Genomic DNA, 57,671 nt, shown 5'->3' on the forward strand with positions numbered 1-57,671 from the left:
ATCTATGTTGGAATGTCTGCTTTCTTCGAATTTCATTTATTAGGTGCAGTACGGCACAGATTACCTGCAACCTTACTATTGATGGCGCTTTCTGCAAGAGCACTTGCATTTCTTTTGGCAAAATATAAATGGATATTCAAGTACTAATATCTACAACTAATCCTGACCCTAAAGATTTTTATAATCTGAATTTTGATAAACTCATCATTTCTCAAAACGATAGGGGGATAGTTGAGGAAAATGAATTAATCAAGTTTTTATCCTTTGATGAGAAAGGACTTTCAAAAAGTAGAAATAGGGCTATTCAAGAATCAAGTGCAGATATTGGTCTAATAGCGGATGATGATTTGATCTATTTTGAAGATTTTGAAGCTAAAATCAAAAATGCGTTTGAAAAATTTCCGGATGCTGATATTCTAACTTTCAAAATAACAACTCCTGATGGAAAGCCATATAAAAAATACTCTGATAGTCCTTTCAAACATTCCAGAACTTCAATTTACAAGGTCTCATCAGTAGAAATGGTCTTAAAATTAAGTTCAATCAAATCTGCAGGCGTAGCTTTTGATGAACGATTTGGTTTAGGAGCCACATATAGTAGCGGTGAAGAAACTATTTTCTTAAATGATGCGCTAGATGCTGGTTTAAATCTTTACTTTTTTCCTGAACCAATTGTAATTCATCCTATTGAAAGTTCTGGGAAAATATTGGACGAAAACTTTTTTTATAGTAAAGGTGCCTTAATAAGAAGACTGTATTCTGGAACGTTAAATATTATAATAGGAATTATTTTTTTGATCAAACAGATTACAAAAAAACAAAATACCCTAACTTTGACGGCTTCACTAAAATCCATTATAAAAGGTCTTCGGTCGCTTTAAACATTTGATGCTAGTTTCGATTATTACGCCAGTCCACAATGCTTATTCTCTAATAGAAGAGACCATACAGTCTATATTGAATCAGACTTTTACAGATTGGGAGCTGATTCTCATTGACGATTATTCATCTGATATGGGAATTCATATCCTCAATAAATACGAGGAGCTTGATCCAAGGATTCATCTTTTTGAAAACCCAAAGAATATGGGAGCTGCCATAAGCCGTAATAAAGGCATAGAAATGGCAAAAGGCAGATTTATTGCTTTTTTGGATAGTGACGACCTGTGGGAACCAAATAAATTGGAACTTCAAGTAAAGTTTATGCTTGAAAATAATCATGCTTTCAGTTTTACCGGGTATCATAAATTTAGAGATAACACTATTGTAGGACAGCAATTAGTTCCAGCACGTGTGACCCATGAGGAGCTATTAAAAACTTGTTCGATAGGTTGTCTTACAGCAATGTATGATACCGATCAACTGGGAAAGGTTTTTATGCCAATTATTTCTAAAAGACAGGATTTTGCTCTTTGGCTCAAAATTCTCAAGATGATTCCTTATGCTTATGGAATTAATCAACCACTAGCGAGATATAGACTTCGTGATGATTCAATTTCCGGGAATAAATTCAAGGCTGCGAGGTATCAGTGGAAAGTATACAGGGATTTTGAAAACTTAAACCTCTTTAAATCCTGCTATTATTTTGCCCATTACGCATTTTTTGGAGTCTTAAAGACGTATTTGAATAAAGCTAAAAAATAAACTTGTCCTCCATTTTGATTTCTGTAATAATTCCGGTTTATAAAGATTGGAGCCGATTGTTGCTATGCCTTGAGGCTTTAGAGTATCAAAAGAATACAAAATCAAAGTTTGAAGTTATTGTCATTAATAATGATCCTGAGGATCTCTATGTTCCTGAAAATTCGTTTTCTTATCCGGTTTATTTTTTAAGAGAATCAATTCCGGGATCTTATGCAGCTAGAAATAAAGGACTTTCTAAGGCTAAGGGTATTGCAATTCTATTTACTGATTCTGATTGTATCCCAGCAAATGATTGGATTTCTCAAGCCGAAAGATTGATAAATGAAACAGAGGCTGATTTAATAGCAGGGTCAATTAAACTTTTTTCAAAAGAAGAAAACAAATTCGTTCATTTTGAGAGAACATTTGCTTTTCCTAATGAAAAGTATGTGAAGGATCAAAACTTTGGGGTTACTGCAAATCTATTGGTTAGAAAGCCTGTAATTGATAAAATTGGCGGATTCAATGAAAAATTACTTACTGGCGGGGATTCTGAATTCTGTAATAGAGCGGTGAATGAAGGATTCAAAATAGAATTTCATGAAGAACTTAAAGTGTCGCACCCGGCCCGTTCGAGTTGGAAAGAATTAAAGCTTAAAGCAATTAGGTTTGGCGGAAGATTACCAAATGATAAAAATAGGTATGTCAAGTTCTTGAAGGTATTGGGAAAATTTAGGATTCGATTAGATGATATTCAAGAAATAGTAAGCTTAGAAAAGCCAAGTTTAAAGCAAAAGTTCGATCTGTTCTTTATTAACCAAAGTTTAAGATGGGTAGAGGCAAAAGAATCTTTGTTTGTGTTTTTTGGAAAGAAAGCAGGTAGAAAATAGAATCATTCATAAAGTTGATTGTTATTAAATCAAGTATTAGCATTTTTTTGATCTTGGGGTGTTTATACTTTACTCCCAAGGTGTTTGCTCAAAATTTAAATTCGGATATTCCAGTTTTAGAGCAATATCTTAGAAGAGAGCAACTGAAAGGGAATTTTAATCCCAAGTACTCTTTTCAATTAAAACCAATAAGGTTTGATGGAAAAGATTCAACTGATGCTACGAAGGTGATTTCATCATTTTTTATTGGGGCACCGGCGCCGAAAAATCCGAAGGTTAGATTTAATCTATTATCTCTGATTTCCTCTTCGGAATTTAACAGTAAGAGACCTTATGGATGGGGTAATAAAGGATTGGTCCCAAATGTAGGCTTTCAGACGTATTTAAGTACTGGTTTCTACGCGAGGTTTCATTTCTTAGAAATTCAATTTCAACCAGAATACACCTATTCTCAGAATAAGGCATTTCAAGGTTTTTCGGATGAGTTTTCTGGTAAGGTGCTTAGCTCAAGATTCTTTTATTGGAATAATGGAGACAACCCTGAACGTTTTGGAGAAGACCCCCTTTCAAGATTTTGGTGGGGGCAATCAAGCATAAACATTTTGGCTGGACCAATCCAATTCGGCTTATCTACTCAAAGTATTTGGTGGGGACCAGGTCAATTCAATTCATTGACATTTAGCGATAACGCAGAGGGATTCCCTCACCTTTCTCTCAGCACGAGAAGGCCATTAAAAACTTTCATTGGAAACTTTGAAGGTCAAGTAATAGTAGGTAGACTGGAGAACAGTAATCTTGAACCTTCACAACTAGAAAATTTAAATGATAGATATTTTCGAAAATTTAATGATGATTGGAGATATCTTAACGCCATCTCTATTACTTATAATCCCTCTTTCTTACCAAATTTATTTTTAGGTTTTAATAGGACTTTTCAGCAGTATGATAATTTAAGAGGAGACACGTTCAATGACTATTTCCCAATTTTTGAAGTTTTTCAAAAGAAAGTATTTTTTCAAAATGGAAACACAGTGGCCTATGATAGCAAAGGCCAGGATCAGCAATTGACAGTTTCCCTCAGATATCTGGTACCAAAAGCAGCATTTGAAATTTATGGAGAATTTGGAAGAAGAGATCATTCCTACGATTGGCGGGATTTTATCTTAAATCCTGAGCATGCAAGAGCATTTTTATTTGGCTTCCAAAAGCTTTTCCCTACGAGCAAACCTGAGACATTTATCCAAATAAGGGGAGAGATGACACACCAACAAGAATCGATCAATCGATATGCAAGGTATCCAGGGCTTATTGGAAACCAGACTTGGCATACGCATAGTTTGGCGAGAGGCTTTGTAAATTATGGAGAGGCTTTAGGGGTTGGAGCAGGAGTAGGATCTAATGTTCAGACTTTTGAAGTTTCACAGGTAAAAGGATTAAATAAAAGAGGGATTTTGTTTGAAAGACTGGCAAATAATCAAGACTTTTTTAACCGGGCATTTGGGCAAGATCCAGAGAAAAAACCATGGATAGATTTAAGTCTTGGGCTTCTTTGGGACCAGCAGTTTGATCGATTGATATTGAGCGGGAAAGCCCAGTTAATTAAAGGCTTTAATTACCAATGGCAATCGGATGGTATCAGTACAGAGGATTATCCAAACGGAAAAAATCTTTTCTCTTTTTATGGAAATCTTCATTTGCTGTATAGCTTAAATAAATAATCTGAACCCGGTAGAATAATCGATGCAAATTCAATTAGTTTTGCTTTCAAATTCAAATGAGTAACTTTGGTACTCGTTTTAGGAGCTGCTTATAAATCAGTGAAAAAAGGTGGAAAATGAGTGTGAGTCATGGGCTTTTTAGTAAATGAAAATCTCACCTGATAATCAGTCTTTTAACTAGAGTAAGAGCTATTTGTCCGCTGGGTTTATGTGACCGAAAGGGCGAAGCTTTATTTTCTGAGAGCTTTAATTTATACAAATCACATATTTCTAAGAGACACTTTCATTTTATAACATTCCTGTTTTAATGTTGACACCAATAAAAGATGTAAAAATTGCCGTAATAGGGTTAGGCTACGTAGGTCTTCCTTTGGCAGTAGAATTTGCTAAAAAATATCCAACTGTAGGTTTTGATATTGATTCAAAAAGAGTTCAAGATTTAAAAACCGGAATTGATCACACATTAGAGGTTGAAAATGAACTCCTTCAATCAGTATTAATAAATTCACTAGGGAATGGTAAAGGGCTTTTGCCAAGCTCAAGCTCAGAAGCATTATCGGATTGCAATATTTATATTGTGACTGTTCCTACTCCTACAGATAAGCATAATAGGCCTGTTTTAACTCCGATGTTAAAAGCATCTGAGAATATTGGTAAATACTTAAAGAAAGGGGATGTAGTTATCTATGAATCAACAGTTTATCCAGGAGTTACAGAGGATGAATGTGTTCCGGTTTTAGAATCCATTTCAGGTTTAAAATTCAATATTGATTTCTTTGCTGGCTATTCTCCGGAACGGATCAATCCTGGAGATAAAGAACATACTGTGGCAAAGATTTTAAAAGTGACTTCAGGAAGTACACCGGAGATAGCTGAGTATGTTGATCAGCTTTACAAAACTGTAATTACTGCTGGAACTCACAAAGCTTCTTCGATTAAGGTTGCTGAAGCTGCAAAAGTAATTGAGAACTCACAGCGAGATATCAATATTGCGTTTGTAAATGAATTGTCAAAAATCTTCAACTTGATGGGTATTGATACCAATGAGGTTTTGGAAGCAGCTGGGACGAAATGGAATTTCCTAAAATTCAAACCTGGTTTGGTTGGAGGGCATTGTATAGGAGTAGACCCATTTTATCTGGCTCAAAAGGCACAAGAACTTGGCTATCATCCTGAAATTATTTTGGCAGGAAGAAGACTTAATGATAGTATGGGGAAACATGTTGCCACAGAGGTCATCAAATTGATGATGAGAAAAGACTTAAAGGTTATTGATTCCAAAGTTTTGATACTAGGTTTTACTTTTAAAGAAGATTGCCCTGACGTTAGAAATACAAGAGTTATAGATATCTATAAAGAATTAAAATCATTTGATATGGATGTGGATATTTATGACCCTTGGGCAAATCCGGCTGAAGTAATGCATGAATATGGAGTGGAAATCATCTCTGGCAAAAAAACTCCAGACCTCGATCAATATTCCTCGATCATCTTGGCTGTTTCCCATAAGGAATTTAAAGTGCTAAAAATCCAGAAATCTGATGCTCAAGTGGTATTTGATGTGAAGGGCTTTTTGAATAAATCTGACGTGGATGCCAGATTGTAAATCTGTATGGAAGCCTGCCTAAATAAATAAAAGTTTAAAATTCTGATTAATTCTTATTTTTGAACCCATATTCAAATTCTGAATAGATCCTTTTTCTACATTTAGCTTATTCATGAATAAAATTTTAAAAAACCTGTTCTTTTTTGGTGTAATCGCATTGGGCTTTTACTCTTGTGTTCCCAATAAGAAAATGATATACATGCAACAATTAGAGGAAAGTCAAGGGCCTTTAATTGAGTCTAGCAACAAATATTCATATGAAACAGAGGAATATCTGTTACAGATTAACGATATTGTAGAAATCACAATTAAAACTACTGATGAGGACTTGAACCTAATATTTGGGGCCATCAGTAATGAAAACCAGACATCAGCTCAAATGGGGGGGAGTCAAGGAGCAGGCGATGCTTTTTTCTTAAATGGTTATACCATTGACGAAAGAGGGATGGTTGAAATTCCTTTAATCGGTGAGGTAAAGTTATTAGGGTTGGATACTCGACAAGCCAAAGAGTTAATCGAAACGGAGGTTTTAAAGTATGTAAAGGCGAATGAGTTTTTTGTCAGAGTGAGGTTGGGAGGTATTCGTTTTAGTGCTTTGGGAGAATTTACGCGATCTGGTAAATACACTATTTTGCAAAACAGAGTGACAATTTTTGAAGCAATTGCATTTGCAGGAGATCTAAACAGGGTAGCCAAAAGAGATCAAGTACTTTTGGTGAGACAATATCCTGATGGTTCCCAGATTCACAAAATTAATTTATTGGATAGGGACTTGCTCGGCTCAGAATTTTACTTTTTAAAGCCGAATGATTTAATCTATGCTGAACCAATGAAAGTTAGAGAGTTGGGAGCAGGCACGAACTTAGTTGAAACTTTGACTTTGCTGACGACAACGATTACAGCAATAGCGTTAGTTCTTACTTTAATTAAAAATTAATATTTCCAAGAATATGAGTTTTGATCAAGAGGAAAGCGATTTTTTCCAGGAAGACGATAGCAGTTTTGATTTAAAAACGCTATTTCCTAAAATATTAAAAATTTGGCCTATAATTTTAGGAACTATAGCCGTTTTTCTCGGTTCCGCATATTATTATACTAATACTACTGTTCCTTTATACCTTGTTTCTAGTAAGTTTTTTATCAAAGAACAGGAAAATGCCCTCTCTTTGTTTGAAAACCCTGCTTTAGGAAATCAGCAAGGAATTGGTATAACCAATGAGATTATAATCCTAAAATCCAGACCAATTGCTGAAGCAACATTGATTCAGTTGGATTTTGATGTAGAATACTACGAAAAAGGAAGATTTATCAAAAGAGAGGTGTTTAGAAAGACCCCCATCGTGGTGGAAGTAGATTGGGGGTTTCCACAGCTAATCAATGGATTAGTAGAAGTAAAGTGGGAGAACCCTGAGGAATACTCCTTAGTTTTTAATGATGAAAATTATTCCCAGTTTTTTCCAGATGGAAGTATTGGGGTAGGGGTCCCAAATCAAGAGGGTACTTATAAATTCAATGAATGGATAGAAACCCCTCAGTTCAAAGTAAAAATCAATAATACCTCCAATCAGGAATCAGGTGAAGCCTATTATATTGTCAGGGACAATAATTACTTGATCAATAAATATTCTGGTGGGCTGATTGTTGATTTAGAGGAAAAAAATTCAACTATCCTGAATTTGAGTATGGCTGTACCTAATATCGAAAAGGGCCAAACTTACCTCAATGCTTTGATGGAAACCTACCTTGAATTGGAGCTTCAAGAAAAAAATGAAATTGCAAACAGGACCATCAATTTCATAGATAAGCAAGTGGCTGGGGTTGCTGATTCTTTAAGTCAGTTTGAAAATAAGCTTCAAGCATTTAGATCTAGTAACAAAATCTATAATCTCAATAACGAAAGTAGTACCGTTTATGGCAGGTTGACTGAAATTGAGTCTGAATTGGCTAATGCGAATTTAAAAAGCCGATACTATCAGAGTCTGAAAGATTACTTGGTTAGAGAAAATTACAATGAAATTGTTGTTCCCTCGGGTTTAGGTATTGAAGATCCATATTTGAATGGATTGATAGAAAACCTATTGTCAGTCCAGGTGGAAAGATCTAGGTTAATGGCAACTCAAACAGAGCTTTCTCCTGCAGTAAGGGAAGCCAATAAAAAGCTCGACGATTTAAATAAATCCATTCGTGAGATTTTGGACAACGTGGATCTTAATAATAAGATGACAATCCAGGATTTGGAGCAACGAAAGAATGAAATTGAATCTTCCTTTAGGAATTTACCACAAGCGGAGCAGAACTTAATCGCGCTGCAAAGGCAAGCGGATCTCTCTGAAAGTATCTACAATTTCCTAAGTGAGAAAAGAGCCGAATCTGCCATTACAAAAGCTTCCAATAGGCCAAATAACAAAATCATTGAATTTGCAAAAACGATTGGGGGGGCTATTACGCCAAAAGCTCAGCGAAATTATCTATTTGCTTTTTTCTGTGGTCTATTATTACCCATCCTTTTCGTATTTATTAGGGAGTTGTTTAGAGTACGAATCGAAGATATTTCCTATTTAGAAAAGAAGCTTAAAATTCCTGTGATTGCAACTATTCTAAAAAACAAGGAAGAAAATAACCTTGTTGTTTTTAATAACGGTAAATCAGGTATAGCTGAATCCTTCAGGTCTTTGAGAGCGAATATTCGCTATCTGATGCAAAAAGATAAGCAAGTAACCCTCATGCTTACTTCAACTATTTCAAGCGAAGGAAAAACCTTCTGTGCCATGAACTTGGCTTCAGTTTATTCTTTGACAGGAAAGAAAACCATCTTGGTCGGATGTGACATGAGAAAACCAAAGATCTTTGATGATTTTGGATTAAAAAATGATGTCGGTCTTTCCACTGTTCTAAGTAATCAAGTCGATGACTGGAAAGATGGCGTTCAACACTCCCAATTTGATAATCTGGATATTATGGTTTCAGGGCCAATTCCTCCAAACCCAGCGGAATTATTATCCGGTCATCAATTTGAAAATTTGGTGAACGAACTCAAAAAGGTCTATGATGTTATCATTCTCGATACTCCGCCTATTGGTTTGGTGAGTGAAACTATTGAATTATTGAATTTTGTTGATTTGACTTTGTTTGTTTTCAGACAGGATTATAGCCAGCGAATCTTTATAGATGCTCTAAATGGCTTGAAGACCGGTAAAGGAATCAAGAATATCTACGCCTTATTTAATGGAGTAGAAGGAAAAGGAGTTACCTATGGCTATGGCTATAACTATGGCTATGGATACGGATATTATAGTGATGATAAGCAAGTCAAGAAGTAATCTGAAACAATTCTAAGTGAAATTGATTTCAAAATACTTCCGGCATTTCCTCTTCTTCTATTCTTACTTAGGGAACAGAATTATTCTGTTGATTGGATTAAGTTTAGTAGGTGGATTCTTGGATGGATTTGGTCTGGCATTATTTATTCCTTTGATTCAGGTTGCGGGTAAAGATCAAATAGATAAAGCAGAGGCTGCAGAATCTTTGGGTTCCTTAAGTTTCTTATTGGATTTTATTAACTGGACCGGTCTTGAATTGACGGCGGTAGTTATCCTTGTTTTTTTACTTTCCATATTTGTTGCCAAAGGACTTTTTAAATACCTGGAAAGCCATTACAAAGTGATAGTGCAGATGTTCTTTGTCAAAAAGATTCGTTACCAAATGGTAGATAGTCTTGGAGATATGGAATACCGAAACTTTTTAGGGTTGGATGCAGGTAGGGTACAAAATACACTGTCAGGAGAGATCTATAAGATAGTTTCAGCCTATGTTGCTTATTTTAATACGTTACAATCCTTTGTATTATTATTAGTGTATGTTGTGTTGGCACTATTGGCCAATTTTCAATTTGCTTTGGTGGTAAGCGTAGGTGGATATTTATCCAATCTAATTTTCAAGGTAATTTTTAAATATACCGAATCAGCTTCTCTCAACAATAGTCAACTAAGCCATAAATATCAATCTTCCCTGATTCAGGCGGTTCATAATTTTAAGTACCTGAAGGCTACCAATTACTTTCAGCGCTATAAAATTAAACTCAAGGACTATGTTGATAGAATTGAACTGGAACAAAAAAAGATAGGAATCTTTAATGCAATCTTATTGGCTGCAAGAGAACCTCTAGTGATTGCAATTGTAGTAGGAGCCATTCTTGTTGAAATTAAACTACTTAACGGAAACATTGCAGCCATCTTTTTGAGCTTGATGTTTTTTTACCGCGCGTTGAATTTCATCATGCTGGTCCAAACTCATTGGCAGGCATTTACTGCAAATCTGGGGGGATTACATGTAGGTTTGGAGTTGTTGAAAGATTTGGAAAATGGAAAAGAGCAAGATAATTCCAAAAAACAAGTAGATAAAATAGAATCCCTTTCCTTGCAAAAGGTGGGCTTTTATTACCATCCTGAAAAGAGTGTTCTTCATAACATTGATTTGACCATTGAGAACAATAGATCCTATGCTTTGGTTGGTAAAAGTGGCAGTGGAAAAACTACACTGACTAATTTATTGGTGGGATTAGTACATCCAACATCTGGAGAATTTTTGTTGAATGGAGAACCGTTACGTTCTTTTAATTTGGCAAGTTATCGTTCTAAAATTGGATACATAACACAGGAAGCTGTGATTTTCAATGATACGGTTTATAACAATGTGACCTTTTGGGCAGAACCTTCTGAAGAAAACTACAAGAAGTTTTATCATGCCTTGAATCTTGCAAATCTTACCGAGTTGGTAGAGTCTCTACCGTTGATGGAAGAAACCATTTTGGGTGATAGTGGGGCTTTGATCAGTGGTGGCCAGAAACAGAGGATTTCTATAGCGAGGGAATTGTTTAAAGAAGCTCAGCTCTTGATTTTCGATGAAGCAACCTCTGCTCTAGACAGTGAAACTGAGAAAATGATCCAGCAAAATATCGACTCTCTTAAAGGTAGCTGTAACATTGTTTTGATTGCGCATCGGTTAAGTACCGTTAAGAATGCAGATGAGATTCTTTTGATGAAGGATGGGGAAGTGGAATGCAGAGGCACCTTTAGCCAATTATTGAATGAAAGTGACACCTTTAAATCAATGGTGGAACTCCAAGAGTTTTAATTAAACCCTTAATGACATCTATGGTAAAATTCCTTGACCTTCTGAAAATAAACCTTGCACATGAAGCTGAACTTCAAGAAGCTTTAAATCAGGTTTTATTAAATGGCTGGTATATCAGAGGTAAATTTCATGATGAATTTGAAAAGAATTTTGCAGAATACTGTGGGACTTCAAGATGTGTAGGTGTCGCCAATGGATTAGATGCCTTGATTTTGATTTTCAAAGGATTTAAGGAATTAGGAAAACTTAAAGATGGTGATGAAGTCATTGTGCAAGCCAATACGTATATCGCTTCAATCATTTCTATTACCGCTTCAGGCTTAGTACCAGTTTTTGTAGAGCCTGATGAGAACACCTATAATTTGAGTGTAGACCTTGTAAAAAAAGCGATAACCAGTAAGACAAAAGCAATCTTGGCCGTACATCTTTACGGTCAGTTGAGTCCGATGGAGGATCTCAAAAAATTAGCTGACAATAATAACCTGTTGTTGGTAGAAGATTGTGCACAATCCCATGGAGCGATGGATAACAGAGGTCTAAGGGCAGGGAATCTTTCCGATGCAGCTGCTTTTTCATTCTACCCAGGTAAAAATATGGGAGCTTTAGGAGATGCCGGTGCGGTGACCACTTCCAACGAACCATTGGCAAACATGATTAAAACCATGGGCAATTATGGCAGCCAAAAGAAATATTTCAATGAAGTGCAAGGGGTGAATTCCAGATTGGATGAAATTCAGGCAGCAGTTTTACTGGTAAAACTCAAATACATTGATCAGGAAAATGAAATAAGAAGGAGAATAGCTAAAAGATATCTCACGGAAATTAAAAATCCCCATTTGAATCTACCTAAATCCAAACCTGATAGTTTGGATCATGTTTTCCATGTTTTTGTGGTCAGATCCAAGAATAGAAAAGATTTAATCGGATTTACAGATTCACGGGGAATTCAAACTTTGATTCACTACCCAATTCCTTTTCATAAACAAGAGGCTTACCAAGAATATTCTTCGCTTCATCTCCCTATTACCGAACAGATCCATGAGGAGATTTTAAGTATTCCCATTAGCCCGGTAATGGAAGAAGCGGAAGTCGATCAAGTGATCCGAGTATTAAATGAATATCGACCTGGATAATCAAGTAAAAAATCTTCCTCTGGTCAGTATTATTGCTATTTCTTATAACCATGAGGAGTTTTTGGAAGAAGCGCTCGATAGTATCATTGCCCAAACCTATCCGGATATTGAAATTGTTCTTGTAGATGCTTTCTCAAAAGATCAAAGTGTATCCAAAATCAATGAATGGATCAATAGGAATCCTAGTGTGAAAATCAAAACTATTTTTCAGTCTTCTACAAAGAAGATTACCGAGAATGCCAATGAAGCATTGAAAATAGTTGAAGGTGAATATTACCAGATTTTAAGCTGTGATGATGTATTATTGCCTCATAAGATCGAGGAGCAGGTAAGAGTATTTCAAGAATCTGATCAAAAACTTGGGGTAGTCTATTGTGATGCAGAGAAGATTGATAAGGAAAGTAAGTCTTTGAAGGCACTTACATTTTTTCAAGAGAGAAGTTGGACTGAAGCTTCTCAATTACCCTCCGGGATGATATTCCCAATGCTTTTGATGGATTATTTTATCTGTGCCCCAACTGTGTTGGTCAAAAAGGAATTGGCGTTAAAAGTGGGGGGATATAATCCAGAATCTATGATGGAAGATTTGGATCTGTTCTTAAAAATGGCTCAGGAGTATTCCTTCAAAGGTTTAGTTCAAGTAGGAGTTAAATATCGTGTATTGGAGACTTCTTTATTACGATCTACCGACCCTTTTTATAGGCAATCAACTCGCCTAAAAATTTACTCGCAATACTTGGGACAAAAAGGGGAGTGGGACCGATTTATTACCCATCAATTTTTAATTGCTCATCGGACAAAGTCGTCCTTACTTAAGATGGTTTATTCCTTGCAAATTGGGATTCAGAAATTCTTGAAATCTCAATTGGAAAAATATTATTAACCTTTTGATGCCCAAAAATTGTAAGGTTCTTTTCATTTTGCCAGAACTATTGGGGCCGGGAGGGCAAGAATTGGAGAATATTGGATTTGCAAAATGCCTTCAATCAGATACTAGATTTGAAGTTTCCATCCTTAATTTTTATTCTCCTTTCAAGGTAGAGGAATTAGAGAATCTCCCAATGTTGGAATGGGACTTATCTCAGCTAAAGCAGGTAGTATTCAATAAAAAATTCCTGAAAATTTGGGTGAAATCAGGCTTCAAATTTCAAAAGAGTCTTGCCAATTGCTTTAGAAATTTTCCTGAGTTGTTTGATTCATGGTTGAATGAAAAGTTAAAAACCATTGACTTATGCTTCACGGGAATTAGTCCCACCGGTTTATTACCATATATTTTGAGGGTTTGTATGCAAAATAAAGTGGCATTTACATACCACGAGTCTTCGATTTTCCATCCGAAAAACGATCAATTTTATCGATTGATGGAAGGAAATGGTTCTTTCCTGATTTCAGCAAAAGCAAAAGAAGACTATCTCTTGGAGCATTATCCTAAGGCTGATTATTCGATCATCAAACAATGGATTTATTTGGGCCAAGAAAAATTTTTGAAAATTCCCCTAGGAAATCAAAGTCCATTGAGGTTTGGTTATGTAGGTAGAATGGACTTGGGGAAAAACCTTCAGGTGATTCTAGAAGCTGTAAAAATCTTAAAAGAAAAAGGTCATATTTTTGAATTTTTACTGTTTGGAGATGGTCCTGAAGTAACTAATTTAAAAGCATTTACGCGAAAATTTGGATTGGAAGACCAAGTTAGTTTTAAAGGCAGTTTTCCTTTTGAACAACGATATACCTGTTTTTCTGAATTGGATGTTTTTGTGATGACGAGTACATTTGAAGGAGGACCATTGGTAGTCTTGGAAGCAATGGCATCTGGAAAGCCAATTATTACCACGCTTGTTGGAGATGTTCCAAACAGGGTCTTTGAGGATCAAAATGGTTACGTATTGCCTGTTGATTGCAGCGCAACTTCTTTGTCTTTGAAGATGAAGAAGTATTTAGATCAAACGGATCAAGTAAAGGAACACGGAAAAAGGAGCAGAGAACTTTTTTTAGAAGAGTTTGAAGAAAAAGCCTGCCAAGAAATCTTTAAGAATAGTTTATTGGACATTATCCGTTCAAAAAGTAATTAGTGAATAAGAAAATTCTATTTGTGATCCCAGATGGAGTAGGAATCAGAAATTATCTGTATTCTGATTTATTTCATCATTTGCAGAAGCAAGGGTTTCAGATTCATTTATTGCATAATCTAGAAATTCAGATTTTAAATTATGTAAAAAATGAAAGAGGGATTGAATTTAGTGAGGAACCTCTAAGAAAGGTAACTGAATCCAGGTTTCAACAATTTCTGAGAGAAACTTCTACTTATGCAAGGCTGAAACATAACTCCAGGCTGAAGCAAAATTCAACAATTTTGACCAATTGGTTTAAGGTAAAGAACAATCCTTTAAAACGTATATTTCAAAAGGCAACTGAACTGGCAAGTGCTACCTTATCTAACTATGATGGCATCAAATACCTTGAAGAAACTAATAGATTAAAATGGAGACGTAGCCCAGCCTACGAGGAATTCAGATCAGATATCAGGAGAATTCAACCTGATTTGATCTTTATTACTCATCAAAGGGTAGCGACTTTAGAACCGCTTTGCTTGGCAGCAGCTGATATGGGAGTGAAGACAGTTACAGCCATATTTTCATGGGACAATCTCCCAAAAGCAAGGTTGCCAATTCGTACGGACTTTTATGCAGTATGGTCTGAATACATGAAAAGTGAACTCTTGGAATATTACCCGGAAATTCCTGAAAATTCTATCGCTATAGTGGGTACTCCGCAATTTGATTTCCATTTTCAGTCCAATCTATTGGAGTCTAGGGAAGAATTTGCAGCTAGATATGGGCTAGATGCATCAAAGAAATGGATTCTTTTTTCAGGTGACGATGAATTGACTTCTCCTCATGATCCCGAGTATTTGAAAGATGTAGCATCCGCCTTGGATTCAAATCCTCAGGTGTCTATTCTATTTAGGCAGGTTCCCGTTTGCACTGTAAATCGATATCAATCAGTACTCGATCACTATTCAAATATTACTCATATTCCGCCTAAATGGGGAAAAGGAACCAGTTGGATGTCATTTTATCCTCTCTTCGAGGACGTGAAACTATTGATGAACCTATGCCATCATTGTGAATTCTCAGTAAATATTGGTTCAACCATTGGGTTGGACTTTGCCTACTTTGGGAAGCCAACTGTGTTTTTGGCCTATGATACGGTACAAGATAAAAACTGGAGTACTGAGGTAGTGTATAAATTTCAGCACTTTAGGTCTTTTGAGGGATTGGATGCAGTCGTTTTTGCAAAGGAAAAATCAAGCTTATCTACACTTTTAAATGAAGTATTAGAAAAGCCAGATCAGTTTTCTACTCAAAAACATCTTTGGAGAGATAAAATTGCTACGAATAAAGAAAACGCTCCTTCTTTTTCACAGATTGCTGCTTTTTTGGAATCCATGTTTATTGAAAAAGAGGCAGTTCAAGAATAACTCAAATCAATTCCTTCAGAAATTAGATCATGCATATTTGCTTTTTATCCAGTGAATACCCCAAAGAAGGTTTCCCCCACGGAGGAGTAGGGACATTTCTACAGATTTTGGCCAGGAATCTAGTAAAGCATGACATTCGAGTTTCCATTTTAGGCTTGAATTATACGGATGAATACGAAGAATCTATTGATGAGGGGGTTCACATTTTTAGACTTAAGCCCAGAAAACTGAAACCGATTACCTGGTATTTGACTTTTCAAGCGATTAATTCTAAAATTAGGGAAATTCATCAAAAGAACCCAATATCTATTGTTGAGTCCACAGAATTGGGTTTGGCATTTATCAAAAAAATTCCTGGCATCAAGTATTTAATTCGAATGAATGGAGGTCATCATTTCTTTGCCGAATCAGAAAACAGATCCATAGACCCTTGGAAAGGCTTTCAGGAGAAGCGTTCATTTAAAAAGGCAGACATGGTGTTTGGGGTGAGTGAATATGTGATTAATCATACCGCCAAGTACTTAGATTTTGCAGATAAAAAAGGCCCTGTAATTTATAACCCTGCGAATCTTGAACATTTTTATCATGCTGATCCGAGGAAGATTGTACCCGGAAGAATATTTTTTGCTGGGACAGTTTGTGAAAAGAAAGGTGTAAGACAATTGATTTTGGCCTTTCCAAAAATCAAAGAAAAATTTCCTGAGAGTGAACTATATATTGCAGGAAGAGATTGGTTTTTCCCGGATGGGAGGTCATATATCCAGTATTTGAAAGATTCTCAAATTAAAGATTCAGTAAAAGATTCTATTAAGTTCTTAGGACCGGTGGCAAATCATGAGCTTCCAAAATACATGGAAGAGGCAGAAATCTGTGCTTATCCATCTCATATGGAAGCAATGCCTTTGGCATGGATTGAGGTGTTAAGTATGGGCAAAGCATTTTTAGGATCAATTTTAGGACCTGGTCCGGAAGTAGTAAATGATCAAGTTACTGGAAGGTTGTGTGATCCAAGAGATGTAGCAAGTGTGGAGAAGGTTTTATCTGAAATGCTTACGAATAAGGAACAAAACCTGAAAATGGCAGAGGCGGCAAGAAAAGATGTATTGGAACGCTTCTCCATAGATAAATTAGTGCATAAAAACATAGACCTTTTTAGGCAAGTAGTAGCTGGATGAATTTTTTGATTCTCACCCATGTACATCATGTACGAAAAGGTGGTAAATACTTTGCTTACGGTCCCTATGTGAGGGAAATGAATATCTGGACAAAGTTTTTTACCTCGGTTACCATACTGGCACCCTTATCAGAGGATAGAGAGTTGAATCCAATAGAGATTGCCTATGAACATGAAAATATTCGTTTTGTTCCTGTTCAAGAAATCAATTTGACCACTTGGAAAGGAAAAGTCTTAACCTTGTTTTCCTTACCTGTAATCGTTGCTAAAATGCTTCAAGCGATGGGATCAACTCAGCATATTCATTTGAGATGCCCTGGAAATATGGGGTTGGCAGGAGCAGCTCTTCAGTACTTTTTCCCTTCCAAAGCCAAAACAGCCAAATATGCTGGAAATTGGGACCCTGAAAGTGATCAGCCCTATACTTATAAGCTCCAGCAGCGATTGGTTTCCAATCCAAGGTTTGCAAAAAACATGAAGGTGTTGGTTTATGGGAAATGGCCTAACCAAAGTCAGAATATTGTCCCTTTTTTCACTTTCTCGTATAGTCAGAATGAATCACAAGAGGACTACAGAGAGCCTCTAAATAAAGGGATCAAACTTCAATTACTTTTTGTGGGTGCACTGGTTCCCGGAAAAAATCCGCTTATGGTAGCAGAAGTAGCTAATATTCTAAAATTGCAGAATGTAGATTTTAAATTAACCTTCTGTGGAGAGGGGGATCAGATGCCCCTCCTTCGTCAATATATACAAGAAAATGGTCTGGAAGAGGAAGTGGAACTTTGTGGGAATTTGGGTAGTGAGCGATTGAAGAATAAGTACAAACAATCTCACTTTTTAATATTTTTATCGGAAAGTGAAGGATGGCCTAAAGTTGTAGCCGAATCCATGTATTTTGGTTGTCTACCCATTACAACTCCTGTATCTTGCGTTCCATTTATGTTGGCGAACGGGGAGCGGGGTGACTTGGTAGGTAAAGATCCAATTAAAGTAGTAGAGAGAATCAACAATTATTTGACAAATCCAGAGGATTTTTTTAGAAAGTCCAAAAATTCAAAAGAATGGTCCAAAGCTTTTACCAAGGAAAGTTTTGAACTGGAAATAAAGAAGTTAATTAATAATGTATAAAGAGGGAACCTATTTTTCTGATACAAAGCGGCACTTAGAAGATTCTGATTTTAAAGTCAGTGCGATTCTAAGGTTACTGAATCCTATTTTAGACCAAGCTGATATAAGAGTGAATTCCTACGCTGATGTAGGCTGTGGTGCAGGGGGAGTTTTACTCGGGATTTCGGAAGCATTCTCCCAAAAAGGTAATCCTATCCATGAAGTCAAAGGATATGATGTGTCCCCTCATGTAAATGATATGAAGGTGGATCATGTTTCCTTCGAACACGGGGATTTTGTGGAAATAGGAACCAATGCAGACTTGATTACCTTAACTGATGTGTTTGAACACGTGATTGATCCGATAGATTTTATCAAAAATGTCTCTAAGAAAGGAAAGATTATAGCCTTTCATATTCCATTGGATGATTGCTTAAGTGTGAATTTTAGAAACCTTCAAAGACAAAAAATCCAGAATCCTGGACATTTGATATTTTTGGATGTAAACTCTGCCTTGAATATGATTACCATGGCAGGTTTACAGATTTTGGATTATGATTTTTCCAGAGAGACAATCAAAGCTCCCTCAAATAATGAAACAGTCCTTCAAAAACTTTTTTCTCCAATAAAAAGGGGAATGGTGGCTCTGAATCCATGGTTATATTCCAAAATCTTTGGGTTTAGCTTAGTAGTGATTGCGAAATCAAATTAATGAGTATAAATAGCTCAAATAAGCCTAAGATTTTTCAATTGGTTGATTCCCTAAGTATGGGAGGAACTGAGAGAATGTCAGTAAATATTGCTAATGGCTTAACTGAAATTGGAGTGGAGAGTGGATTGATCGTTACAAGAGAATCCGGGGGGCTTGAAGAATATTTGTTTCCTTCTGTAAAGAAATTCATATTCAACAAGAAAGGGAAACTGGATGTTTTTACCTTCTTTAGGATTTTGAGCTTATTGAAAAAAGAAGCTCCTGATGTACTTCATGTCCATCAAACATCTATTTTTTGGGGGGCTTTGCTCAAGAAGTTTCTCCCCAAAACCAAATTAATTTGGCATGATCACTTTGGAATGAGTGAGCAGCTGGATCAACATCCGAGAAAAGAAATGGATTATCTTATTTCTTCGGTGGATTTGATCATTTCTGTTAATGAGAAAATTGAATCCTATTGGAAGTTAAGATTTCCAAGGATGTCAGGTTCTACTTATTTCATCGAGAATTTTTCAGGTAAACTTAAAGCAGTTCCCAAAAGGAAACTGGACGGTAGATTCAAAATCATCAATATTGCGAATTTTAGAAGGCAAAAGGATCAGATAACACTGATAAGGTCTCTTACCGGATTAAAAGAAAAAATAGGAGATTTTAAAGTGTATTTGCTTGGAGAGTTTGTAGAGAAAGATTGGTTGACTCAAGTCAAGGAGGAAATAGAGGCGCTAGGATTACAGGAGCAAATAGAGATTGTAGGACCAGTTGTGAATGTCACTCCGTATATAGAAATGGCACATTTGGGGATTTTGAGTTCGGAATCCGAAGGCTTACCTGTTGCCCTTTTGGAATATGGAATGGGGGCTTTGCCTACCATTGCGACAAATGTAGGTCAATGTGCTGATGTCTTAGAAAATGGCTTATACGGTGAATTGATCCCATCTAAATCTCCGGAAAAGCTCCATGAATCAATTCTAACTATTTTCAATAATTATCCAAAGGCCCTACAGCGTGGATATCAGTTTCAAAAACAGACAGAAGCAAACTTTGGTCCTTTGAATTTTTTTAAGAAATATTTACCAATTGCTTTACCAGATTTTGAACCTCAAGTGGTTAACCCTCAGCTTGTATGATTAAGCGAATTATCACCTCTAAATCGCGATTTGCATGGGTTTTGATCCATATATTTTTGGGGATCCTATCATCGATTACTCCCTGGGGACTGATTGCTTGGTTTTATTTGGTGTTTGCGACTTCATTTTATGTTGTTATCAAAAGTAAATCCATCTTCCCTTTTTGCCTGTTTATTGCCTACTTAACATCTTTTGAGCTGTTGGCAAGGATGTCTCAGACTTCCCCTTTTATTCCTTATGAATTAGGGAAATACCTGCTATTTCTTATGCTTTGTATTGGGATATATAAGTTTAAAACCAAAAACCATATAGGGCTTGTGATGGTTTTGGTGCTGCTCCCTTCTGCGTTTTTCGATCTATCAGGGGAGGTCAACAGAAGTTCATTGATTTTTAACTTAATGGGACCGATCAATGTAGCCATGGCAATTTGGCTTTTTTACGGTAAGTCCATTACCAAAATTCAATTGATCCGCTTATTAAGGATAAGCATACTTCCATTAATTGCAATTCTGGCTTCGACAATTTTTAAAACCCCATCCTATAATGAGTTGGAATTTACGTTGGGTGCCAATTTCGCCACCAGTGGAGGAGGAGGATCCAACCAAGTTTCCACAGTTTTGGGGTTAGGAATGTTTATTTCATTTATTTTCCTTATTAATAAATGGAATTTGACTGGATACAGGGTAACTGACTTTTTGTTGTTTTTCTTATTTGGCTTCCAAGGTTTATTGACCTTTTCAAGAGGTGGAATACTAGGAGGTGCCTTGGGAATTATGATCTTGTTTTACTTTGTAATTAAAACTCCAAAGAAACAAAAAACCTTTTTCAAGCTGCCAAATTTGGGAAAGGCATTCTTGCTTTCAATATTTCTGATTTTGATCACCTTCCAAGTGGCAGATAGCTTGACAGGAGGTTTGTTGAGTTTAAGATACTTGGGTGAAACAGAAGGAACGTTGGCAGGTACTAAAGAAAAATCCCTTAATTCCATTACTACTGGAAGGGTGGAGATTTTCTTAGAGGATATGCAGCTTTGGGGTGATGCCCCCATTTTAGGTGTTGGTGTAGGAGCATCGTCCTATATGCGTAATTTCAGTTATTTCTACCTTTCTCATGTAGAGATGAGCCGATTGTTATCCGAGCATGGTTTACTAGGACTCATTTATTTTGTACTGCTGCTTTATGTATTGCTTCAAATATTATTGAAAAAACAAACTCCAATGGAAAAAGGTATTATGGTGGCCTTTTTTATCATTGCTTTATACACGACTTTTCATGCTGCCATGAGGACTTATCTTACCCCACTGTTTATAGGATTAAGTTTACTTTATGTAAAACCTTCAAAAGTGAAAAAGTTACCTTCCAAAGGAATAAAAAAGCTTGAACCTATTAATCCTGAACCAGTTTCTGTAGGCTGAGATGTTGAATATTCTTGATTTATTAAAGTTTCAGGGATATCCTATTGAAGCTGCACAAAAAGAATTGGCGACTATCCAATCCTTATCAAAAGACCAATTTGAAGATTGGAGAAATAAAAAAGCATGGGAAACTGCTAAGTTCCACTTTGAGCATAATCAACTTTATAAAAAACTGGTAGGTAACCATTTTCCAGAAAGATGGGAAGATTTACCGATTGTAAAGAAAAAGGATATTCAAGTGGATTTTAGTGAGAAGCTGAGTCAAGGATTAGCCAAAAAAGACCTTCACTTTGGAAATACTTCAGGTTCTTCTGGAATTCCTTTAAAATTTGCCAAGGATAAATTTTGCCATAGTATGACTTGGGCATTGATTGTGGATCGATACCAGAAAATCGGGTTTTCGCAAAATGATTTTCAAGCAAGATTTTACGGCATTCCATTAGGTTTTCCCCAGTATCATAAGGAAAGGCTAAAGGATAAACTGATGAACCGGTATAGGTTTATAGTTTTTGATTTTTCTGATCAAAATATGGAGTTTTATATCCAGAATTTCAAAGCTAAAAAGTTTGTCTATACCTATGGATATACCAATTCCCAATTGTTTTTTGCCCGATATCTTCAGAAAAAAGGAATAATTCTCAAGGATATTTGTCCAAGCTTAAAAGGAACCATCGTGACTTCGGAGCAATGCACGGAAGAAGACAAAAGGTTTCTAGAGTCTCAATTTGGACTCCCTGTTTATAATGAATATGGAGCCTCTGAGTTGGAGTTTCTTGCAATGACTGACCTTGAGGGAAAAAGAAGGCTTTCTTCAGAAACGGTAATTGCAGAAGTGGCAAATGAAAATGATCAGATTCTGAATCCTGAAAAAGGAGGTAAGTTAATTTTTACCAATATTTACAACAAGGCAATGCCTTTTATCAGGTATGAAGTGGGGGATTTAGGTGCTTTCAAAAAGGATAAATATTCAATCCAAGATGAGTTAACTCAACTTAATGGACGCTTGAATGATACCATTGTTCTTCCTTCCGGTAGAAAAGCCCCAGGTTTCACATTGTATTATATTTCCAAACATCTTACAGCCTCTTTGGGATATCTAAACGAATACCAAGTCAGGCAACTGGCTAGGGATACTTTTGAAGTTGACTTGGTTATGGATAAGGAATTAGATCAGGCCATCACCAAGGCTGTGGAGGAAGCATTTGAAATCTATATAGAAAAAGGATTGAAACTGACCGTAAAGAAAGTAGATAAAATAGATCGCGCCAAATCAGGAAAACTCAAGCAGTTTGTGACTTTTTTGGAAGAGGGAAAAGCATGAACATTCTTTATTTCTATCAGTATTTTGCTACTTCAAAGGGTTCTTGGGGTACAAGAGTCCATGAGTTTACCAAAGAATGGGTAAAAGAAGGACACCAAGTGACTGTGGTAACCAGTGTTTATTCCAAGTCTGATATTTCTGCCAATAAGTTTATTGATACAAAATATTTTGAAGGAGTTAAAGTAATAATTATCAATGTAAGAATTGATAATAGGCAGCCCTTCCTGAAAAGGATATTTTCATTTTTAGCCTATTCCTTTATCTCATGTTGGTACGCCATTACTTATTCTTGTGAAATTGTAATTGCATCCAGTGGACCAATCACTGTGGGACTTCCTGGTTTATTGGCTAAGTATATTAGAGGTAGGAAATTAGTTTTTGAGGTTCGGGATTTATGGCCAGATGGAGCTATTGAGCTAGGCATCATCAAAAATCCTTTGCTTAAGAAGTTTTCGCTTGCCTTTGAGAAGTTTTGTTATAAATCATCCAGTTTAGTGGTCGCACTTTCAGAAGGTATGAAATCTGAGGTTTTGGAAAAATCCCCTCAAACTAAAGTGATTTCAGTAACCAATGCAGCGAATATATCCCTGTTTGCTACACCTGTCGATTTTCCTGAAGATGCGCCGGTCAAGCCCTATCATTATGCCATTTACACAGGGAACATTGGAGTAGTTAATAATTCGATTTGGTTATTGGATGCCGCAAGAATTCTTCAAGAAAGAGGGATTGAGGATATTCAAATCTTAATGATTGGTGAAGGGCAACAAAGGGAATTGATCGATCAAGCGATTCTAAGTGAAGGGTTAAAAACCATCATCAGATTGGGGTTAATTCCAAAATATAAATTGGTTCCTCTCATTCAACATGCCATTGTTTCCTTGGTTCCATTGAAAGGAACCCGGGTTTTGGATACTTCTTCTCCCAATAAGTTTTTTGAATCGTTATCTGCTGGAGTACCTGTAATTCAAAATACCCAAGGTTGGATGAAGGATTTTTTAGAAAAGAATAAAATTGGCTTTACACTCTCACCAAATGATCCTGTCCAATTAGCTGAATTGTTGGTCTATTTAAAAGACCATCGAGCGGTTTTGGAGGAAATGGGATCAAGAAGCATGGAAATAGCGAAAAAGGAATTTGATGCAGATTTCCTAGCCAGAAAAATGCTCAAGGGGATTGAAGAGGTATATCAATGAGGATTTTATTAACGGGGGGAACAGGCTTTTTAGGGACCTATATTTTCAAGGCGCTCCAAAAAGATCATGAAATCATAACCATAGGTAGATCAAAAAAAAATATGCTTAAGGCTGACTTAAGTAAAGACTTGCCAACGATCCCCTCAGTAGATTGGGTAATCCATGCTGCGAGTCCAGCACATTTTATCCCAAAAACCGAATCTGAAAAACAGTCATTTTTTGATATTAATGTGGGTGGAACAGAGAAACTTTTAAGGAGTCTAAAAGAAATTCCTAAAGTCTTTGTTTACATCAGTACTGTCGCTGTTTATGGTTTAGATAAAGGAGAATTCATCAAAGAATCGGCTCCGTTGAAAGCTGATACTCCTTATGGAAAAAGTAAAATTGAAGCGGAAAACCTAATTTTACAATGGGCTGAAAAAAATAAAGTAAAGACTTTTATTTTTAGACTCCCCCTGGTGGTTGGTAAAAATCCTCCAGGTAATCTTTCTGCTATTGCAAAGGCAATCAAGAAAAAGATTTATTTCAGGATAGGGAAAGGGCTGAACCAAAAGTCCATGGTTTTGGCAGAAGATGTAGCTAATTTGATCAGTCAATTAGAAAGCAAAAAACCAGGTGTTTATCATTTATGTGATCCTATTCCTGCCAGTTTATCGGAAATTGATTCTTCCATAGCGTCTCAATTTGGATATAATGTGAAAACCATACCTGACTTACCTATTCGGATTGCAGCAAAAATAGGTGACCTTTTTCCCTTCTTTCCTATTAATTCTTTGAAAGTAAAAAAGCTTTCAAGTACCCTGACTTTTGATACCCAAAAGGCAATTAATGAACTAAATTGGAAGCCAACAAGTGTGCTGGACTTTTTGAAAAAAACGTCAATTATTTCATGAGAATTTTATTTCTAGGAGAAACCTACCGAGCGGATGCCATTAGCTGGATGAAGGGAGTTGAAGCAAACTTGGGAGTAAAATTAGAAACAAGGGAATTACCAAAAGGGAATTCGAGGGTTTTGAGAATGATTGCAGCATTTGGTTTTTTTGGGAAGCTGCTTTTGACCCGATTCTCTAAACCTTACGATCTGGTTTTGGCGGAACGTGCGACCAGCTATGGTTTTTTTGCATTATTCGTTCATACCAAAAAGAGAGTAGTTGCTCAACAGGGAATTACCGATGTTTATCCTGAGGGTGGATTCTCAGGTTTTTATAAAAGTTTTCTTCAACGCTTTGCTTATAAAAAAGCAGATTTAGTCCATGCTTGGGGAAACGTCATGACCTATGCCATGTTGGAATCAGGGGCTAGTCCCTACAAAATTATGGTATTGCCGAAAGGGATTGATTTATCCAGATACCGATGTCCCGATAAGAAGGACTTGTCACCTTCCTTTATTGTGACCAGATCCCTCTATGATTTGTATCGGCACATTGATATAGTGGAGGCAGTCAAGATCTTACAAGATCGGTATATTTATATTAAAGGATATATGGTAGGTGATGGGCCTGAAAAACCTGAAGTACAATCCTTAATCCATAAATACCAGTTACAAGACAGGCTTATTTTAAAAGGGCATGTTCCAAATGATCAGTTACCGGAACTAATGGATTTATGCCGCTATTACATTGCTGTTCCTACTACAGAAGGAGTTTCCAGTTCATTATTTGAAGCGATGGCTTCGGGATGTTATCCCATTGTAACTGACCTTCCTGCCAATCAGGCTTTTATAAAAAATGGGAAGAATGGACATTTGGTAGCGCCTTGTCAACCAACAGAATTGGCAGATGCCATAGAATCGGTATTAAAAGGAGGAAATCAGGTTGATGAGGCGTTGGAAGAAAACAGGAGGTATATCGAGCTTCATGTTGATTATAAGAAAAACATGAAAATCATCTCGGATAAATACAGGACCTTAATGCAAAATAATTAACAATACATGTGTGGAATTGTAGGTTTTTGGAATAAAGAGTTGCCTGCTTCGGAATCCACTCTGATTACGATGCGGGAATCTTTGATTCATAGAGGTCCGGATGCAGGTTCTCATTGGGCAGAAGGTAAAATCGGCCTGGGTCATAGAAGACTTTCCATTTTAGATTTGAGTGAAGGGGCAAACCAGCCCTTTGAATCTCCTTGTGGGAATTACATTTTAGTATTTAACGGAGAGATTTTTAATTACAAAACATTTTACCCAGAGCTGAAAAATAAAGGATACCACTTCAAAACTACCTCCGATACTGAAGTTTTATTGTACCTATTAATGGAATATGGGACAGGCTGCTTGAGTCGACTCAATGGGTTTTTCGCCTTTTCATTTTTGGATAAAAGAAACCAGGAAATGATTTTGGTGAGGGATAGATTTGGTGTGAAACCTTTGTTTTATTCCAATAACCACCGTGGATTTTACTTTGCTAGTGAGATTAAAGCTCTTTGGGCTGGTGAAGTGGCCAAAGAGATCCAAGAATCACAGCTCGATGAATTATTCCTTTATCGATACACCTCCGGAGAGAATACAGTATTCAAAAACATTTATCGACTGTTGCCTGGGTACCTAATTCGATTAAAGGAATCAGGAAACCAAATGCATTCAGAGCGATGGTTTCACCTTGGAAATGAGATAGCAGCCCAAAACCCAATTTCCAATCCATACCAATGGTTTGAAGAGACTTTTCATGACAGCATTCGCTTGAGGATGATTTCTGATGTTCCTGTAGGTACATTACTAAGTGGAGGCCTGGATAGTAGTAGCACCTTATACAGCCAAGCAAGCCAGGGGTTTGAAGAGCTAAGTGCCTGGAATATTTCATTTAGCAATAAGGAACATGATGAGTCCCATTTAGCTAGAAAACTCTCGAAGGAGCTTGGGGCGAACTTTCATAGTTATGAGTTTGATCGGGAGCAACTAGTGGATTTGACCACTAGATCCATTTTTCAACACGATGAGCCAATTATGCATTTCTCGGATGGCCACTTGTTGGGAATATCTGAAAAAGCAAAGTCGGAGGTGAAAGTTTTACTTTCCGGAGAAGGAGCTGACGAAATTCTAGGGGGGTATGTAAGGTATAAAGTCCATGATAACGAACTCAGGTACAACCTACTCAATTTGATTCAGTTCGTTCCTGACAAGTGGTTGAAAAATGACCGAATGAGAAAAATGAAACGCTATTTGGGAATGGGGAATAGAGAGGCAGAAATTCTCATGAATTCCAATGAGCTTTATCTGGCAGATTTGAAAAAACTGGGAGTTCTTTCTTCTAATTTGCTTCCGGATTTTAGGGTTCGGATTTTGGAAGAGGCGAAGAAAGTATATCCTAAAAACCGATTAAGACAGCTATTATACCTCGAGCAACACACACACCTCTATACCCTGAATGATAGAAATGACCGTACTACCATGGGAGCATCTATCGAGTGTAGGGATCCATTTTTAGATCCCAATTTAGTAGTAGGAGTAGGAAGTCTTCCAGATAAATATTTTCACATCAAGGGGAAAGGCAAAGACTTGCTGATGAATAGCATTGGCAAAAAACTCCCTGACTACATCACTCAGCATAGAAAAGTAGGGTTATCTGTTCCTTGGGATGAATTGATTTTACAAAACCCTCTGTTGAGAGAACAGCTTGAAAATTTACCCCATTCCGAATTGTTTTCTTATAGGCCTTATTGTTATTTGGATGTGAAGGGTATTGTTGAGAATTTTAAGAAGGACCCCAAATTATATTATCCTACTATTAGGCAAATATTCTTTACGGCATTGTGGTTCCAGACAAAGTTTGAGCCATCTTCCATTGAAAATTAATTAACGTTATGCAGCAAAATGGGCAAGTAAAACTCCCTCAGATATTCGATCCTAGGGGGAATTTAACCTTTCTACAATTCCCTGATCAAGTTCCATTTGAAATCAAACGAGTTTTTTGGACCTATGATGTTCCAGGTGGAGAAATCCGTGGAGGACATGCATTTAGGAAGCAACAAGAACTTATTATCGCTTTAAGTGGATCTTTCGATGTAGTCATTACGGATGAACGAGGAAATGAAACCAGGACTTCCTTGAATAGATCCTACCATGCTTTATTCTTGCCAAAGATGACCTGGAGGCATTTAGAGAATTTTTCAACCAATTCTGTAGCGCTCCATTTATCGGATTCAGATTACATGAAAGAAGATTATATTAGGGATTTTCAATTGTACCAAACCCTGAAAAATGGAGAATAAAACAATTTGGGACTGTAATTTGGTATATCTACCAAAAATAGGTGATCGAAAAGGCCATATCACACCAGTCACTAACTTGAAAGAATTGCCTTTTGAAACCAAAAGAGTGTTTTATTTATATGATATTCCTGGGGGAGAAAGTAGGGGAGCCCATGCTCATTATGAATGCCATCAATTTTTAGTTGCTGTCAGCGGAGCTTTTGAAGTGTTATTGGATGATGGGAATTCCAAAAGGCAAGTATTATTGAATAGACCTGACTTGGGATTAATGATTCCTGCGGGAATTTGGGCTTCGGAAATCAATTTTTCTTCCGGAGCAGTTTGCTTGGTGTTGGCAAGTGAAAAATACAATGAGAAGGATTACATAAGAGATTATTCTGACTACCTGAAATTCGTACAATCCAATGATTCATCCGTTAGCTGACGTCCAAACAGAAAAGATTGGAGAAAATACCCGTATTTGGCAATATGCTGTCGTTTTGCAAGGTGCCACTATTGGAAAAGACTGTAATATAAATTGTCATACATTTATTGAAAATGATGTGTTGATTGGAGATCGGGTGACAGTGAAATCCGGCGTATTCTTATGGGATGGTTTGACCGTTGAGGATGATGTTTTTATTGGTCCAAATGTCACATTTACCAATGATAAATATCCCCGGTCTAAACAGTATCCAGAGGAATTTCAGAGAACGATCATCAAAAAAGGAGCTTCCATTGGTGCTGCATCCGTGATTTTGGGTGGTTGCACCATAGGTGAGAATTCCATGGTAGGAGCAGGGTCTTTGGTGACTCGTGATGTGCCTCCCAATACCTTGGTGATGGGAAGACCTGCCAGAGTTGTCAGGAAATTGGTGGAAGACACCGAATAAAAATTATTTCAAATTCTCTGGAATGAATTCCAAACAAATTGAGAAGTCATGAGAACAGGAATTAACCCTGCAAAATTAGATTCCAAAATTGCTCAAAAATATCATCACAGGATCATTATCCCTGTGTTTATACCGGAGATTTCTGGCTACTTCCAAGATTTGATGGATGTGTACCGATTATGTATTGAATCAGTCCATTTGACGCAGCATGGAAGATCTGCAATTACCGTCGTAGATAACGGGTCATGTGATCAAGTAAAACGTTGGCTGAGGGATTTACAGGATCAAAGGATAATAGAGACCTTGATTACCCACCAAGAGAATGTGGGTAAAATTGATGCCATTATGGGGGCTGCTAGGGGATGCAGGGAGGAACTAATCACCTTATCCGATAGTGATATCTTGTTCAGGAATGGTTGGCAAGAGGAAGTAGAAAAAGTTTTTAAGGCTTTTCCCAAAGCAGGATCTGTAGCTCCATTTCCAATTGCTCGGCATATGTATTATCATTCATCTTCCACCCAAAAAGCGGTTATTAAAGGAGAATTGGGATTTCAATTCAAAGAAACGGCAGAGCATGAAATGATCAAAGAGGTGTATGATTCCTATGGTTGGAACTATGATTCTGATTATGATGGGCTATTGCCTGTAGTGGACTGTGAAGGAGTAGAAGCTGTAATGGGAAGTGGTCACCAAGTATTTACCATTAGAAGAGAATTGTTTTTTGGAATGCCCAAGGAACCAAGTTTTATCAAAATCGGATCGGGAAGTGAGTTAAATTGGATTGATAAGCCAATCAACGAATTGGGAACATGGAGGCTGAGTACGTTAAAAACTTGGGTTCATCATATGGGGAACCAATTAACCGATGAAAACAATCTCGAGTTTGACAAAATTGTGAAAAATGGCCATAAACCCGAGCTTTTGGAATTACCATTATTAAAATTGAAATCCATTCACTCGTTTCAACACAGGGCCTATTCAAAACTTTTTAAAATGAAATATGACAAAAGGCCTCCTGCTCCGGAATTGACCGTTCAATTTAAAAGTCTATAAAAAACTAGGTTTGTGTTTACCCAAAATAGCTGTTAGTGGCCTCCTCTAAAAAAGTTCTTTATTACAAAGGGTTAAATGGGATTAGAGCGATTGCAGCTTTATCAGTCCTTCTTTCACATATTATCACTGGGGCTAACTATATATATCCGCAATTAGAAATAGATGAACTGGATATCGCTAATTATGGCGTGACCATGTTCTTTACACTCAGTGGATTTCTTATTTCCAGTTTGTTGTTGATGGAGCATAAAAAGTCTGGAACCATTAAACTCAAGGATTTCTATATTCGAAGAATCCTTCGAATTTGGCCCATTTATTACCTCTATATTTTTATTTCAGCAGTTTGCCTTTATGTTTTTCTGGACACCAGTATTATTCAAACAGATCTCCTTTACTACCTGACTTTCTTTGCCAACGTTCCTTTTATTCTCGGAACAGGACTGATGGCGATCAGTCATTTGTGGTCTATTGGTGTAGAGGAGCAGTTTTATATTTTCTGGCCTTGGTTGTTTAAAAATACCAAGAAGATTCTGACCAAGTTATTTATTTTTGTTTTTGCATTTTATGGCCTAAAAGTGTTTGCTTTGGTGATTTTCAAATACACGGATACTGATATTTTCTATACAATTTTAAAAGTGAATCGTTTTGATTGCATGGGTATTGGAGGGATTGGTGCAGTCCTTTATCATCAAAAAAGTAAGATGGTGGAATTTTTTACCAGTAAAGTCGCCCAATGGATAGTATTGATATCTTTGATTGTGATGCTACTAGAGGAATTCAGATTTTCAATGTTGATAGATCATCAATTAGTGGCTCTGGTGACTCTTTCATTGATCCTTTCCAACATTACCCTTAAAAAGCCCTTGCTCAATTTGGAAAACAAATTTTTTAATTTCATCGGAAAGCTTTCCTATGGTATCTATGTGTATCACAAGCTAATCGTGCTATTATTAGTACCGCTAATTCAATTTTCACCCGTTTCAAACGGTTTAAAGTTAGCGTCTTTGGCCATTCTATCTTTGGTTTTGACTATAGTGGTTTCTTACCTTTCTTACCATTATTTTGAAAAGAGATTTTTAAAGCTAAAATCGAAGTATACGACCATCAAAAGTACTTCAGAAAAAGAACTGACAGTTAGCTCTTCATAGTTTTTTTGCTTCTCCTACTAAGTTGCATAGTTTTTGTTTACTTTTTAAGACTCTTAATTTGTAGCTTGAATTTCATGGAAATCAATTGCATGAGCCTGTGTTTTTACACACCTTTGAGTAATAATAGATGGATAAAATAAAGTAAATGGCAAAAATTTTACTTGGCCTTGCTAGACTCGTAATAATTTCCTTTCAGAAGGGGATTCAGCTGTTTGCTTTAGCGGCCAGTTTCTTTTTTGCTATTCAGTTTTTTGTTATTTCTTCAATTCAAGCCCAGGTTCCAATTGCAATTCCAAGAGAAGGATTTCCCTATTGTGAAACTTTTGGGGGTACTACCGATATTAATGATTTTAAAAACACCATTATTAATGGAAATATCCGTAACAATGTCACTGGGGCAACCGGAACTTATGTTCCTACAGCAACAGGGTACTCACTGCAATTAACAGAAAATGATGAGTGGCAAAACGGATATGTCATTGTTGATATACCATTTTCCTCACAATTCGGAGTTAAAACTTCATTTGAATATTATACTTATGGAGGGGATGACCCTGCCGCTGACGGATTAGGATTTTTCATGTTTGATGCAGACCAACCAGTAGATATAGGTTGGCTTGGTGGTTCATTAGGATATGCACCATTTGTTAATGCAGATGGAACGGTAGATCCAGGAAAGGAAGGAAAGAAAGGAGGTTATGTCGGAATTGGTTTCGATGAGTGGGGTAATTTTGCTGTAGGAACAGTTGGTGAAAATATATCAGATTGGGAATATCGAGTTCCAAATAGTGTCACAATAAGGGCTCCTGAATCTGAAGATTTTAAGTTTTATGAAAGATTTGTCACAAATGAAGAATTCGTAAAGCCAGATATATTTTCTCCTGGAATTACGTTTACTCCTCCTTTCGATAAACAATTTTGGTTCCCAATAGACCATGATGGATCAACTAGTGTCAATGATTGTAATCAACCTGGTTACCGAAAAGTATTTATTGAATTGATTCCAAGCGGAAGTGGGTATAAAATTCAAATAGATATGCTGGTAATGCATACTACTTATTCAAAACCTGAGCGTATAACATTTCCATTGATAGATTACCCATTTCCCGCTCCTCCAAGATTAAAAATTGGGTTTACAGCAGCAACGGGAGGGTTTTCAAATTATCATGAATTAGCTAATGTTTCTGTAAATGTATCAAACCTTGAAAATATTGATGAGCCCTTAGTGTTTGATCAAACTGCGAAAGTTTGTGAGGGAGATGGTGATGTTGAAATGGAATTCAAAGTTGATTTAGCAACAACAGAATCATTTGTTACTTGCATCCAATTGTTTAGTATTTTTGATAATGTACCTGCTCCAGACAATTCGCTTCCAGATACTGATTATATGTTTTGTGGATTAGATGGATCCCTATGTAAAAGTAAATGCGATGTAAGATATTATGAAGCACCTGCCTATGATATCAATGGAGACTTTGCAGGTACTGTCTATGCCGAATTAAAAGATTTAGATACTGATAATTTTGATCAGTTTAAAGATATAGTAAACGTTAGATTTGATCCAATCCCAGGTTTTGTAGGGGAGGCTTCTGTCAATTATCATATTACAGACAACTACGGTTTAACATCCGAACTGGCAAAATTGACTTTTATTGTAAATCCTCCTCCAGTTAAGCTTCAAGAAGATGATCAAATCCCTTTTGAAAACCCTAGTTGTGATGGTCAGTCAGATGGAAGAATTTATGATATTAAAGTTGGTGATTTAGTTGCTGATTTTGAATATGAGTGGCTTCTTGATGGTGTTTCGCTAGGTCAAGTTGGATCCGTTAGCCAATTGGTAAATGGTGTCGCTACTTTTGAATTAACTAATATAAACCTTGGTAATTACACACTGAAAGTTTGGAATCCTGTTGATGATCCAGATGGACCTTGTTATGTTTTTATAGATATTCCTATAACCCAAGAAAATGGAACTCCTGTTGATATAGAGGTGCCTGACCAAACCATTTGTGAAGGGGAGGATGTATCTTTCTTGCCCCTGATTGACCCTACCAACAATCCATCTGGAGCTACTCCTAATTTTTTATGGTATCAAAATGCCAATCGTGCAGGAGGGGCATTGGTGAATGGATCCACTGTAACAATCGGCGGCAACCCAGTGGATGTTTCTATTTCTTCAACTGGAGAATTGACCTTGTCTGGACTTAAGAATAGTGGAGGTACATCCACTTATGAATTTTATGTGGAGGCAGCCTCACAATCTCAATCTGGAGGTAATTTTTGTCCCTACATAGGAGATGTGCTTACAAAAGCAACTGTTTTGGTCAATCCACCTATCGAATTTACCATTTCCCATACAGATGATTGGTGTTTAAGTTACGTGGGTGAAATAGTAGGATCTGTTACAGGAGCTACGGATGTCACTTATTATTTAATGGATGAAACCGGAAATCCGATTGGAAACAATACGACAGGAGTATTTTCAAATTTACCTGCAGGGACTTATCAGATTTACGGAAACTCACCTTCTCTAGGTTGTAGTACTCCTGTGGAGGAAGTGATCGTAGACGGTCCTTTAGAAGGATTGGTGATTACCCTGGCCCAAATTGATAATGCTTATTGTGAACTTCCAAATGGGCAGATTGATTTTGTGGTTAGCGGAGGTAACATGCCTTATCAGTCGGTGAAAGTAAATGGATCAGATGTTCCTGTGACTTCAGATGGAGCATATGCTATCCCTGATCTTGCAGAAGGAAGTTATACCATCGAAGTCATCGATGCACAAGGGTGTAACACAAGCATTTCTATGGAGGTGCCTGGGGATGAGCCTTCTAATTTCACTACGCTAGGCTCTGAAATCTGTGAGGGAAAGGTAGGAACGGCTTCCATTGATATTAACGATCCTTCTACAGGAACTCCAACCTATGGCTGGTTTTATGAAGATGCTTCTGGAAACTATCAGCAAATTACCGATGGGTTGACAGTGGGTGACCTTTCTTATGAAGTCAGTTCGAGTATGGAGCTGTCAGTTACTGGATTGACTGCAAATCCAAGCCCTTATATCTATTATTTATTGGTGACTGGAGACAGAATCTGTGATCAGGGCTATATCCCTGCGGAAATTTTAGTAACTCCAGGTCCTGAATTGAATCCTCCGATTGTCACCAATACCTGTTTTGGTGAATCTTCAGGAAGTATTCAAGCTCAAATACCAGGAAATAATTATGCTGACTTCGAATTTAGCCTCTCAGGTGACAATGGATATTTTGAGGATTTTTCTACTAATGATGGCATCTTCACTGACCTGCCTGCAGGGCTTTATGAAATAAGCATTAAAGATGATTTGGATTGCATAACTAGGCTAGATGGTATAGAGGTGAAAGAACCTGCGGATCCAATATCCATCAATACGAATTTCTCCATCGAACGGGCTTCCTGTGGACTAGCCAACGGAGCAATCGAAGACTTGATAGTGAGTGGAGGTTGGGGGGATTATACGGTGGAATGGCATCAAGGTGCCATTGATGGACCAGTTGTTCAAGGAGACTTAACCGGAGCTAGTAACTTATTGCCAGATACGTATTATGCCATCGTGACTGATGTCATTGGGTGTTCTATTTCTTTTGATTTTGAGGTAGGAGCTCTTTCAGATCCAGTGTATGATATTGTACCGCCCATTGATGTTTGTGTAGAAGAGCAAGTGGAAATTCGACCTATTCATTTAGCTCCCGACCCAAATCTTCCTCCGGCAGCATTTACTGAGGTTTTCTGGTATCAGGATGCTGGACAACAAGGTTTGATCACGACGGGTCCAGATGCTAGCCTGCCAGGAGTGAGCTATACGGTAGACGATTCAGATTGGTTAAATCCTAGGTTGCTCATAGATGGTCTTCCAGCAGGTGTATATGAATACTATTTTTATGTGGCTTGTACTGGTCAGGAAATAAAAGTTGAGGTTGAGGTATTTGCGGTACCAAACGTTTCTTTGGAAACTTCACCTATTTCATGTTTTGGTGGGGATGATGGAAAAGTGACATTCCTCTCAGGAACTGATTCTGATTATCTATACAGCATCAATTCAGCAGCACCAATTTCACAAAGTGAGTTTGAATTGATGAATTTCGCGGCTGGAATTTATCAGGTAGAAGTGACCACTCCTGCAGGTTGTCCTCAGGAATTGGAATTTACAATAGAGGGGCCTGAATCGGGCTTGGAAGTGACCCCACTGATTGGTATAGATCCTGGGTGTGGAGCATTGAATGGAACTTTAGAAGCAACTATTACTGGTGGCTGGATGCCATATCAAGTCAATGTGATCAAAGACGGCGCCATTCTTCAAACCATTGAAGATTCCGGAAGCTCGGTTGTCTTGAACGGACTAGGAGCTGGAATATATTCCCTGGAAATTTCAGATGCTCTAGGTTGTGAAATAGTGTCTACCGACCTTGAATTGGTAGATGGACCTTCCCAGATTTTGGTGGATGATCAAGCTGTTTGTGAAGGGCAACAGGTAGTATTCACCCCAGCCATTGATCCGGAGGCTCCAGGAGCAACATTTGAATGGTATTTTGATGCCAATACCAGTCAAAAAATCCCTTCAAGCGCTACTCCAAACGGACAAGGTATTACATATGAAATTGATTCCTCAACGGGAGAATTGACTATTACGGGATTGTCTGTGTCAGCTACTCCTTATAAATATTATGTAATAGCAGTAGGAAATGATGTATGTACTGGATTTGTGGCTGAAGCGGAAGCCATGGTTTATGGCACCCCCTCCGCCACCTATGTCAAGACGGATGAAGTTTGCTTTGAAGATGGAGGAACTATAGAAGTGACTGCAACTGGAGGTTCTGGGAATTATACCTTCACGTTAGATGGACAAATTTCCCAAAGTAATGGCCTCTTTGAAAATGTGCCTAAGGGCGTTCATAGTATAACTATTTCCACTCCAGAAACCTGCGAAATTTCTTTGGATAATATTGAGATAGTAGGTCCGGATAGTCCATTGGAAGGTGAAATTACCGATATAGTAAATCCAACATGTGATTTGTCCAATGGATCTATTGCGCTTGCTATATCGGGCGGATTGGTTTCCTATTCAGTGGAAGTAATTAAAGATGGAATTAGTCAGGGTACCCAAACTTCCGATCAAAATGGGGATGTGATTTTATCTGGAATTGGTAAAGGGGTATATGTCTTTGAAATCACGGATGCTTTAGGCTGTACTATCACATTATCTGAACCATTGGATTTAGTAGAAGCACCTACCGAGATAAGTCTGGAAGATCAACAAATTTGTGAAGGGCAAGATGCTGTCTTGACTCCAGAAGTTCCAAGTAATATTAACTCTCCTGTATTCACTTGGTTCTTTGATGAGGAAATGAATAACCCGTTGCAGCCTGGAGTAGTCAATGGAGTTACATATACAATTGATTCACAGGGTGAAATGACAATTTCAGGATTGCCTTCCATGGATCAACCTTATGAATATTATGCCATGGTTAGTGGAGTAGGAGTCTGTGGAGCCATACCTAAAAAAGCAGAAGTAACAGTGAGCCCATTCCCGAATTTACGGGTTTCTAACCCTTCTATTGTTTGTGATCCAAATGGAACAGTGGATTTGACTAATTACATTGAAGGCTATAATCCTTCTGTATATGAATACAATATTATTAACCCACTGGGTAATGCATTGGTAGGAGATCAAGTGAGTGCTGTTAATGTTTCCGGGAATTATGAAGTAAGTGCTTCTAGGAAAGGTTCTGGATGTTGGACTGAATCACAACGAATCCTAGTGAGAATTTCTGAAGAATTGTTACAATCCAACTTTGAATACCATGCAGATCAAGGGAATGGAATCATTGTTAGCAATGGAGATATTCAAATACTTGAAAATGTTGATTTTGAAGATTTTTCCAGTGGAGAAGTAATAATTTGGGAGTGGGATTTTGGAGATGGAGCAACTAGCACAACACAGAACCCAAGCCACACCTATTCCAAAAAAGGCACATATACTGTAACATTGAAAACAACGGACTCCATTGGTTGTCAAAGTATCTATTCAATTTTGGTGGATGTGAAAGATGATTATTTGTTGATGATGCCAAATGCATTCACTCCAGATGGTGTCAAAAACCAATATTATAAGCCGATGCATAGAGGAATTGCCAGTCTTGATTTTTATGTATTTAACACTTGGGGAGAACTAATCTACTTTTCCGATTCCTTGGAAGATTTAGGATGGGATGGTACACTAAATGGTAAACCTGCACCGAATGGGAACTATGTATACAAGGTTACATACCAAACAAGGTCTGGAAATGTGTTTGATGAAGGAGGAGTATTTATTTTAATTCGATAGATGATAATTGCAGAAATAGGCCAAGCTCATGATGGAAGCTTGGGAAATGCGCATGCCTTTATTGATGCGTTAGCTGAAACAGGTGTAGATGCAGTAAAATTTCAAACCCATATTGCAGAGGCAGAATCTTCTAGTTTTGAACCTTTTCGGGTAAAGTTTTCCAAGCAGGACGATACTCGTTTTGACTATTGGAAAAGAATGGAATTTACTCCGGAACAATGGAAAGAGCTTAAAGCACATTGTGAAGAGAAAAAACTGAAATTCATTTCTTCCCCTTTCAGTAATGCAGCAGTTGATTTACTAGAATCCATTCAGGTAGAATCCTACAAAATAGGTTCAGGAGAAATTGGAAATTTTTTAATGTTAGAAAAAATTGCCCGTACCGGCAAACCAATTATGCTGAGTTCAGGGATGAGTTCATTGGAGGAACTGGACAAAACCTTTGAGTTTTTAAGGCCCTTCGGAAATGCACTTAGTATTTTACAATGTACTACTGCTTACCCCACAAAACCCGATCAATGGGGTTTAAATGTGATGGCTGAATTAAAAGAGCGGTATCAGGTGCCTGTTGGGTTTTCAGATCACAGTGGTGATATTTATGCTTGCCTCGCTGCAGCCTCTTTGGGAGCAGAACATTTTGAATTTCACGTGGTCTTTGATAAGAGACAATTTGGCCCTGATTCCCCTGCTAGTATTAGCATCGATCAGACGAAGGTTCTTTGTGAGGGGATTAAGCAAATTCAAATTGCTTTAAGGAATCCAGTGATAAAATCTGAAAATCAGAAATATGCTGATTTAAAAGTGATGTTCGGAAAATCCTTGGCAGTCAATAAATCTTTATCTAAAGGACATCAACTGACAGCAGATGATTTAGAATCCAAAAAACCTGGGGATAAAGGAATCCCCGCCTCTCAATACCAAATTGTCATTGGAAAAGAGTTAAATAGAAATTTAGATAAATGGGATTTTCTGAATATGGAAGATCTTAAGCCCGACTCATGAAAAGAAAAATCTGTGTTGTAATCACTGCACGCCCTTCCTATTCGAGGATTAAGACGGCCTTGGCTGCGATCAATAATCATCCTGAATTAGAATTACAGTTGGTAGTAGCGGCTTCTGCTTTGTTGGACCGCTATGGAAATGCTGTGAATAATATTGAAAAAGATGGTTTCAAGATCTCTGCAAAAGTTTTCAATGTATTAGAAGGAGAAAACTTGACTGCTGCAGCAAAAACAACTGGGATAGGTATTTTGGAGCTTTCCACCGTTTTCGATAACCTGAACCCAGATATTGTGGTCACTGTGGCGGATAGATTTGAAACCATGGCCACAGCAATTTCTGCCAGTTATATGAATATCCCTTTGGCACATATTCAAGGTGGTGAAGTAACCGGGAATATTGATGAAAAAGTAAGGCATGCTATTACAAAATTATCAGATTACCATTTCGTAGCATCCGAAGATGCCTATCAAAGAGTCGTGAAACTGGGAGAGAATCCATCTTATGTCTTCAATACGGGCTGTCCGAGTATAGACTTAGCGGATGAAATAAAGCAGAATCCCAAGTTGGATTTTAATCCGATCCAAAAATATGGAGGAGTTGGAAAAGTAATGGATTATTCCAAAGGTTATTGGGTAGTCATGCAACATCCTGTGACGACAGAAGTTGGTAACTCCAGATTTCATATCGAGGAAACACTCCATGCAATGTATAGTTTAAATCAACCCGTATTTTGGTTTTGGCCAAATGTCGATGCAGGAGCTGATGGAACTAGTACAGGAATCAGATCTTTCAGGGAAACACATGATCTGGACAATTTTCATTTCTTTAAAAATATGGAGCCTCAGGATTTCTTAAAGCTTCTTTATTCCAGCAAAGGCCTTATTGGAAATAGTTCCGTAGGAATAAGAGAATGTGCGTTTATGGGGGTACCTGTCGTGAATATTGGTTCCCGACAAAACAGTAGAGAAAGAGGAAATAATGTCAAAGACGTTGGTTATTCTCGGGTGGAAATTCTTCAGGCATTGAATGAAATTGAAAATTCTCCAAAACCAAAAATTTCTACTATCTATGGAAATGGAGACGCCGGTGTGAAAATAGCGCAGCACTTATCTGAACTCCCGTTGATTTTTCATAAAACCATTACCTTTTAATGAGAATACTAGGTCTGATCCCAGCAAGAGAAGGGTCAAAAGGCATTCCCGGTAAAAATATTAGAATACTTGGTCACCAACCTTTAATTGCCTATTCCATCAAAGATGGCCTTGCCTCTAAAAATCTGACAAAAGTAGCAGTGAGTACGGATGGGGAAAAGATATCGGAGATTGCAAAGAAATATGGAGGGGAAGTCCCTTTTTTGCGGCCTAAAGAGTTGGCTCAAGATCGAACCCCATCAATAGATGTGGTGCTGCATGCCTTGGATTTTTTTGAACAAAATGGAGAGACTTTCGAGGCGGTTTGTTTGTTGCAACCTACCAGCCCATTCCGACCAAAAGAATTTATAGATAGTTGTATTCAGAAATTTATCGCCACCAAAGCAGATTCTCTTATTTCGGTGTTGGAAGTACCTCATGAATATAATCCCCATTGGACGTTTAAAATGGATGGGGAAGGGAGCTTGTCTATTGCCACAGGTGAAGCTACATTGATTCCAAGAAGACAGGAACTACCAATGGCATACCACAGAGATGGTTCAGTCTATATTTCGAAGGTGTCACTCATTAGGGAAAATAAAGTTCTTGTAGGAGGTAAAACTGTGGGGTTGCTATCCAATAAATCCTATTATGCCAATTTGGATACTCAAGATGATTGGGATAAAGCTGAAGTAACTTATAAAAACATAATTGAATGTGCGGAATAGCTGGTATTGTTGGGAGAAATCCTGAAAATGAAACACTCCTGGCTAGAATGCTTGAAAAGCAAACACATCGGGGGCCTGATGCCAAAGGAATCTGGTCTGGCGAAGAAGTTTGCTTAGGACACAACAGGCTTTCTATTTTGGACTTATCTGAGGCGGCAAACCAACCCTTCATCAGCAATTGCGGGCGATTTGTCATTGTTTTCAATGGAGAGATTTATAACTATCTAGAGTTAAAGCAATCTTTGGATTACCGATTCAGAACAAAATCTGACACAGAAGTTCTACTGGCAATGTATATCAAGTATGGAGATAAAATGATCTATTATCTCAATGGTATGTTTGCTTTTTCGATTTGGGATATTCAAGAAAAACAGCTTTTTGCAGCAAGAGATCGATTTGGAGTCAAGCCCTTTTATTATTCGATGTTTCAGACCCAATTTTTATTTGCAAGTGAGATTAAAACCTTATTTGCAGCTGGGGTCAACCAAACACTTAATGAGGAAGTTTGGGCTGATTATTTCGTACATGGAAGTTATGGATATCCTGAAGAAACATTTTTCAAAGACATTCATCAATTAGCTCCTGGGCATAGTCTTACTATAAGGGTAGGGGATCATAGACCTCTGATTAAGCAGTACTATGACTTTGTAGATCGGGTGAAGGATCAGCCGGTTTTTGATGATGAAAAGAAGCTTCAAGAGGAATATTTGGAATTGTTACTTAATTCGATCCAATTAAGATTTAGATCGGATGTTCCTGTTGGTTTTAACGTGAGTGGCGGGTTGGATTCCTCGATCCTCCTGGCCATGATTTCTAAAATCAAAGAAGGCGAAATGCAAAATATCGAGGCTTTTACTTTCTACACTGGAGATGATCGTTATGATGAATTACCTTGGGTCAAGGATTTAATTTCTAAAACTAAGAGTCCACTAAATCCTGTCCTTTTATCACAATCAGAGGTTCCGGAATTAATAGAAAAAGTTGCCTATTTCCAAGACGAACCATTCGGAGGGTTTCCTACCATAGCTTATTCTAAAATTTTTGAAAAAGCTAGGCAAAAAGGCTTTTTGGTTTTATTAGATGGACAGGGAATGGATGAGGCTTGGGCAGGCTATGATTATTATCGAAGTGATTCCCAAGCGTTAGTACAGGGGATTAAAAGCTCGTTGACTCGTCCCCATGTGTTTTCTCCAGAGCTATGCGCCAGAGCAAGAGAAATAAGCTATCCAGCGCCATTCAATAATCCACTGCAAAACAAGCAGTATAGGGATTTGTACTACACCAAAATCCCTAGAGCACTTCGGTTTAATGATCGAGTAAGTATGATGCATAGTACTGAATTGAGAGAACCGTTTTTGGATTATCGACTAGTAGAAATGGCGTTTGCTCAAAAAAGGGAGATGAAAATCAAAGAGGATCAAGGAAAGTGGTTGCCACGACAATTGGTAAAGAAAGCGCTTGAAAATATTGCATTGGCTCCAAAAAGACCCTTGCAAACCCCTCAGCGGGAATGGATTGGAGGGCCTTTGTCCGATTTTGTTGAAGACAGAATTAGTAAACTAAAGACAAATCCATGGATTGAGAAAAATGAATTGGATTTTGAATGGAAGAATTATAAAAATGGTCAAAACGACAATAGCTTTTTTGTTTGGCAATGGATCAACACTTCTTTTTTTGAAGGCTAGTTTGTTTAGCCAAACAAATAGAGCGAAATAAATCGTTAATAATTAAAATTAAAAGTTAAAGAATTCATCTTGATGGATTCTTTTTAATAGTTTGAAAAATGAAGTTTCTTATCATTGAGCAAGATTTAAGGGTTTCCGGAACTAGCCAAGGAATAATTTCTAGATCATTTTTGGGTAAGCTTAGAAAGGCATATCCTGAATCCTTGATCGATGTTCATTACATAAAATCTGAGGACTCTGTTGATAAACTGGATTTACTTCCAGTGGATCATCTTGAAGAGTACCGAGTAAATGCTTCTGCACCTATGTTGGTCCGGCTTGCAAATAAATTGTATTGGAGACTTTTTAATGTCTCATTGGTAGAAGAGTGGTTTGTCAAGCAGTATGCTAAAATTATAGCCAAAATAGACTATGAAAAATATGATCATATTTTCATCAGGAGCGCAGGGATTGGTCATGAAATAATTCTGGCGACTCTGGATTTACCGATTCTTAAAAAAGCGATTGTTAATTTCCATGACCCTTTTCCAGTTGCCTGGTACGTGGGAACAAAATTGAAGCCAACGAAGGTAGATTTTTTTAGACTAGCTAAAATGATGAAGGTAGTGGATCAAGCACATGTTTGTACTTCCACGGCTTCTTATATGTCACATGACTTGCAACACCTCTATGGTTCTAAAAAACCATTTCTTACCCTTCCACATCAATATGACCCCACTGTTTTCAGTCTAAAAGCACCTACTAAAGTAAGAGTCAAAGAAAAGCCGGTAAGTATTTCTTACCATGGTGCGCTGATGTTTGGTAGAAACATAGAAAACTTAATCAAAGCGTACAGTGAATTGATCAACTCTCATCCAAAATATGTTGAAAATACCGAGTTGATTTTAAGAGTAAAAGGGAATGAGGTCGCTCGATTTAAGGAGATGTATGGAGATGCCCTCAATATCAAATTTTTGGATACGGTTGATTTTTCCAGCTCCTCCAATGAACAGACTCATCAAAGTGACATTGTGATCATTTTGGAAAATGGCCCCTACTATTGTAATATTTTGGTAGGAAAGGCTCCTTTTTTAGCATCAATTAATAAAGCTGTTTTTTGTTTATCTCCAAAGACAAGTGAGTTGAGAAACATTGTGACAGATGACAGATGTATCGCAAATATGGAAGATGTGACCGAAATCAAAACGAAGCTGAAGAAACTGATTGATAACGAATTGAATCAGGGTGAACCAATCAAGCCATTTGGAGAATATTTTAGTCAAGAGAATTTCAAAGTTCAGCTTAATGAAATATTGCAAGCTAATAATTGAATTTTCTCAAAAGGGACAGATTATTTTAGAATCTTAAATAATATTAGGAGAATTTTCGTCTAATTTTTTTTTTAACGGATGTTCGCTTCCTTGTGAATTCATTTTTAAATTGAAAGAGGGTGTAATTATTTGAGTCTGACTTTCATTCTAAAGCTTCCTTCCACAACTTAGGAGGGAATTGAAAAGAATGATTGACTAGTAGTCTTGTTGAATTTTCCTATTTAATTCTTTTATCTATGAAATATCGCATTAATATTTCGAATCTTTCCTTTGACCTCGAAGTAGAGAAAATTGAGGATCTTCCGGAATCCTTAAAGAATGGAGTAGCATCTGCTATTGCGTCAGCTTTACCTAAAGAAATAAATTTGGAGCCCTCTCAAAACCTATCAAAGGCCAACTTTATTACTCTTGAGGAATTTGATTACGATTGGGAAAAAGCGATTCAGTACACTCAGAACACAGATGTTTCTATCATCAAGCTTCAAAAAGGAAAGAAGTATAGAATAAAGGAGTACAGTACCCAAAAGCTTAAGAAGGACTTATTTATTATTTCTGAAAGAGATTCTGAAATCCGTTTCGGCTTGGATAATTTCGACCAATGGAATCCTGACCCTTTAGTCAAACAGGATCGTTATGTGTTTGATTTAGATACTTGGAATTCCAAAGTAGCAATTGTAAACGTTGACCTCAAGTCTGCACAACTTGTCCAAGAAATTCAACCTTTTTATCGTGGTATTTTTAAAAACTCGTCTGATAAAAATCAATCAGGATTAATTGCCTTAATTAATTCCAATACAGATATGGAGTTTGGACTCTTATATTCAGGCGGTCAAGAGGATGACTTAATCCTTATTCAGAAAAATGTCAATTTTGAAGGTGTTATTTGGCAAGAATTGAAGGCAAATAACGGGGGAGGCTTACAAGTAATTATGGACAATTGTAACTTAAAACAAGTGGATCCACCCACGTACTTTAAGAAGCAATTAAAGTTCTCAAAAAACGCTGTCATGGTCAATGAAGGTAGTTTTAACCAGATTGAAAATACTTTCCAAGGAATGGGTAATAGCTCCAATATTGTTTATGTAGAAGGAATGACCTTCTTGCTTCCTCCCAAAACATTTATTCAAAACTACCATAATAGATACAATGGAGATAGTTTGGAGAGTACCAATCAGGATGTTTCCCATTATATACATCCCATCCCTTCAGTTGGTGAGAAATTTTTGATGTCAAGAAGCTATAATGTCCAAGGTGTGCCTATTCCAGGGATGTTGCGAAATGTTATCAATTGGGAAAAACTAGGCTTGGAACCCAGACCCAATGTAGTCAGATCATTACAGGTAGGGGACAGGTTAAAGATAAATGGAGAAGAATACTTGATCAAGATCACAGATAGAATTCCTGGAGTGGCTTTTAATTCGGAGTATAAGTACAACGGCCAAGATTCCTATTATGCTCAGGAATTTAAATTGGATAAAGATCTTCCAAAGGAATTACCCATGGTAGTAGAGGTAGAAGTTTTAGAAAGTAAAGGAGAGCGATTGCTTGATGGTAATCTTCATGAAGGATATATTATTTTTAAGTATAATAAAAATTGGCAGACTAATATGGATGTCGATCATGGCTTAGATTATATGTTAGCTTCCAATCCTTTTGGGGTGCTTTCCTACAATCATAAAGAAATATCCCTATGGGCTAAAGACACTGTTCACCAAGGGTTTTACAGGCAATCCAAATCTGGTAATGGTAATTCCAAAGGATATACACTTATAAATTGCAGAGGCTTTGAAGACCAATTTAAGCCAGATGTACCAGTGAATGGATCAGGTGAAATGCCCAAAAAAGCAAATGATTTTATCGATTTTTTAATGGCATTGGTTTAATAATTGCTCCAAAAGCCGAACTTGTCCTAAATTATCTTGAAGGCATGGAGCTAGTTGAACATAATATTTATTAATACGATTTGAATTAGATGACATACTATTCTGTATGATATTATCCCATATTATAATTTTCCTTATCCTTTTATTGTGTGCGCTGGTCTATCAACGTTTGGCGATTAAATTCAATATTACGGATATTCCAAATCATAGAAGTTCTCACCAACATGTTACCGTTAGAGGTGGAGGTATTCTATTTCCTGTGGCAATTATTTTTTGGTGGATGGTCTATGACTTTCAAAATACCTGGATGGTTTTGGGTATTGTATGGATATCAGCCATCAGTCTTCTAGATGATATTTATTCACTTTCTTCTAAATTCAGGATGGGGGTTCAATTCTTAGCCTTAAGTATGGCTTTTCATGATTTGGATTTATTCCAACAAGTTGATTGGTACTTCCTTCCGTTGATTTATTTTGTGGGTCTAGGCGTTATCAATTCCGTGAATTTTATGGACGGAATCAATGGGATTACAGGTTTATATGGTTTAGTGTTTTTCGGTAGCTTACTTGCAGTAAATGCGTTTATGCCAATTTTTGATCGGGAATTGTTGCAGTATGAAATTTTGGCTTTATGTGTATTTCTACTTTTTAACTTCCGTAAGAAAGCTATCATGTTTGCCGGGGATATAGGAAGTATTTCCTTGGCTTATCTTATGATTTATTTTATGGGAAAATGGTTTCTTTATTCAGGATCATGGACTGTGATATTAATGGTTTTGGTCTACGGTGCAGATTCTTTTACCACACTTGCGGAACGAATAAAAAATAAAGAAAAAGTATTCGAGCCACACCGAAAGCACTTATATCAATTGCTGGCAAATGAAGGCAAAATGGATCATGTAATAATTGCAATTATTTATGCACTAATTCAAATGGCTATAAACTTTTTTGCCTTTATCCAACCTCAAGGAATGCCAGATCCTTATTTAGCCTTATCCATTATGTTAGGTTTAGGTTTTGTGTACATCGTAATAAAGGTCATTGTTGTCAGAAAATATAAAACTGCATGAAGGAAATCAAATTGCTTAAGATTCCTAATTTTTATTCTTCCTATTATGTTTTAAGTTAAGCAAAGTCGCCAATCTAAAATTTTGATAAGTTCAACAATAGAGGTTTTATTTTTAAAGTAGAAGGGAAAATAGGGAGTATTGACAATCATGGTCCTGTTTGAGTAAATCAGGAATTATATGAATTATGCGATCTTTATTTTGTAACCAATAAATTACTTGATTAGGGAAGCTATAATCAAGAGAAAGTAAAACCCATCAATCCTCATTACCCAATACTTTAAACTGTTTTGTATTAATTTGATCAAACTATTAAAGCCAAAGGATTAAGCAAGGGAGATTTATGATTTAAACTCTAGGCCAGCCTACAAAAAAGAATGGATAGGTATCAGCATTCCAACTATGTGTTTTTTTCCGGAAGTACCTTATAAAAAGAACCTTAGACTAAACAAAGAAGATCTGAATTTATTAGGGCTGTAAAGCCAATCCTTCCATAGAGTTTAAAAGAAGGTTTATACCCCGATCAGATGGAAATAATTTTGGGTTCGATAATGAATTAAATAAGATAAATATCCTCCAAAAAAAATCTCAGAGCTGACGCTAAATCCTTTATTTCATTAAACAACCCTGATGTAAAGGGAGCTGTTAGTTGGCGGTAAGCTGAATATTTTAATTTTAGCTCCTTTGTGCTTTCTTTTCGATTCCATATAGACTTGCCCAAAAAACATGAGGATTGAAAGGAAATTCAATACTTCACTAAATCCAAAGAATATCCACTGATTTTAGAGAAAGTTGTAAATGATCCCAACTTCATAAAAAAGTTGCCAAAGGAGGCAAAAGATATTTTGATATGTATTTTACTTCTGAGGCTCAATCAAATTATATTTTAAGCTTACTTAGCAAGGATTGATTTCTTAGAATCAAAAAAATAATTCATTCAAATAAAACGAAAAGCCGCGGGAATCCCACGGCTCTTTTTTTGGCTTTCGCCCGATTTAAAACTTAACGCTATACAAATAAAGGGCATAAATAAGTAAGAAGAAATACCTAATATTGGGTATTTTTGAAGGTTTTAAGCAATATTTTCAATAAATCTAGAGCCAAAAATCTTCAAAAAGTCAAGATGGATTTAACTAAGTTTGGAGGTGTTGCGAGCCTATTGCAAACAGTTCAATGACTGGATCTATTTTTAAGTTTTACAGAAATCCAGGCCTTTTTATAAAGTATTTGATTTTGGAGTTCAAACTTTCGGCAAACCATTAAGCAAATAATGATGCCGTCAAAAAGGACTTTCGATTTATTAACAAAAAGGATTTGGGATTTGGTACGACATTTGTCTTTTAATCATCTGTTTTTATTTACTTTGTATCAAATTTTGCCGAAAAGGAATTTCCTACTCAGCAATTCCAAAAAAACCTTATTAATTTAATCAAACCCCAAAAATGAAAGAAAAGTTATTCTCTTTTTCGATCAACCGCTCTCTGATTATTGCCCTCGTATGTCTTTTGGCTCTTGGTGCATGTAAGAGTAAAAAGAAGGTTGTAGAACCAGCTCCTGCGCCGGCACCTGTTGAAACAGTAGAACAAGCACCTCCTCCAGCACCGGTTGCTTCTGCTGAAGAAGTAGCTGCAGAGAAACTGGAGAACTATTTCAATAGTGTTGCTAGCTCTTCAAATACTTCCATGGCCAATCAGTCTATTCAGGAAACACTTTCTATGTTTTCTAATCAGGAAACTCCAGTTTTGATTGTAATTCACGAAGAAAACGGAATTAAGGATTATGACGAGCCAACCACCATCAAAAAATATCTTGAGTATCTGAAAGACACCAAGAAAAACCTGAATTTCATCTCAGATATCCGTCTGGATGCAAATGGTAAAGTTTCTGAATTGGAACTTAGAAGAAAATAATCTCCCATCTGAAAAATTTGATTTGACATGAAAAATAACTTATTCCTTATGTTGGGCCTTTTTTTGGCCACAACTGTAAGTGTATTCGCCCAGGCAGATGATATTAGCCCAGCTAGAAAGCAGGCAATAGATTCTCTGGCTTTAGAAAAAGTAAAAGATCTAAGTAAATATATCAGCATTATAGGAAGTAAGGAAACTCAATTTTCCGAAGCCAACCGAGTAATGGATAGAGCAGAGGAGCTTTTTGCTCCAGGAGCTGAAATGGGCGTTTCAAGCATCAATTCCAGTGAAATTGCATATTATAAGGTAAGACGCTACTTCGAAAGATTAATGGCCTTGAATTATGATAGAGTAAATATCACTTGGTATGATATTCAATATATTTCTGATCTGGAAAGACAACCTGATGGGAGATATGTAGGAGTAATTACCATATTCCAGAGATTCGAAGGAACTTCGATTGAAACAGGAATGAATTATAAGGATACCACCAAGAAAGACATTACCATTTATGTAGAGAAAAAGCAAACTCAAATTGCCGGACGAACCATCGAATTTTGGGATGTTATGTTAGGTGATGTAAGAGTTACGGAGACCTCCGCATGAGATTAATTCCTTTGATATTTGCGTTTTTTATCGCAAGCATCTCTTTTGTCTCGGGGCAGGGTTTAGGCAGCCCCGGGACAATAAAAGATGACGGCAGATTCGCAGCATCAACAAAACAAGTAAATCAATTTTTTAGAAGATTTAATGCAGAGGAGTCGCCAACTGATGGCAATATCCGGTATTATCCGACCGACTCTCTCTATCATAATAAAGCACTCAGAGAAGGCTTTTTAAAAGTCCTTTTTGATAACCAGACATCTTCCATTTCCCCGGATTTAAAGCAAGAATTTACGAGGAACGTCCTTTCAGAAACTTATCCTCAATATCTCAACTTTCATCGAGAAGGCTGGCTTGCTGAAGTTCAGACTGATTTCTTTTACAAAGGGAAAAGAGAGACAGCAACGCTTATATTAAAATTACAACCAGAAGGTTTGGGGTATGAATGGGTCATAGATAGGGTAAGTTTTCCCCCTTTTAAGGATCTTTTCAATAAGCCTGTAGGCGATGAAAAAGATTTTCTACATCCATTAAGTCATGAGTTAGGCTTTATGAATCTCCGTCGGGCCTTTCAGGATTCAAAAATGCCTGAAGCATTTACAAAATCCAGTTTCGAGCCTGATTATTTGACTCTGTTTTTATATGAGATGAAGTTAAATAACATTCGATTTGAAACAGTAAAAGATGTTAAATTCCATTTCTTTCAGATTGAAGGCTGGTATTTTGAAGTAAATCAATTTAACAGACCCGGGTTTAATACGGGTTGGTTGATTTCAAATCTGGCTAAATTAAATCCTGGAGATAAGGAAACCATCCTTAAGTATATTTATGATCAAGAATAGCGCATATATTTTTCTTTTTATTTCATTTTTCTTTAGCGTTACTGGCTTTGCCCAAAACATTAAAGGCTACACGCAAGAGGAAATAAAAGACTTTACAGGTAAAGTAGAGGATCAGGTTCGCTTTCTGGAATACTTGCTAAATACAGTAGGGAATGAGGAAACCCCCGCAAGAGATAAAGATGTGGTGATCAGGGAAAGTTATTTAAAGATTTTCCGTGATGCCCAAGTACAAGTAGAAGATGATCTTTTGCTGGATAGACAAGTAGTAACAAATAAAGATGTAACTGCTTATTTAAAAGACATAGAATTCTTTTTTGATAATGTCAATTTCAAGTTTAAAATAAGAGAAGTAAAACCCTCCCAAAAGGAAAATGGGGACGTATTCTTTGTAGTGTCACTAGATCGTACGATTACTGCTACGGGAAAGTCAGGCGAAAATATCTCGAATACAAAACCTCGTTTTGTGGAAATTAATCTTGAAAATAAATCCCAAGAGTTAAAAATCGCCAGTATCTATACGACGAAACTGAGTAGGGATGAGGAGCTTGCTGAATGGTGGGAAATACTTGACCCTAATTGGAAAATATTTCTGAAAGAAAAATTCCAGGTATCCGAATTCGATTCAGTCGATATAGACCTTCTATATCGTTTTGTAAGCATGGATTCATTGGATATCTCAGGAACTGATTCCTTATTAAATCTCAAGCCTTTGGAAGCTATGAGAGAATTGAAATATGTTGACTTGAGTAACACCCAGATTACTGAACTGGCCCCTATTTCAAATGTGACTTTTTTAGAATATCTGGATGTAAGTAACACACCGGCATCAGATATTCAATTCATCAAATACTCAGATAGATTAAAACACCTTGATATTTCTAAAACTGAGATCCGTCATATTGAGGAATTAGCGAATCTAAAAACCCTTACCAGTTTGAAGGCTGATTATACGCCCATTATGAGTTTTGCGGTGTTGAATGAATTTGATAGCCTCGAAAGCCTGAGCCTGGTCGAAAGTGGATTCAATAGTGCAGAGAATATTTCAAATCTGAAGAATTTAAGTTTTTTGGATTTAAGTCGAAATTATTTAATCAATTTCACTTCTCTTTCAGAATTGGAAGGCTTAAAATATTTGAATCTTTCAGAAACAAATATTCAGGATCTTACGCCACTGAATAAATTGGAAAATCTAGAGCAGGTGGATATCACAAGTACCCAAGTTGCTGATATTTCCGTCTTAAACTCTAAGCCAAAGTTGTATAAAGTCTTGGCTGATCAAACAAGGCTTTCAGTACTTGCTGCAGATAATTTCACCAGAAATAATCCTAAGGTTCTGTTAATCCACCATGTAAAAGATTTGGAAATTTGGTGGTCAGGGTTGTCCGATCCTTGGAAAGCTACGCTTAAGAAAGCTAACCCAAAAATCAGAACAGATAATCCCAATGTGGAAATCTTAACGGAAACCATTGGTCTGGAAGAGTTAGATATGAAAGGTGAGGGGATTTTAACTCTAAATCCAATCACTCGGTTTGTGAAACTCCATAAGCTTGATTTTTCAGATAATGAAATATCAGACTTATTGCCGCTTTCGGAGGTGAAGACCCTGGTAGAAATAGTTGGAAAAAATACCTCCGTAAAAGACATTTCTCCTATTAAAAATAATGAAATTCTAGAAAGGCTTGATTTAGAAGGATCACCTGTAGAAAGTATTATGGATGTCTTATCTCTTCCTGAACTCAGCTATTTAAATGTGAATAACTCTAGGATTTTTGAAGAGGAGGTGCCTGAAATTTTAATCCAAAAACCATCTTTGAATATTATTTATAGAACGGATGCCCTGATGACTTGGTGGTCAGAGCTGGATGAAGTATGGAAAACTCTTTTGAGAAAGCAGAACTCAACTCCAGAGAACCCAAACACAGAGCAACTTCATGCAATGACAGGGAAGTCTTCACTTGATTTTGAAAGGGTTTCTATTGGAAAGGTGGAAGCATTAACCATATTCAATAATCTGAGATCATTGACCATTTTTGATGCTCCTTTAATGGATATTTCACCGATTGGAGAAATGAAATTATTAAGGGTCCTAAAAATCTCTCAAGTTCCTGTTTCTAATTTTACACCGATTAGTTCCTTAAATCAACTGGAGGAATTGGATATCTCCAATACTGGTATTTCAGATTTAGCTCCTTTGGCAAATTTGATCCATTTAAAAAAGCTGAATATCTCAGGTACGAACTTGAAAGTTTTAAAAGGACTTGAAGGCCTTATTAATCTTGAAGAGCTTGATGTCGCCAGTACCAATTTGAGATCTTTGAGACCCATCGAAGGTTTGACAAACTTGAAGAAGCTGTCTTGTTTTAATACTCGGCTAAATAGTAGATCAGTAAATAATTTTAAGGAATCTGTGCCAGATTGCGAGGTTCGGTATTATTAAATAAGGGGGGAAAAAATAAGAAAAAAAGTCCCTTAAAGATGTTCTAGAAAAAATGATGAGAAAAGTTGCTTAATCACCCTGACATAAAGGTATACAGATGAATTAAAAAAAAAATACCCAGTACTGGGTATTTTTTTGTTTAAAGGCATGGTATTTATCCACAATTTTGTACTTTATTCGGTATTTATTGTATTTAAATAGTACCGAATTTAAATAGTTGTTTTATCGGTTTCCAATGAATTTCAAGAGTCAAAGTCCTTTATTTTATTATTTTTTGTTTTTGACCCTTCTAGGATTATTGATTGTTTTTTTGGGGATTAATCGTGGTTTTGATGTTTCGGATGAAGGGCTCTATTTGCTCTTATTAGAGCCGACTCAAGCTAATGAAGGAGGGATTTACAACTATGATCTTTTCTTTAAGCTTTTTTATAAAATAACGGGTTTGGAATTCGGGATTATTGGTTCGAGAATACTAAGATTAATCAGTTACTTGATTGGAGCTTACGCATTAACACAGTTTTGGAAAGATATCCATAAAGAAAAGCAGCTTAATATATTGGTGTTTTTGATAGCTACAATGGGTTTATTTTCAGGTTATGCATTTCTTCCTCCTTCATTATCTTATAATTCTCTTTCCGTTGTATTAGCTTGCTTGTGGCTTTCCCTAATTTTTAAAAACTTTCCTGACTTCTTTCATACAATATGCCTTGGCCTCGTATTGGCCTTATTTTTTTATGTGAAAATCACAGTAGTATTGACGATAGGGTTTCTTACACTGGTTCTTTTTATTTCCAGAAAGCAAATGAATTGGAAAAGGCTTTTCCTGCTTTTGTTACCTCTATTTTTGCTGGAGGGAATATTTTATCTGGTATTTTCAGAATCTGGTATGACAAGGCTTCAAGATGGGTTTCAGATTATGGCCAATAGGACTGATTATAATTGGTTGAATATTTTGAAAAATAATTTAGTTGGAGTTTACTGGTCAATACTTGTTTTCATTCCTTTTTTCTTAATTCAAAAGATCCAATCAAAATTTAAGTTTGTACTGATCCTATTACCTCTGGTTTTTAGTATCTGGATTTTTAAGAAAACCATGATTACAGATGAATGGATGCATCTATTATTAATTGGGACCTTAAGTATTTTAGCCTGGTTAGTAGGAAACCTCTCTTTAAAAAAAATCAATAATTCTAAGAAAAGTATTTTTCTTATTCTGATGTTGCTTCCTTTTGCATTGCATTTTGGATCCAATGTTTACTTTATGAGATTGGGGATTCATTACTGGGTTTTTTGGGTTGTAGCTCTTTTGCTGATAATTGACTTTGAGAAAAGCCCCAATCAAAAAAAGATCATTCTTTTACTTCCAGTCAGCTCACTTATTTTACTCTTTAATGGGATCTGGTTACAACCTTTTGGTCAGATTAATCTTTCAAATTTTAACCAGGTTTGGGAATACAAAAAAGATAGGAGAATTTACCTAACCGAGGAGATGGTAGAAACATTAGAGGATGTTAAGTTAAAAATTCAGGATGCTGGCAAAGGGGAGGTATTAGCTGTTTATAGAAATCCTGGGTGGTTGGTTCTTTTGGGAAGGACCTCACCAAAATCTCCTGGAATTTGGGACTTAGATCAACTTCAATCTTTTTTCCCAAACTTTCCAAGTGGCTTTAATTTTATTTTATACTTTCCATATCAGCCTCTTCCAGATAATATTTCTAAAGATTTTGATTTGAAAAAGTACGATATCGCTCAGGGAGAAATAAATCTCTTATGGAAAAAATAGCAAATAAAGGATTCTTTTGGATTTGGGCTTTGATTGGGCTTTTCATCACGATTCTTATTTGGAATTTACCCTGGAGATTCCAAGTTAATGATGATGAAATCATGAGGTTATTGGCTTCAGGGGCATATACCGGGAAGCCCGAATCCTATGCTGTTTTTATTCATCCCATCCTAAGCTGGACATTTTCCAAACTTTATTTAATTGCTCCTCATATCGAATGGTATCCAGCCACTTGGAGCCTCGTTAATTATTGTTCTTTTTTAGTTCTTTTATATGTCACAGAAAAGGGCACTAATTTTCAAAGGTTTAAAGTTCTTTTAAACTTGGTTTTACTGGGACTTTTAATTCATTTAAGTTTCTTTCCTCAGTTTACCCTGATTGCAGGTTTTGCAGCGGTTGCCTCCCTTAGTTTAAGTTCTTTTACAAAATCTAAATTTGGTTTTGTGACAAGCCTAACTTTTTTTTTAGTAGCTCTTCTCATTCGTTGGGAATCAGTAATCATATGTACTTTTATAGCAGGCACTCTTCTTTGGTTAAGTAAAAGTTCAAATAAGAATGTTTTAGTGTTCAAGAACCTATATTTTTTGGTTTTAGCCATTTTTATTATTTCCTCCAAATGGATTTGGGAGAAAACTTCTGAATACAAAGATTTTTTGGAATTTAATAAGTCAAGATCTGGAGTTATCGATCATCCTGTGTTCTATCAAAATGCGAAAGAAGAATTAATTAGTAAGGGAGATGAATGGTTTTTCTTTTCAAGATGGTATTTTGAAGTTGGGCAAATATCGACAGAGAAGCTTAAAGCAAAAAAAGTACTATTAGACAAAGAGCTTTTCACTTGGGATCAATTCTTAAATACCTTTGAAAGGATCTTCGAAATTCAGAAAAAAGAGGCATTTAAATCATTTATCTCTTTGATCATATTTGGAATATTTCTTTTTTCCGATACAAAAAGGAAATGGTGGGCTTTGTTATTTTTTGGACTTTTATTCATTGGGTTAAACCATTTTTTTCTGCTGTATGGGAGAGTTACTTTACTGTTTTTTTTATGCCTGTTAATACCCATTCTGAATAAACCTACCCAATTGAATAATAGCAGGACTCTATTTGGTTTACACTTGATTTTGGTTTTAGGAATTCTTTTTCACTTTTCAAATTTTTTAACTGAAGCAAGGGGAAGGAAAATAATGGAAGATGAAATGAATTTATTAATATCTCAAATCCCTGAAGATGAACCAATATTTCTTGAAGGTTATCAGGAACATATGTTTCTCAGTAAATACAACGAAAATAATCCCACACCATTTATTTCAATGGGGTGGATCTCAAGATCTCCTTTTCAGAAACAGGCTTTAAGAAGGTTGGGGTATGAAAATTTTGAAGATATAACTTCTTACACCTTATTATCTATTCAAATGGATGAGCCTGTTGTATTTCCAGATTATATGGAAAGTGTAATCTCTGGATTTAATCTATATGAAACGGTGGAGTCTGATAATTTTGTCCTTTCGAGATTTAGAAAAAATCAATAAGTCTGAAATACCAGTTTTTCATTCCTTAAATCAAGGGATCCAAATGAAACTTTTTATTTCCCTTTCTACCATAATTCCTATTCTACAACTGGAAAATTTGCATTTCACAAACAACCGAGTAATTTTATTACTCAGTCTCTGCTAGCTCAACTCTTAAAGCAAATTTTAGCTAAAAGTGTGTAAGTGAAAGGGCGAAGCTTTTTAAAGTTTAAAGTGTATAGTTCCAAGTTTAAAGTTTTTGAATGAAAGTATATTTTTAAATTATGGATAACCCGATACAAAAAAGAACTTTGAAATTTGCTGAGATTATTCTTGATGCTTATCTGGAATTGAGGACCAAGGGACATTTTCTGTTAGCTGATCAATTGGTTGGTGCCGGAACTTCAATTGGTGCTAATATCGATGAAGCACAGGCTGCTCATTCCAAACTTGATTTCATAAGTAAATTAACTATTGCTAATAAAGAAGCCCGAGAAACCCAATATTGGCTGAATATCCTAGATAAAGAGGGGTTGCTGTTAGACTTTCCTGAAAAAAGAAATCGAAGAAATAATTCTGCTTTTAAATTCCATCATCAAAAAAGTCCAGAGAAGACCTCAAAAAGAATTAGATCTTAGGAATTGTTCACTAGGCTTTCACTTGCTTTAAACTATCCATTTTAAACTTTTAACTTTTTTTGCTCGAATCCCTCGTCACATCTAAAACTAGAATAAAGCTTCTCCTAAAGTTTTTTTCACATGCCAATTCAGGTTACTTGCGTTCGCTGGCCAAGGAATTTGAAGAATCAACAAATTCTGTTCGGGTAGAATTGAATCGTTTGACAGACGCAGGTTTATTGGTATCTGAAGAAGAAGGAAAAACAAAAGTTTATCGGGCTAATAACCAACATCCTTTTTACAATGAGATTAGAAATATGGTCTCTAAATTCCTAGGACTTGATGATTTAATGGAAAGAATTGTCAAAAGGATGGGAGATGTGGAAAAGGCTTATATCATTGGTGATTATGCACTGGGAATTGATTCAGGAACGGTAAGTATGATTTTGATCGGGAAAAATCTAGATAAGGAATATCTGGAATTTATTAAAGACAAAACCTATGAGAAAGTAAAGAGAAAAGTAGATGTTTCTATTCTAGAAAGTGATCCAGGAAATATTCAGGGGATCTTGGTTTTTGGGAAATAATAGGCTTCCTACCTGCGGTAGGCAGGCGCCGAAATATTCCGTCTTCGGGGGATAAAAACAGAATCTTTTATTCTGAAATAGGGTTTACAGAACATAAAAGTCGCTATTATTTCATCTCTCTAATTGAGACGTATTTCCATTATATTTCCTAAAATATTTCGCTCCCGCAGGGGGCCTATTTCTACAGTATTTCAATAATTGTATTTCTTCCGAAGGACATATTTCAACTTTATTTCCAACCAACAACCAACAACCTTCCTACTTTGTCCTTAGCACTTCGTATCCCAAATACCTCATACCAAATTCCATTTACTTAACTCACCTTGGAACCTAAACAGCATTACAAAGTAATTCAGCCTACATCCGGCTGGCAACTCATTGATTTTAAAGAGCTCTGGAGGTATAAGGATCTTCTTTATTTCTTGACACTGAGAGGAATCAAAGCTCGTTACGCCCAATCAATTCTAGGAGTGGCATGGGCAATCATTCAGCCTTTGTTTACAACCTTGGTATTTACCGTTGTTTTTGGAAACTTGGCAAAAGTAGATTCAGATGGAATTCCTTATACACTTTTCTCTTATTTAGCTCTTTGGCCCTGGAATTACTTTTCTGGAACCTTAACTGAGTCTGCCAATTCGCTGATCCAGAATGCCAATATGATTACGAAAGTATATTTCCCCAGAATGGTTTTACCTCTTTCTTCCATTCTTTCAAAGCTTTTGGACTTCATTATTGCTTTTGTGGTGGTCATAGGCATGATGATTTATTATCAGATTACTCCGGGTTGGGGATTGTTGATATTGCCGCTTTTAATCATCCAACTCCTCATGTGTAGCCTTGGGATGGGAATGATGCTTTCTGCTATGGCAGTTAAATATCGAGATGTGAAACATGCACTTACTTTTGTAGTGCAACTCTTACTCTATGCAGCTCCTGTGGTTTATAGTACTACGGCGGTGCCTGATGCCTATCAAAAATTTTATATCCTCAATCCTATGGTAGGCGTAATTGAAGGGTTCAGAGCTGCTTTTCTTGGACGTCCGATGCCATGGGATTGGATTTGGCCCGGAGCCATTGTAGCCTTCATTTTATTTATTTTCGGAATGATGTATTTCCGCCGAATGGAACGGATTTTTGCGGATGTAGCTTAATTCTTTTTACTCTTTTAATAGATTAACAATTTACCAAAGCACCTAGTCATTTCGACCGAAGGGAGAAATCTCTTTCTTTGATGACCATTGAGATTTCTCAGTCGGATAAACAATTAAGTGGTAACACAAAGGTTCGTTTCCTCCTTCGAAATG

Annotated in this window: 45 protein-coding genes (1 of these 45 running past the window's edge); all 45 read left to right on the top strand. The window is 36.6% G+C overall.

What is annotated here, in order from left to right; all coding sequences use genetic code 11:
- On the top strand, positions 1 to 147 hold the 3' portion of the coding sequence (locus AAGF08_RS03795) for a hypothetical protein (protein WP_343509689.1). 1,056 nt of this gene lie to the left of the window's left edge; 147 of the gene's 1,203 nt are visible here — the last part of the coding sequence; the start codon falls outside the window, past its left edge; it ends in the stop codon at positions 145 to 147.
- The gene (locus AAGF08_RS03800) at positions 129 to 881 is read left to right on the top strand and encodes a glycosyltransferase family A protein (protein WP_343509690.1); all 753 of its coding nucleotides are present in this window, start codon (positions 129 to 131) and stop codon (positions 879 to 881) included. Before AAGF08_RS03795 ends, AAGF08_RS03800 begins: the two co-directional genes overlap by 19 nt.
- A gap of 7 nt (positions 882 to 888) precedes the next feature.
- On the top strand, positions 889 to 1,644 hold the full coding sequence (locus AAGF08_RS03805; protein WP_343509691.1) for a glycosyltransferase family 2 protein: 756 nt from the start codon (positions 889 to 891) through the stop codon (positions 1,642 to 1,644).
- Positions 1,645 to 1,646: 2 nt separating this feature from the next.
- On the top strand, positions 1,647 to 2,513 hold the full coding sequence (locus AAGF08_RS03810; RefSeq protein ID WP_343509692.1) for a glycosyltransferase: 867 nt from the start codon (positions 1,647 to 1,649) through the stop codon (positions 2,511 to 2,513).
- An 80-nt stretch (positions 2,514 to 2,593) separates the two neighbouring features.
- Positions 2,594 to 4,231, top strand: a complete 1,638-nt coding sequence (locus tag AAGF08_RS03815; RefSeq protein ID WP_343509693.1) for a capsule assembly Wzi family protein — start codon at positions 2,594 to 2,596, stop codon at positions 4,229 to 4,231.
- 307 nt (positions 4,232 to 4,538) lie between these two features.
- On the top strand, positions 4,539 to 5,837 hold the full coding sequence (locus AAGF08_RS03820) for a nucleotide sugar dehydrogenase (protein ID WP_343509694.1): 1,299 nt from the start codon (positions 4,539 to 4,541) through the stop codon (positions 5,835 to 5,837).
- 112 nt (positions 5,838 to 5,949) lie between these two features.
- On the top strand, positions 5,950 to 6,774 hold the full coding sequence (locus AAGF08_RS03825; protein WP_343509695.1) for a polysaccharide biosynthesis/export family protein: 825 nt from the start codon (positions 5,950 to 5,952) through the stop codon (positions 6,772 to 6,774).
- A 13-nt stretch (positions 6,775 to 6,787) separates the two neighbouring features.
- Positions 6,788 to 9,157, top strand: a complete 2,370-nt coding sequence (locus tag AAGF08_RS03830) for a polysaccharide biosynthesis tyrosine autokinase (protein WP_343509696.1) — start codon at positions 6,788 to 6,790, stop codon at positions 9,155 to 9,157.
- 16 nt (positions 9,158 to 9,173) lie between these two features.
- Entirely contained in the window at positions 9,174 to 10,970 is a 1,797-nt protein-coding gene (locus AAGF08_RS03835) for an ABC transporter ATP-binding protein (protein WP_343509697.1), read from the top strand.
- Positions 10,971 to 10,990: 20 nt separating this feature from the next.
- Entirely contained in the window at positions 10,991 to 12,103 is a 1,113-nt protein-coding gene (locus tag AAGF08_RS03840) for a DegT/DnrJ/EryC1/StrS family aminotransferase (RefSeq protein ID WP_343509698.1), read from the top strand.
- Complete coding sequence (locus AAGF08_RS03845; RefSeq protein WP_343509699.1) at positions 12,084 to 12,986, top strand: glycosyltransferase; 903 nt, start codon at positions 12,084 to 12,086, stop codon at positions 12,984 to 12,986. Before AAGF08_RS03840 ends, AAGF08_RS03845 begins: the two co-directional genes overlap by 20 nt.
- 7 nt (positions 12,987 to 12,993) lie before the next feature.
- Positions 12,994 to 14,172 (top strand): glycosyltransferase, encoded by a 1,179-nt coding sequence (locus AAGF08_RS03850; RefSeq protein WP_343509700.1) that lies wholly within the window; start codon positions 12,994 to 12,996, stop codon positions 14,170 to 14,172.
- On the top strand, positions 14,172 to 15,581 hold the full coding sequence (locus AAGF08_RS03855) for a hypothetical protein (protein WP_343509701.1): 1,410 nt from the start codon (positions 14,172 to 14,174) through the stop codon (positions 15,579 to 15,581). The genes AAGF08_RS03850 and AAGF08_RS03855 overlap by 1 nt, the downstream gene beginning before the upstream one ends.
- Positions 15,582 to 15,610: 29 nt before the next feature.
- A complete protein-coding gene (locus AAGF08_RS03860; protein ID WP_343509702.1) occupies positions 15,611 to 16,756 on the top strand; it encodes a glycosyltransferase family 4 protein in 1,146 nt (381 codons plus the stop codon).
- Positions 16,753 to 17,883: a glycosyltransferase gene (locus AAGF08_RS03865; RefSeq protein WP_343509703.1), complete on the top strand. Its 1,131-nt coding sequence runs from the start codon at positions 16,753 to 16,755 to the stop codon at positions 17,881 to 17,883. Before AAGF08_RS03860 ends, AAGF08_RS03865 begins: the two co-directional genes overlap by 4 nt.
- Complete coding sequence (locus AAGF08_RS03870) at positions 17,876 to 18,574, top strand: methyltransferase domain-containing protein (RefSeq protein WP_343509704.1); 699 nt, start codon at positions 17,876 to 17,878, stop codon at positions 18,572 to 18,574. Before AAGF08_RS03865 ends, AAGF08_RS03870 begins: the two co-directional genes overlap by 8 nt.
- Positions 18,574 to 19,701 (top strand): glycosyltransferase, encoded by a 1,128-nt coding sequence (locus AAGF08_RS03875; RefSeq protein ID WP_343509705.1) that lies wholly within the window; start codon positions 18,574 to 18,576, stop codon positions 19,699 to 19,701. The genes AAGF08_RS03870 and AAGF08_RS03875 overlap by 1 nt, the downstream gene beginning before the upstream one ends.
- A complete protein-coding gene (locus AAGF08_RS03880) occupies positions 19,698 to 21,116 on the top strand; it encodes a hypothetical protein (protein WP_343509707.1) in 1,419 nt (472 codons plus the stop codon). Before AAGF08_RS03875 ends, AAGF08_RS03880 begins: the two co-directional genes overlap by 4 nt.
- A 1-nt stretch (position 21,117) precedes the next feature.
- Positions 21,118 to 22,437 (top strand): phenylacetate--CoA ligase family protein, encoded by a 1,320-nt coding sequence (locus AAGF08_RS03885; protein ID WP_343509709.1) that lies wholly within the window; start codon positions 21,118 to 21,120, stop codon positions 22,435 to 22,437.
- Positions 22,434 to 23,630 carry a glycosyltransferase family 4 protein gene (locus AAGF08_RS03890; RefSeq protein ID WP_343509710.1) on the top strand — a complete coding sequence of 399 codons (1,197 nt, stop codon included), beginning with the start codon at positions 22,434 to 22,436 and terminating at the stop codon, positions 23,628 to 23,630. The genes AAGF08_RS03885 and AAGF08_RS03890 overlap by 4 nt, the downstream gene beginning before the upstream one ends.
- A complete protein-coding gene (locus tag AAGF08_RS03895) occupies positions 23,627 to 24,523 on the top strand; it encodes an NAD(P)-dependent oxidoreductase (RefSeq protein WP_343509711.1) in 897 nt (298 codons plus the stop codon). The genes AAGF08_RS03890 and AAGF08_RS03895 overlap by 4 nt, the downstream gene beginning before the upstream one ends.
- Complete coding sequence (locus AAGF08_RS03900) at positions 24,520 to 25,554, top strand: glycosyltransferase (protein ID WP_343509712.1); 1,035 nt, start codon at positions 24,520 to 24,522, stop codon at positions 25,552 to 25,554. The genes AAGF08_RS03895 and AAGF08_RS03900 overlap by 4 nt, the downstream gene beginning before the upstream one ends.
- A 6-nt stretch (positions 25,555 to 25,560) precedes the next feature.
- Entirely contained in the window at positions 25,561 to 27,420 is a 1,860-nt protein-coding gene (gene asnB / locus AAGF08_RS03905) for an asparagine synthase (glutamine-hydrolyzing) (RefSeq protein ID WP_343509713.1), read from the top strand.
- A gap of 8 nt (positions 27,421 to 27,428) precedes the next feature.
- Complete coding sequence (locus AAGF08_RS03910) at positions 27,429 to 27,836, top strand: FdtA/QdtA family cupin domain-containing protein (RefSeq protein ID WP_343509714.1); 408 nt, start codon at positions 27,429 to 27,431, stop codon at positions 27,834 to 27,836.
- Positions 27,826 to 28,260 (top strand): FdtA/QdtA family cupin domain-containing protein, encoded by a 435-nt coding sequence (locus AAGF08_RS03915; protein ID WP_343509715.1) that lies wholly within the window; start codon positions 27,826 to 27,828, stop codon positions 28,258 to 28,260. Before AAGF08_RS03910 ends, AAGF08_RS03915 begins: the two co-directional genes overlap by 11 nt.
- A complete protein-coding gene (locus tag AAGF08_RS03920; protein ID WP_343509716.1) occupies positions 28,241 to 28,708 on the top strand; it encodes an acyltransferase in 468 nt (155 codons plus the stop codon). Before AAGF08_RS03915 ends, AAGF08_RS03920 begins: the two co-directional genes overlap by 20 nt.
- Positions 28,709 to 28,756: 48 nt before the next feature.
- Complete coding sequence (locus AAGF08_RS03925) at positions 28,757 to 29,761, top strand: glycosyltransferase family A protein (protein ID WP_343509717.1); 1,005 nt, start codon at positions 28,757 to 28,759, stop codon at positions 29,759 to 29,761.
- A gap of 35 nt (positions 29,762 to 29,796) precedes the next feature.
- Complete coding sequence (locus AAGF08_RS03930) at positions 29,797 to 30,909, top strand: acyltransferase (RefSeq protein ID WP_343509718.1); 1,113 nt, start codon at positions 29,797 to 29,799, stop codon at positions 30,907 to 30,909.
- Between the two features lie 145 nt (positions 30,910 to 31,054).
- Positions 31,055 to 37,273, top strand: coding sequence for a PKD domain-containing protein (locus AAGF08_RS03935; protein ID WP_343509720.1), 6,219 nt, complete (start codon positions 31,055 to 31,057; stop codon positions 37,271 to 37,273).
- Positions 37,274 to 38,275, top strand: coding sequence for an N-acetylneuraminate synthase family protein (locus AAGF08_RS03940; protein WP_343509721.1), 1,002 nt, complete (start codon positions 37,274 to 37,276; stop codon positions 38,273 to 38,275).
- Positions 38,272 to 39,426: a UDP-N-acetylglucosamine 2-epimerase gene (neuC, locus tag AAGF08_RS03945; RefSeq protein ID WP_343509722.1), complete on the top strand. Its 1,155-nt coding sequence runs from the start codon at positions 38,272 to 38,274 to the stop codon at positions 39,424 to 39,426. The genes AAGF08_RS03940 and neuC overlap by 4 nt, the downstream gene beginning before the upstream one ends.
- A complete protein-coding gene (locus tag AAGF08_RS03950) occupies positions 39,426 to 40,133 on the top strand; it encodes an acylneuraminate cytidylyltransferase family protein (protein ID WP_343509723.1) in 708 nt (235 codons plus the stop codon). The genes neuC and AAGF08_RS03950 overlap by 1 nt, the downstream gene beginning before the upstream one ends.
- Entirely contained in the window at positions 40,121 to 41,818 is a 1,698-nt protein-coding gene (gene asnB / locus AAGF08_RS03955; RefSeq protein ID WP_343509724.1) for an asparagine synthase (glutamine-hydrolyzing), read from the top strand. Before AAGF08_RS03950 ends, asnB (AAGF08_RS03955) begins: the two co-directional genes overlap by 13 nt.
- Before the next feature lie 98 nt (positions 41,819 to 41,916).
- The gene (locus AAGF08_RS03960) at positions 41,917 to 43,128 is read left to right on the top strand and encodes a hypothetical protein (protein WP_343509725.1); all 1,212 of its coding nucleotides are present in this window, start codon (positions 41,917 to 41,919) and stop codon (positions 43,126 to 43,128) included.
- Positions 43,129 to 43,364: 236 nt separating this feature from the next.
- Positions 43,365 to 45,011, top strand: a complete 1,647-nt coding sequence (locus AAGF08_RS03965; RefSeq protein WP_343509726.1) for a hypothetical protein — start codon at positions 43,365 to 43,367, stop codon at positions 45,009 to 45,011.
- Between the two features lie 106 nt (positions 45,012 to 45,117).
- Entirely contained in the window at positions 45,118 to 46,080 is a 963-nt protein-coding gene (locus AAGF08_RS03970; RefSeq protein ID WP_343509727.1) for a glycosyltransferase family 4 protein, read from the top strand.
- A gap of 1,439 nt (positions 46,081 to 47,519) precedes the next feature.
- Positions 47,520 to 47,987, top strand: a complete 468-nt coding sequence (locus AAGF08_RS03975; protein WP_343509728.1) for a nucleoid-structuring protein H-NS — start codon at positions 47,520 to 47,522, stop codon at positions 47,985 to 47,987.
- Positions 47,988 to 48,014: 27 nt separating this feature from the next.
- Entirely contained in the window at positions 48,015 to 48,593 is a 579-nt protein-coding gene (locus tag AAGF08_RS03980; RefSeq protein ID WP_343509729.1) for a hypothetical protein, read from the top strand.
- Entirely contained in the window at positions 48,590 to 49,432 is an 843-nt protein-coding gene (locus tag AAGF08_RS03985) for a hypothetical protein (protein ID WP_343509730.1), read from the top strand. The genes AAGF08_RS03980 and AAGF08_RS03985 overlap by 4 nt, the downstream gene beginning before the upstream one ends.
- A complete protein-coding gene (locus tag AAGF08_RS03990) occupies positions 49,419 to 51,869 on the top strand; it encodes a leucine-rich repeat domain-containing protein (RefSeq protein ID WP_343509731.1) in 2,451 nt (816 codons plus the stop codon). The genes AAGF08_RS03985 and AAGF08_RS03990 overlap by 14 nt, the downstream gene beginning before the upstream one ends.
- A 235-nt stretch (positions 51,870 to 52,104) precedes the next feature.
- Positions 52,105 to 53,652, top strand: a complete 1,548-nt coding sequence (locus AAGF08_RS03995; protein ID WP_343509732.1) for a hypothetical protein — start codon at positions 52,105 to 52,107, stop codon at positions 53,650 to 53,652.
- Positions 53,640 to 55,184, top strand: coding sequence for a hypothetical protein (locus AAGF08_RS04000; protein ID WP_343509733.1), 1,545 nt, complete (start codon positions 53,640 to 53,642; stop codon positions 55,182 to 55,184). The genes AAGF08_RS03995 and AAGF08_RS04000 overlap by 13 nt, the downstream gene beginning before the upstream one ends.
- A 263-nt stretch (positions 55,185 to 55,447) precedes the next feature.
- Positions 55,448 to 55,801, top strand: coding sequence for a four helix bundle protein (locus tag AAGF08_RS04005; protein WP_343509734.1), 354 nt, complete (start codon positions 55,448 to 55,450; stop codon positions 55,799 to 55,801).
- A gap of 59 nt (positions 55,802 to 55,860) precedes the next feature.
- Positions 55,861 to 56,367: a winged helix-turn-helix domain-containing protein gene (locus AAGF08_RS04010; protein WP_343509735.1), complete on the top strand. Its 507-nt coding sequence runs from the start codon at positions 55,861 to 55,863 to the stop codon at positions 56,365 to 56,367.
- 323 nt (positions 56,368 to 56,690) lie between these two features.
- Positions 56,691 to 57,518 carry an ABC transporter permease gene (locus tag AAGF08_RS04015; RefSeq protein ID WP_343509736.1) on the top strand — a complete coding sequence of 276 codons (828 nt, stop codon included), beginning with the start codon at positions 56,691 to 56,693 and terminating at the stop codon, positions 57,516 to 57,518.
- Positions 57,519 to 57,671 lie beyond the last annotated feature (153 nt).

It is taken from the genome of Algoriphagus sp. SE2 (assembly GCF_039563885.1).
GTDB lineage: Bacteria > Bacteroidota > Bacteroidia > Cytophagales > Cyclobacteriaceae > Algoriphagus.

What these genes read in the sequence shown, in the direction of transcription:
- AAGF08_RS03960 (WP_343509725.1), top strand. Translation starts at nt 41,917, where the DNA reads ATGAAGTTTCTTATCATTGAGCAAGATTTAAGGGTTTCCGGAACTAGC.
- AAGF08_RS03970 (WP_343509727.1), top strand. Translation starts at nt 45,118, where the DNA reads ATGATATTATCCCATATTATAATTTTCCTTATCCTTTTATTGTGTGCG.
- AAGF08_RS03865 (WP_343509703.1), top strand. Translation starts at nt 16,753, where the DNA reads ATGAATTTTTTGATTCTCACCCATGTACATCATGTACGAAAAGGTGGT.
- AAGF08_RS03800 (WP_343509690.1), top strand. Translation starts at nt 129, where the DNA reads ATGGATATTCAAGTACTAATATCTACAACTAATCCTGACCCTAAAGAT.
- AAGF08_RS03915 (WP_343509715.1), top strand. Translation starts at nt 27,826, where the DNA reads ATGGAGAATAAAACAATTTGGGACTGTAATTTGGTATATCTACCAAAA.
- AAGF08_RS03895 (WP_343509711.1), top strand. Translation starts at nt 23,627, where the DNA reads ATGAGGATTTTATTAACGGGGGGAACAGGCTTTTTAGGGACCTATATT.
- AAGF08_RS03900 (WP_343509712.1), top strand. Translation starts at nt 24,520, where the DNA reads ATGAGAATTTTATTTCTAGGAGAAACCTACCGAGCGGATGCCATTAGC.
- AAGF08_RS03920 (WP_343509716.1), top strand. Translation starts at nt 28,241, where the DNA reads ATGATTCATCCGTTAGCTGACGTCCAAACAGAAAAGATTGGAGAAAAT.
- AAGF08_RS03935 (WP_343509720.1), top strand. Translation starts at nt 31,055, where the DNA reads ATGGCAAAAATTTTACTTGGCCTTGCTAGACTCGTAATAATTTCCTTT.
- AAGF08_RS03890 (WP_343509710.1), top strand. Translation starts at nt 22,434, where the DNA reads ATGAACATTCTTTATTTCTATCAGTATTTTGCTACTTCAAAGGGTTCT.
- asnB (WP_343509724.1), top strand. Translation starts at nt 40,121, where the DNA reads ATGTGCGGAATAGCTGGTATTGTTGGGAGAAATCCTGAAAATGAAACA.
- AAGF08_RS03940 (WP_343509721.1), top strand. Translation starts at nt 37,274, where the DNA reads ATGATAATTGCAGAAATAGGCCAAGCTCATGATGGAAGCTTGGGAAAT.
- AAGF08_RS03975 (WP_343509728.1), top strand. Translation starts at nt 47,520, where the DNA reads ATGAAAGAAAAGTTATTCTCTTTTTCGATCAACCGCTCTCTGATTATT.
- AAGF08_RS04000 (WP_343509733.1), top strand. Translation starts at nt 53,640, where the DNA reads ATGGAAAAAATAGCAAATAAAGGATTCTTTTGGATTTGGGCTTTGATT.
- AAGF08_RS03870 (WP_343509704.1), top strand. Translation starts at nt 17,876, where the DNA reads ATGTATAAAGAGGGAACCTATTTTTCTGATACAAAGCGGCACTTAGAA.
- AAGF08_RS03805 (WP_343509691.1), top strand. Translation starts at nt 889, where the DNA reads ATGCTAGTTTCGATTATTACGCCAGTCCACAATGCTTATTCTCTAATA.
- AAGF08_RS03950 (WP_343509723.1), top strand. Translation starts at nt 39,426, where the DNA reads ATGAGAATACTAGGTCTGATCCCAGCAAGAGAAGGGTCAAAAGGCATT.
- AAGF08_RS04005 (WP_343509734.1), top strand. Translation starts at nt 55,448, where the DNA reads ATGGATAACCCGATACAAAAAAGAACTTTGAAATTTGCTGAGATTATT.
- AAGF08_RS03875 (WP_343509705.1), top strand. Translation starts at nt 18,574, where the DNA reads ATGAGTATAAATAGCTCAAATAAGCCTAAGATTTTTCAATTGGTTGAT.
- asnB (WP_343509713.1), top strand. Translation starts at nt 25,561, where the DNA reads ATGTGTGGAATTGTAGGTTTTTGGAATAAAGAGTTGCCTGCTTCGGAA.
- AAGF08_RS03985 (WP_343509730.1), top strand. Translation starts at nt 48,590, where the DNA reads ATGAGATTAATTCCTTTGATATTTGCGTTTTTTATCGCAAGCATCTCT.
- AAGF08_RS03965 (WP_343509726.1), top strand. Translation starts at nt 43,365, where the DNA reads ATGAAATATCGCATTAATATTTCGAATCTTTCCTTTGACCTCGAAGTA.
- AAGF08_RS03845 (WP_343509699.1), top strand. Translation starts at nt 12,084, where the DNA reads ATGAATATCGACCTGGATAATCAAGTAAAAAATCTTCCTCTGGTCAGT.
- neuC (WP_343509722.1), top strand. Translation starts at nt 38,272, where the DNA reads ATGAAAAGAAAAATCTGTGTTGTAATCACTGCACGCCCTTCCTATTCG.
- AAGF08_RS03825 (WP_343509695.1), top strand. Translation starts at nt 5,950, where the DNA reads ATGAATAAAATTTTAAAAAACCTGTTCTTTTTTGGTGTAATCGCATTG.
- AAGF08_RS03860 (WP_343509702.1), top strand. Translation starts at nt 15,611, where the DNA reads ATGCATATTTGCTTTTTATCCAGTGAATACCCCAAAGAAGGTTTCCCC.
- AAGF08_RS03995 (WP_343509732.1), top strand. Translation starts at nt 52,105, where the DNA reads ATGAATTTCAAGAGTCAAAGTCCTTTATTTTATTATTTTTTGTTTTTG.
- AAGF08_RS03830 (WP_343509696.1), top strand. Translation starts at nt 6,788, where the DNA reads ATGAGTTTTGATCAAGAGGAAAGCGATTTTTTCCAGGAAGACGATAGC.
- AAGF08_RS03990 (WP_343509731.1), top strand. Translation starts at nt 49,419, where the DNA reads ATGATCAAGAATAGCGCATATATTTTTCTTTTTATTTCATTTTTCTTT.
- AAGF08_RS03820 (WP_343509694.1), top strand. Translation starts at nt 4,539, where the DNA reads ATGTTGACACCAATAAAAGATGTAAAAATTGCCGTAATAGGGTTAGGC.
- AAGF08_RS03850 (WP_343509700.1), top strand. Translation starts at nt 12,994, where the DNA reads ATGCCCAAAAATTGTAAGGTTCTTTTCATTTTGCCAGAACTATTGGGG.
- AAGF08_RS03880 (WP_343509707.1), top strand. Translation starts at nt 19,698, where the DNA reads ATGATTAAGCGAATTATCACCTCTAAATCGCGATTTGCATGGGTTTTG.
- AAGF08_RS03980 (WP_343509729.1), top strand. Translation starts at nt 48,015, where the DNA reads ATGAAAAATAACTTATTCCTTATGTTGGGCCTTTTTTTGGCCACAACT.
- AAGF08_RS03885 (WP_343509709.1), top strand. Translation starts at nt 21,118, where the DNA reads ATGTTGAATATTCTTGATTTATTAAAGTTTCAGGGATATCCTATTGAA.
- AAGF08_RS03910 (WP_343509714.1), top strand. Translation starts at nt 27,429, where the DNA reads ATGCAGCAAAATGGGCAAGTAAAACTCCCTCAGATATTCGATCCTAGG.
- AAGF08_RS03925 (WP_343509717.1), top strand. Translation starts at nt 28,757, where the DNA reads ATGAGAACAGGAATTAACCCTGCAAAATTAGATTCCAAAATTGCTCAA.
- AAGF08_RS03840 (WP_343509698.1), top strand. Translation starts at nt 10,991, where the DNA reads ATGGTAAAATTCCTTGACCTTCTGAAAATAAACCTTGCACATGAAGCT.